We start from the raw sequence: 57,671 nt of genomic DNA on the forward strand, positions 1-57,671 counted from the left end.
GCCGGTCAGATCATCCCAATCAGGTCAATAACGTATTGGGCTTCCCATATATTTTCAGAGGTGCTCTTGACGTAAGAGCTACTGTCATCAATGAGGAAATGAAGTTGGCGGCAGCCCGGGCGATTGCCAAGTTGGCTAAAGAGCCTGTACCGGAAACGGTTAACAAGGCATATGGAGACAATAGTCTTTCCTTTGGAAAGCTTTACCTAATTCCAAAGCCTGTAGATCCTAGATTGATAACCACAATTGCTCCTGCTGTAGCGAAGGCGGCTATTGACTCAGGAGTAGCTAAAAAAATCATCACGGACTGGGAAGCCTATGAGTTGGAGCTTCAAAAACGAATAGGTATTGATCAGCGCCTTATGCAAGTGGTCATTGGCCGTGCCAAAAAAGATCCCAAACGGGTGGTATTTGGTGAAGCCGACAACCTTAAGATTCTAAAGGCGGCTCAACTGATTCGTGACGAAAAAATTGCCGTTCCTATTCTCTTGGGAAATAGGGAAAAAATCCTATCCCTAATTGATGACAACTCTTTGGACTTGGCGACAGCCACGATAATTGATCCCGTCACAGAAACTGAAAAGCTTCAAGAATTTGGGGATTTTCTATATGAAAAGCGAAAACGAAAGGGCATGACCCTTCACGATGCGCATCGCTTGGTACGGGAGAGAAATTATTTCGGAGCGATGATGGTGGAAAAAGGAGATGCGGATGCATTTATCTCCGGTCTCACCAGAGATTATCCTAAGACCATCCTTCCTTCCCTCCATGCAATCGGAGTGAAACCAGGTGTAAATCGGGTTGCCGGGATGTACATCATGAATACTCCAAAAGGCCCTTACTTCTTTTCCGACGCAACGGTCAACGTAAACCCGACAGCGGAGGAATTGGTAGATATCATCGGACTTACTGCAAATGCGGTGAAGTTTTTCAACATGGAACCAAGAATCGCTTTGCTTTCTTATTCCAACTTTGGATCTGCACAAGGGGAAACTGCCCTCAAAATGGCAAAAGCGACAGCATTGGCTAAAGCAAAATATCCCGATCTGATCATCGAGGGAGAAATGCAGGCTAATGTGGCGCTTAATCAGGACATTCAGCGGGAGATTTATCCTTTTTCTGTATTGGCCAATCAGCCGGTGAATACCTTGATTTTCCCCGACCTTTCTTCATCCAATATTGCCTATAAGCTCCTTGCTGAATTAGGTAATGCTGAGGCTATCGGTCCTATTCTCTTGGGCATGAATAAACCTGTTCACATTCTTCAACTGGGCAGTTCTATCCGTGAAATCGTCAACATGGTGGCCATTGCGGTAGTGGATGCCCAATCATCAGGAAATATCCTATGATCGCCTATCTGAACGGACGCTTAGTTTTCAAAGACCCCACTTATGTCATTTTGGACGTAGGAGGAGTAGGCTATCAGGTCAAAATATCCTTGCAAACCTACAGCCGGATCAAAGATGAGGAGCAACTCAAGCTCCTCACCTTTTTACATATCAAAGAAGACGCGCACACCCTTTATGGATTCAAGGAAGAGCGGGAAAAAAGTCTTTTTCTTCTACTACTTTCCATCAATGGTGTAGGTCCAAACACTGCTTTGATGATTTTGTCCTCCCTAAGTTCGGAGGAAATCGAACAGGCCATTCTTTCCAATGATGTGGGTACTATTCAAGCAGTCAAAGGTATTGGGGCAAAAACTGCTCAAAGAATCATTTTGGAGCTAAAAGATAAGGTAGGAAAATCATCAGGACTCGAATCCACGGCACCGCTTGGCTTCCTTCATTCTGGCAATAAAGTCCGGGAGGAGGCGTTACAAGCATTGATTACTTTGGGCTTTCCCAAGGCAGTCGCCGAGAAAAATATCGCACAGGTGCTGAAAAAAACAAACGGAGAAATTTCCTTAGAAGATTTAATTAAAGCATCTTTAAAGACACCTTAATTTGAATCTGGATTGAACTTTAAGGACTTACTGACTTTTTGCAGGAGGAAGCCTAGAAGCTTGATACCTGTTGGATTGATCCTGCTGATTTGCCTGTTAAATCTATCCCCAGCACGTGCACAAGACACAGGAGAACGAGACAGTATCCAAGCCCGAATAGATTCCCTCAATTTCAGAAGACTAGCTCCCTCCTTTTTGCTTTGGCAAAATCTGAGGACCAATCCCCTTTTCCCCTATTCAAACCCCTTTCTGAGGCAGAGATCGCCTTTTTTGCCTGTCTCACCGGTGGACCAAAATGTGGAAGTAAGGATGGATTCTACCTTGAGATATAACATCCAAGACCAGGTGGACAGCACCCGTATCGGCAATGAACAGGAATACAGTTTTGATGAATTTTCTAAAATTCAGGAATATCGGGTAAGACAGGATTACTGGAGATCCCGTGCCCGTGGAATGGACGGGGAAAGTGCCGTAGAAGGCCGAAACCTGATTCCACCACTGACCGTCAGCCCTTCTTTTGACCGGATTTTCGGGGGAGATAAAATCAGCATTGTACCCACCGGCTATGTCAACTTGGACTTTGGAGCGATATTCAGAAGAGTAGACAACCCCACCTTACCCATTAGACAGCAGCAGAATGGAGGATTCAACTTCCAGCAGCAGATCCAGATGGCTGTCAATGGAAGCCTGGGGGAGAAAATGAAAATCGCAGCCAACTTTGACTCCAATAACTCCTTTGATTTTCAAAATCAGCTCAAAGTCGAATACGACGGTTTTGATGAAGACATCATCCAGTCTATCGAGATAGGAAATGTCAGTATGCCTGTACAAAACAGGCTGATACAGGGAGCCCAAAACCTTTTCGGAGTGAAAACCCAAATGCGTTTTGGAAAATTAAATGTCACTGCTGTGGCCTCCACGCAGAGAGGCAGACGGGACAACCTCGTGATCGATGCCAATGGACAGGGAAGGGCCTTTGACATTCAGGCCTCAAAGTATGACGAAAACCGTCACTTTTTCCTATCTCACTTCTTCAGAGACAATTACGAAAGATGGCTGAGAGGACTTCCTCAAGTACTCTCCGGGGTGAATGTGACCCGTATTGAAGTCTACATCATGAACCGGGCTACCAATACAGAAACCCTGAGAAATTTTGCAGCCTTTCTGGATTTGGGTGAAGGTCGGGTAATCTACAATCCTACTAATCCCTCTATCGGAAATGGTGACCCTAACGCGCCTGCCGGAAATGGGGCCAACCTTCTTTACTCAAATATTTCCAACAACCCGAGCTACCGACCTTTTGATACCGGAGCAAGAGCCATGGAGTCCGACCTGAGCCTGAGAAAAGGTGTTGATTTTGAACAGATTAACGGCGCCAGAAAATTGGCACCCACTGAATACTTTTTCAACCCGCAACTTGGATATCTCTCTCTTTTCCGAAGACTCCAAAATGACGAAGTACTCGCTGTCTCTTACGAATACACGTACAATGGGCAGGTTTACAAAGTCGGTGAATTGACCGAAGACTATCAGGTAAGAGCTGAGGACGAGCTGATTTTCCTCAAACTCCTGAGGCCGGCAAGAATCAATACCCGCATCCCGACTTGGGACTTGATGATGAAAAACGTCTACAGTCTCAATGCCAGTCAGATTCTCCGAGATGGATTTCAACTGCAGGTAATTTACCGGGATGACCGAACGGGGTTGGACAACCCCGCCCTTTTGGAGGGTGCAAATGTCAAAGATGTTCCTTTGATTCGATTGACCGGTCTCGATAATCTCAACCCGCAAAATGATCCCGCCCCTGACGGGAATTTTGACTTCGTGGAGGGATTGACGATGATTTCCAATCGGGGTCTCCTGATTTTTCCTGTTTTGGAACCCTTTGGATCCAATTTGGAGCGGAGATTCAATCCTGAAGAAATCGTCCTCAAGGACAAATATGTCTACGACACCCTCTATCGAACGACTCAGGCCGATGCAGAACTCGTCACCAGACTCAATAAATATTTCATCAAAGGCCGACTGACAGCAGGTTCGGCAAGCGAAATCCAGCTCCCCGGGCTAAACATCGCTCCGGGCTCGGTGATCGTGCAAGCCGGAAATATTCCGCTCACCGAAGGAGTAGATTTTACAGTAGATTACAATGTGGGCCGCTTGGTCATCATCAACGATGCTATCCTCCAATCCGGAAAGCAAATCAACGTGAGTTTTGAAAAAGCAGATTTGGTTTCTTTTCAAACCCGAAGCCTGCTCGGGACAAGGGTGGACTACTTAGCGAGCAAAAAGTTGAACATTGGAGGTACTTTTCTCTACCTCAACGAAAGACCAAATGTGACCCGGATTGCCACGGGAAATGAAACCTTGAGAAACAGCCTATGGGGATTGGATGTGAACTTCAATGATGAGTCAAGATTCCTGACCAAGTTGGCAGATGCATTACCTTTCACTGATACTAAAGAAAAGTCTTTGGTCCAGTTCAATGCGGAATTTGCCCACCTTATTCCAGGCTCATCCAACAGAGTAGATGGGGATGTGGCATCTTACATTGATGATTTTGAAGCAGCTGTTACCCCATTCTTCTTAGGAGCTCAGGCTAATCAAACCTGGAAACTGGGGGCTACACCTGTGACTCCGGACAACAAATTTGACCTCAGCAATCAGGCAGGAGACAACCTTGGGAATACTTACCGAAGAGCTAGATTGGCTTGGTACAACATTGACAATATCTTCTACCGCGAGAGTGGTCCTGGAGTACCTACCAACTTGAGTGCAGAAGACAGAAGAAACCACTATGTAAGACGCGTGGTCCCTCAGGAAATCTTCCCCAATCAGGACAGAGAGGTAATCATCGTGCCCCAGCCTCTATTTGAATTGGCCTATTTCCCACAGGAGCGAGGAATTTACAACTACAACCCAAACCTGACTCCGCAGGGCTTTTTACCCAATCCAAAACAAAACTACGGGGCTGTCACTAGGGCAATTACCACAGAAGTGGATTTTGACAGGACCAACATAGAATACATCGAATTCTGGCTGATGGACCCGTTTATTTCCGGTGAAAACGGACGTGTTTTGGATGGAGTGCTCAACCAAAACAACACTACTGGAGGTAAGCTTTTTCTCAATTTGGGAGACATTTCCGAAGACGTGATGAAAGATGGGCGACATGCCTTTGAAAATGGACTGCCGGCCGATGGGGACCCTGCTGAAACAGGAGAAAACGAGTGGGGAAGAATCACCAGAGAGCAGTTTTTGATTCCTGCATTTGACAATTCGGAGGCATCCAGAATCAATCAGGATGTGGGCTTGGATGGCTTGAAAAATGAGGATGAAGCGGACTTTTTCAGAAATCGCTTCCTAGACAGACTGAATGTCACTCCAGAAGCGCTAAGTAGAATCACTCAGGATGTCTCTGCGGATGCTTTTCAGTATTATCTCGATCAGCAATTTGATGACAACAACATCAAGATTCTGGAGCGATACAAAAAGTTTAACGGGCTAGAAGGAAATACTCCAGTGTCTGCTGACCCGAGTCTGCCTTATACCCCTTCCGGAACCAACTCTCCTGATAATGAAGATCTAAATACGGACAACACCATCAATGAACTGGAGAACTACTATGAGTATGAAATTGACCTTAGACCAGGCCAGCTTAATGTAGGTCAAAACTACGTCGTGGACCAGATTACCGCGAATGTGAATGGAGACGAGGTCAATTGGTACCTTTTTAGGATTCCAGTTAGGCAGCCTGACCGAGTTCAGGGAGACATTACCGGATTTAAATCTATCCGCTGGATAAGAACTTATTTGACCGATTTTGAGCAGCCTGTTGTGCTGAGAATGGCTGAGTTTAGAATGGTGGGGAGCCAGTGGAGGGTATTCCAGGAGTCCTTGTTTGAGCGGGGATTCTTCGAAATTCCTGAACCGGACCTTTCTAACGTCGTGGTCGATGTGGTCAATATCGAGCAAAACTCTCAAGGAAGTGATAAGTCTAGTCCATACGTTCTCCCTCCGGGAATTATCCGGGACCGGGATAATACATCTACAGTAGAAAGAAGACTCAACGAGCAATCTCTCCGGGTATGCGTAGAAGATCTGGCTCCAAAAGATGCCCGTGCTGTATTCAAAAACCTAACGATTGACTTGGTGCAGTACGAAAGGATCAAAATGTTCTTCCATGCCAACAGCGAAGATGCACAGGATGGAGAAGTGACCGCCTTCTTGAGATTGGGAACAGATTACACGGACAACTACTACGAAATCGAGGTTCCATTAACCATTTCTCCTTTGGGAAGCAACGACCCGACTTTGGTATGGCCAAAAGAAAACGAGATCGACATTGCCATTCAGGAGATCGTGGGTGTCAAAGTAGAGCGGGACAACAGTCAATCTCCACTTACCCTGCCTTTTTCCCAAAATATCAGACAGTATAAAGTAACAGTGGTGGGAAGACCTGAACTGAGCTTGGTGCAAGGAATGATGATCGGGGTCAGAAATCCAGGTACAGGGATAGGTTCGTCCAAATCAATTTGTATCTGGGCCAATGAACTCCGGGTGACAGGATTCACCAAGAATAACGGTTGGGCCGCCAATGCCTTTCTCAATACCAAAATTGCCGATGTAGCCGTAGTCTCTGCATCTATACGTCACAATTCCATTGGATTTGGAGGACTGGAAACCCGGCTTTCCCAAAGAACACGATCTGCTACCACCCAATACGACATTTCCACCAATGTGGAAGTAGACAAACTTTTGCCCAAGGAGTTGGGAATTAGTATTCCGATGTATTTCTCCATCGAAAACTCCTCTACCAGGCCTGAATATGATCCTCTTAATCCAGACGTGCCTTTCGAAGTGGCTTTGGGGAAATTTGAAACCGATGAACAGCGCAGGGCCTACCGGGACATAGCTCTAGACCAGCTGAACAGAAAAAATCTCAGCTTCAATAACATCAGGAAAATAAAGAGCAATCCAGATGCTCCAAACCGTATTTATGATCTGTCCAATTTTGCATTTTCCTATGCAGTAGGTACAGTCACTCAGACCAATGCGCAGATCCAAGGGTACACTTTTAAAACTAACCGAGGGAACCTGACCTACAGTTTCCAGCCTAAAGAATGGGTGATTGCTCCATTCAGAAATTCTGAGGGCATGAAGTCCCCTTATCTGAAATTGATCAAGGATTTCAGTCTGAACCTTTCTCCTACCCTACTATTGGCAAGATTTGACGTTGACCGCCGCTTTATGAGGTCCCAATATAGAAATGATCAATTGAGCACTGCAGGAGTAGATCCACTGTTCCAGAAGTCCTTCTTTATGAACCGATCCTTCAATATCAACTGGGATCTTTCCAATAGTCTGAGAGTGGATTTTGCCTCAAGAGCCATGGCCATAGTGGATGAGCCAGAGGGCGATTTGGATACTGAAGCTAAGATTGATTCGGTCCGGGCTAACTTCTGGAGACTTGGCCGAACTACCAATTACAACCATACTGCAACAGTCAACTATTCCATTCCTCTCAATAAGCTTCCAATCACCGATTGGATCCAGACAGAATACCGGTACTTGACTTCGTATACTTGGCAGACCGGAGCCATTGGACAGCGAGATAGCTTGGGTAATGTGATTCAAAACACCCGGGACCAAAGTATTACCGGCAAATTGGACTTCCTAAAGCTGTATAACAAGAACAAAAGTCTGGCTGCGCTGAACGCACCCAAAAGACCCAGCATACCGGGAAGAAATTCGGTAGCAGCTGAGGACACGATTGGCACGCCATTCAGCAACAAGCTCTTGAAGTTTCTGATGATGCTCAAAGAGGTCACATTCAACTATGGAGTAGTTGAGGGCACCTTCCTGCCTGGCTACATGCCCAATACGGGCTTATTGGGAATGGACAGAGCTTGGAATAATCCGGGATGGGCATTTGTCTTTGGTAGCCAAAATCCAAATATCAGATTTGATCTCTCTGAAAACGGGAATATGGCCCCAAGTGCAGAACTCACTCAACCTTTCCGTCAAAACCGCTCTACCAATCTGCGTTTGACTGGACTGGCAGAGCCATTCCCTGATTTCAGAATTACCCTTGCCGCCTCCAAACGCGAGACTGGAGATTATCAGGAGATTTTCAGGAATTCGATAGACAATCCGGGTGGTTTCCAATCCTTGAGTCCTAATCGCTTGGGAGCCTACAGTATCACTACCATTATGATAGGGACGACGTTCTCAAGGGATAATGCGCAAAATGAGTCTCCTCTTTTCACCGACTTCGAAAATTACCGATCGATATTCAAATCCAGACTGGATGGCTCAAATGCTGAACAGGGAGAATATGGCATCAATGGTCAGGATGTATTGATTCCTGCATTTTTGGCAGCCTATAGAGGGAAAGACCCAAATACAGCCAATTTGAATCCTTTCCCAAAAACTCCACTACCTAACTGGAGACTGGATTATCGAGGGCTTTCCCGCCTCAAAGGGCTGAGTGATATTTTCTCCAGCATCAATATCACCCACGGCTATTCTTCCACCTATGACGTAAGCAATTTTTCCAACTCTCTTCAATACCAAAGAGGCTTGGAACTCTTCAATTCTTTACAGCAAATCCAAAATCCAAGTGTTCTCAATGATGACGGTTTGTTCATCCCGATCTATGTGCTCAACCAAGTGGTGCTTTCCGAGCGGTTTGAGCCCTTCATCGGAGTAGACCTATTGACCAAGGATCGCTTTAACATCAATATCAATTACAACAAAGAGAGAAATCTGGGATTGAATTTCTCCAATTCCCAAATCACCGAACAAAAAACAAGTGATTTCGGATTGACTTTAGCCTACACTAAGGCCGGAGTGAAAATTCCATTTAAAATCCAGGGTTCCCAGAAAGTATTGAAAAATGACCTCCAATTTAGATTGGACTCGAGAGTAGGTGACACGAGGACGGTACAAAGAAAGATCGGAGAAAACAGCACCGTAACCAACGGCAACTTGAATATTCAGTTCAGACCGACCATTGGTTATGTCATCAACCAAAACCTGAATTTGACGATTTATTTTGAACGTACGATCAATGATCCTAGGGTCACTACCGTTTACCGAAGGACCTCCACGGCCTTTGGCGGACAATTGAGATTTAATTTGTCACAATAGATTTCAATCTGTCCTGAATCCTTTTAATTTTGACGCTCTGTAAATAAAAAAAATATGAATTTTCCTGAGGAATTAAAGTACACCAAAGACCACGAGTGGGTAAAAATTGAAGGGGATATTGCAACCATCGGAATCACAGACTTTGCACAAAAAGAATTGGGCGACATCGTCTACGTAGAAGTAGAAACGATCGGCGACACCATTGAAGCAGGGGAAGTATTTGGTACTGTGGAGGCTGTAAAAACCGTTTCAGACTTGTTTATGCCGGTGACCGGTGAGGTTCTTGAATTCAACGAAGAGTTGGAATCCTCTCCTGAATTGGTCAATGAATCCCCTTACGAATCTGGATGGATGGTGAAGGTGAAAATTTCCGGTGACCTCCCATCAGACCTGATGGACGCAGCTGCCTACGCAGAACTGATTGGTGAATAAAAAGAAGCATTTGAGATTATTCCTAGCCCTTGCCTGGTTTATCTTCCTCTTGTGGGCTATGCTTAGTCCAGGAGACCGATTCCCCGAGGTTGATGTATTTGACTTTCAGGACAAGTTGATTCATTGGTTGGTTTTTGTCATTCAAACCTACCTTTGGAGCGGGGTAAAGCTAGGGAAAGGACCCATTATCAACCAATCTCAGAAAGAAGTCATTCTGTTTCTGGTATTTGGTTTGTCTACGGGAATAATCTTAGAATATGCACAGCAATTCATCCCCTTTCGATCTTTTGATTATTGGGATATGATTACCAATGTGATAGGCTCGTTTTCGGGTTTTCTTATCTACAGAAAATGGCAATCCATTAAATTCATTTTGGAATAATCTTCAATTATTCTTACACTTGTTATCACTTTGGAATAAAATTAACCTGTATAAACCAATTAACTCATGGAAGCAAAAAAGACTCCTAAAGCTGACTTGACCAAGAAGGTGGGTATGTTCACCAACCTTGGGCTGGCAGTTTCTGTAGGTCTCACACTTGCTGCCTTCGAATACAAGTCTTTTGACGACAGTGCTCTGAAAGATCTAGGTGCGGTCAATGACAACTTCGAGGAACTGCTCGATGTGCCTATCACAGAACAGCCACCGCCACCACCACCACCACCACCAATGGAACAGCCTATCATTGAGGAGATTCCAGATGAGGTAGAAATTGAAGAAAAAATTGAGGTAAACTTTGACGTAGACGTTAAAGAAACTACCGTAATCAAAGAAGTAGTCATCGCTGAAGCTCCAGTAGAAGAAAAAGCTGACGAAATCTTCGACGTGGTAGAAACACAGCCAAATCCTCCAGGAGGCATGTCAGGCTGGAATCAATACCTCTCCAAAAACCTGAAATACCCAACTCAAGCACGAAGAATGGGTATCGAAGGTACAGTAATCGTAGTATTCGTAATCAACACTGACGGTTCTATCCAGGACGTAGAAGTACTGAGAGGTATCGGCGGAGGTTGTGACGAAGAAGCTGTAAGGGTAGTAAGTGAAGCCCCTAAGTGGGAACCCGGTAAGCAGCGAGGTCGACCAGTACGTACTCGAATGAGACTACCGATCCGATTCAAACTAAGCTAAAACAAGCAAAGGCTGTCAGCAAAACTGACAGCCTTTTTTCTTAATTATTGTTAGAGGATTAGTTTATCAATAGAATAAAAATTAATTTTTTAATACACTAAACTCTAACAGCCATGGAAAACAAAAAGAACCCGAGACTTGATCTCCAAAGATGGAATCAAGTCTTTCTTAATTTGGGACTGCTTATTGCGGTCGGCGCTGTTTTGGCGGCCTTCGAATGGAAGGCTTATGAAGAAAAACCCCCAATGAATTTGGAAGATGGGATTACTGATTGGGATATTCTGGATATCCCGATCACCATTCAGGAACCTCCAAGGGCACCTGACCCTGTAGTCATTCCACAGTTCAAACCCACACCAGACGATATTGTCTTGGACGACCTCCCCAATTTTGATCTGAATGTGGACCCCACTACAGAACTTCCATCTGTGATTTTGGATAGCGTTCCTCCAACTATTGAAAATGCGGAAGAAATCTATGATTTCACCGAAGTGCAGGCCTCTTTCGTGGGAGGTATGCAGGCATGGTATGAGTACCTTAAAAAGAACTTGGTCTATCCAAAGATGGAACAGCGAGCAGGAAGAGAGGGAACCGTGATTCTAAGCTTTGTAGTGAATATTGATGGAAGCATCGAAGATGTGGTAGTCCGAAGATCAGCAGGTGAGGGCTTAGATGCAGCTGCCAAGAAAGTGATCGAAGCCTCTCCCAAATGGGAACCCGGAAGATTCAGAGGAAAAGCGGTCCGCTCTAGAATGACCATCCCAATCCGATTTAAGCTCAACTAATGAGGAAATAACAAAACTGAAAAAGTCTGATCTCGACCGATCAGACTTTTCTTTTTATATTCCTATTCCTTTAAGCACCACCCTTTGAAGTCATGAAGAATCTACAGGCTCTTTTTCTAGTACTGATCCTATTCGGCTGTTCCAAAAGTCCCGAATTTGACTTGATTATCCTTAATGGAACTATCTACGACGGAACTGACAATGCCCCTATCCAAGGAGATATAGGAATTATTGAGGACCGGATAGTAGAAATCGGAAACCTCAAAAGCAAAAAAGCCACGGCTACGATAGATGCTACTGGATTGGCAGTCAGTCCAGGGTTTATCGATATGCATACTCACCTTGAACCCATCATGCAGCTTCCTCAAGCCGAAAGCCTAGTAAGGCAGGGGGTTACTTTTGCACTTGGAGGACCTGATGGCGGTGGACCTTGGCCTTTCGGGGCTTATCTTGATTCCTTGGCCACATTTCCCCTGGGACTGAATGTTGGCTACCTCGTGGGGCACAACACCATCAGGGAAGAGGTGATGGGCATGGAGAATAGAAAGCCAACAGAAGAGGAATTGGAAACAATGGAGTCCATGGTAGAAATGGCCATGAAAGAGGGGGCTTTCGGCATTTCCACAGGGTTAAAGTATTTGCCCGGGACCTTTTCAGAAGTGGCAGAAGTAATCGCACTTTCAAAGAAAGCAGGCGAAGCGGGAGGAATCTACACTTCCCACCTCAGAGAAGAAGGCTTGGGGCTTTTAGAGGCAGTAAGTGAAGCCATTTCAATTTCAAGAGAGGCAAATATCCCTGTTATTCTGACCCATCATAAAGCGATTGGGGTGAAAATGTGGGGAGCAAGCCAGAAAACTTTGGCCATGGTGGACTCGGCCCGGGGTATTGGTCTTGATATACGAATGGATCAATATCCATATGCGGCAAGTCACACCGGACTCAGTGTATTGATCCCAAGCTGGGCACTGGAAGGAAATCAATTTAAAGAGAGAACAGAAGATCCTGAATTGAGAAAAAAGATCAAAGAAGGCATAGAATTTAACATTCTCAATGACCGAGGAGGAAGTGATTTGCGTAGGATCCAGTTTTCTAGAGTTTCTTGGAAAAAAGACCTCGAGGGAAAAACCCTACACGATTGGGCGATAGAATCCGGATTGGAACCTACCGTATCCAACGGGGCTGAATTGGTGATTCAGGCTCAACTCAATGGTGGAACAGGCACCATCTATCACGCAATGGATGAGCAAGACGTAGAAAACATCATGAAGCATCCCATGACGATGATCGGATCGGATGGAAGACTAAGCCAGCCAGGAGAAGGACATCCACATCCCAGAGCCTACGGGACTTTCCCGAGAGTTTTAGGGCTTTACAGCAGGGATAAAGGACTTTTCCCACTCCAAACTGCCATTTACAAAATGACGGGACTTTCAGCTCAATCTCTTGGATTAAAAAACAGAGGAATTTTAAAGCCTGGAAACATAGCTGATATTACCATATTTAATCCAGAAACAGTCATCGATCAATCCACCTATATCGAGCCTCATCAGTATCCAAAAGGAATAGAATACGTGATTGTAAATGGAATTCCAGTAGTGGAAAGCGCTGCAATGACAGGCAAAACCCCAGGAAGGATAATCAGAAAAACAGAGAATTAAAAATCCCCGGTCTATTAAAGGACATTCAGGCTTTGTTCTTTGATCTTTTCCAGTTCATCCTTCATCAGGATGACGTGCTTTTGAATTTCCGCATCATTGGCTTTGGACCCGATGGTATTGATTTCCCTTCCGATTTCCTGACTGATAAAGCCCAGCTTTTTACCTTGCTGTGCATCCTCATTCATCGTTTTTTGGAAATAATTCAAGTGGGTTTCCAGGCGAACTAGCTCTTCTGTGATGTCGATTTTTTCGAAATAATAGATCAGTTCCTGCTCAAATCGATTGGGATCGAATGAATTTTCTTCCATCCACTGAGAAAAATGACCTTGGATACGCTCCTGAATTTTCGCTTTTCGGATGGGGTCCTTGACTTTTATTTCTCCCAATTCTCTTCTAATGAGTTCAATATTTTCATTGAGCTTATCAAATAAGGCTTTTCCCTCGTCTGTCCTGAATCCATCACACTTTAGCAAGGCTTGCTTCAGCACTTGTTTTACCAAATCCCAATCTTCATTTTCCTCCCTTTCCTGAGGAATAGAGTTAATCACATTGGGAGATTGCAGGGCCAGTTTGAACAAGTCCACGGGGCTTTCGCCAACCTCATTGGCTAAAGTTTTGAATTCCTGATAGTAGGATTTGAAGAGTTCTTTATTTATCGTGACTGGAAGACTTTCAGCACCTTTAGGAACAAATTCTATGGAAACGTTCACTTTCCCTCTATCTAGGTGGTTTTGGACGAGTGTTCTTATTTCCGGCTCCTTGTCTGAAAATTGCCTTGGACTTCTCAGGGAAAGATCCAAAAACTTGGAATTAAGAGAACGAACTTCCACTTGAATGACCACTTGCTCATTCTCCAATCCAGCTACTCCAAAGCCGGTCATAGACTTAATCATGATACTTTTGCTTAGAAATTGTAGCCCAATGTAAAATAAAACTTCAAGTCTTCCTGCTGATAATTGCGAATCGGTTGGGCTACATCAAATTTCACATAGTAATTCAACAGTACAGTGCGAAGACCAGCCCCGTAGCTCTGAAGCCAGGGGTTATTGAAATTATTGAGTACAATCTCAAAAGGTGAGCCTTCCGTATTGATTACTTCTGTGTTTTGATCGTTTACTTTTTGCCATGGATTGAAATCATTCCAAGCTGAACCTATGTCATAAAAAGCCACCAACTGGAAGTTTCGGATAAAATTGGAAGTGATATTCCCTCTTGTCAGATAAGAAAAGACCGGTAATCTAAGCTCAGTAGTAAATGCCAAGACATTCCTGCCTCGGATTTCGTCGTAATCATATCCACGCAGATCAACAAATTCCGTGAAAAGGAGATTTGAATTTTCTACCCCTGCCGGATTCCTCACCGGAGAAGGCTCGGGTCTGTTGGAAGGCGGATTGTAATACTCGTTAAACAGCCAATTATCCATACCTCCAACAAGATAATTCTGAGGATTATTACCCATAAAGGAACCATAGAATAATCTGGAGGCCAATACGATGTTTTTGTGAATCCGCTGGAAGTTGCGGACATCTACGTAAAGATTACTGAAGGATCGCTCTCCGTGATTCATTCCTTGGTAGTGGACAAATCCCACTTTTCCTTTCAGACCAGTAAAGGAATAAAGTCCAAGAGGCTGAGTGCGATCATAGACGAATTCGGCCTTTCCACCGATATAGTTGACATCAAATCGATTTTGATCTGGATCCTGTCCAAAAATCAATGAATCAGGATTCAAATTAAAGTATTGGGTTTTGGCTAAAAAAGGAGCCAAATACACTCTGGAATTGATGTTGAGCGGATAGCTTACGCCTAGCTCCGTCTTGGTCAGCGCATATTTCTGAACGGAAATATCACTTTCATTGGACCGGATCACCCGTCGGTCAAATCTTCCTCTCAGGTCAAACCTATTCTTCAGATACTCATACTCAAACCAAATATCCCCACCCGAACTGAAGTCCAAAGACTGCATGATTCCTCCCATGAATACATGATTGTCTAGGATATCAGTCATTTTTCCGTTCAGATTGATCCCAAAGCCACGGAGAGGATCTACCACAAAATGAGTATTGATATTATTGGTAAAAAACTGGGGCTCCATCTGCCTCGGACCAGATACCCGCTTGGTCAGATTTTGCTTTCTAAAGGCCTCCAGAAGATTACTTCTTCCTGTCTCAGGCCTACTTGTAGCTTCCTGAACATTCGTCCTAGCAGGTAAAGAGTCAAACTGATAATTCTCTGTATTTATTCCTCTTTTATTGTCAAATCTGAGTCGATCCAGACTAATTGAGGACGTCACACTCTTGGTAGTATCCACTTTGGGGCTTTCCACCGGTGCGGGAATACTAGGCTGCGCGGGAGATGTTTCCGTTTTGGCCTGATTGGTTCTAGCCTCGAGAAGTCTTCTCGCAGCCAGGCGCTCATTCAACTCTTTTGCCTGAGCCAATTGGATTCTTGGTGTACTTGGGGTAAACTGATCAGCCCCGCTGTAACTTTCCACAAACAGCTCTGCAGATTTGCCATCACGGACTGCATAAGCAATTTTGTTCATGCGGCTGTTCACGTCAAACACTTCAATACTTTTTCCCAAGGCAGAGATCTGATTGGAGACTTGATTTCCGATGTTAAGTTTCATCAGATTATTAATCCCACTTAAATCGCTCAGGTAAACCATCGTGTTGTTGTTTACCTTTCTCGGCATAAGATTTTTACTGTTGGTATTGGTCAGTTTGGTGAAAACCGTGGTATCCTTCAATACCTGAACCATATACAGATTATAGAGATCAGGCAGCACTTTAATATCCGGAGTGGCGGTAAGGACCGAATCAGGAAGCTCCGTAAAATTGGTGGAGTAAATTATGGTAGAATCGTTCAGAAACGCCGGGGTAAGATCATCAAACAGGTCGTTGGTCAATCTTTTCCCCTGACCTCTAACATTGAGTGTGTAAATATCAGATTTGCCGTTGGAGATCGCGGAGAGAACCATGTTTCTTCCGGATTCATTAAAATCCAGACTAGTGATCTGAGTGATGTTTCTCAGGAAGATTTTATCTTGAGAAGAACCGTCAATCGACCGGAGACGCAATGTGGTAATTCCCCTCTTGAATGATGCAATCGCAATATTAGCAGAGTCTCTCCATGCGATAATTGGCGATCCTACATTGGGGGGCAACTCATCGTAAGAAGCTCCTCCAGTGAAAATGGTCTGCTCCAATCCTGAGGACAAATCCCGAACGATTACTTTGAATTTGCCCGAGTTATTGATCACATAGGCAAGATTCAATCCGTCAGGACTGAATTTGATATCTGAGATAGCTCCTAATGTCCTTGAGGAGGTCGATGCAATGGCAGAGTTGGGGTTGACTTCTTTGAACCCCGCATAAACCGGTTCATTGATTTTCAAGTAAAAACTTTTCCAATCGTCAAAAAACTGCTTCACGTTCAGCCCTATGGTATTGGAAATACTGTTTTCCTCATTTCTATTGATTCGGGAAAGGTTGAGAATACTGGAAATGTACCTTCTTCCGTATTTCTCGGCGATATAGTTCCAGATAGATTGGCCAACCAAGGCTGCATCTGTTCCGGACAGGTTCAAAATCTTCGGATTGGGATTTTCTTTCAGATAGTATCTTAAGAAATCATCCATTTCTCTACTCCAACCCTTAGCCAGAAAAAGGGCTACTCCGTCAATATACCATTCTGGAAAATCATTGACCAAATTGGCCTGAAAAGCATCTGAGACAGAAGCTCCGTAGAGCATTTCTTTGATAATTACCTTTGTCGTGGCATAAATCAAATCTTCTTTAAACTGATCGATCCGTCCTTTGTAGGCAAGTTCTGCAATCAATCGGGTGAATTTGGTCTGCCCGTCAATGGTATATTCCTGAAGATTGAGATCCAGATTACTTTGGAGTCTCTCTTCAGGAGAATTGTAGATGTAAATTTTGGGCTTGGTATAGGCTACATATCCAATACTTTGGGTGATTCTGTCAAATTCTGACTCCAGATACTCGATTGCCATTTTGGCATTGGGACCACCCCGATCGTAATAGTAAACTTCAAAATTGTTAGAGGAGTAGAAATACCAATTGATTTCTTTGTGCTGTACCCTGTTTTTGCCAAAACGCTCCTGGTCAAATTGTGCCAAGGCTAGCTCTCCTGATCCCAGGAAAAAACATAAAATAAGAAGTCGAAAGACCAGTAATCGCATTCTTAGTGAATTGAACCGTTTTAAATATACTTAAAATACCTTTTGATATCCACTTCGGATAATATTGGTTGATTTTGGAGTAGAAAATCCCTCATCATTCGACTAAAATAGGGAATTAAAGACACTCCTTTAGCCCCAAAACCATTGAATATGTAAACGCCATCTACCTCAGGATGTTTTCCCAAAAAAGGCTTTCTGTCTTTTGTGGCAGGACGGATGCCTGATCGATGACTTTTTACCTCAAGGACAGCGGGTTTTACCAACTTATGAAGCTTCTCCAAGAGCTCAGTTTTAGCAGTCTCAGTGGGACCTTGGTCCAAATCATGCCAGGTGTAAGTAGACCCAACTCTAAATAGGCCATCACCCAAAGGAACTCGAAATACTCCTCGATTGACAATCCATCCGGGGTCAAATTCTTGTCGAACCTCCAGAATCTCCCCTTTAACCGGGGCAAAAGGAAGAAAGCCAAAAAACCTGGAGTTTTTTTCTGCAACTCCCCCACAGTAGATAATGGCCTTGGCCTGAATGTCTCGATAAGCCCATCCAAACTTAGTTTTGACCAAATCCTCTTCCTTGAACCAATCCACAATCAACTTTTCCCCTAAAAAATCAGCAAAACCATCGAGGTATTTTGGAATATCCAACCAACCCGACTGCTTCAAAAGAACTCCGCCGTAAGCATCTCTCAACTCGGGATATTGACTGGATGTTGGGATTCGCTCCAAAAACAAGTCAATCATCGGGTCACTCGAATGGCCCATCCACTCATTTTGCTCCTCGATGGTTAGGAAGGGTCTATAAATCGGAAATTGATGGAGGAATCTCTTTTGAAGTACTTGCTCCAAGTCTTGATAAAAAGGAACAATCTCCGGGAAAAGATGCTCGGCCATCCACGATTTGACCATTTTTTTCCCCGTCACAGGATTATACAACCCTGCTGCAATTCGGCTGCTTTGATTGTTTTTTGGCTGGTCAATCACCATGACTTTTTGCCCGGCCTGCAATAGCCTATAAGCCATCGCAGTACCCGCCATACCTTGCCCGATAATTAAAAAATCAATTTCCATGGCCAAAAGTAAGTCCATATTTCCTTATTTTGCCGACTTTCAGCGGACTTTTACCATGCTTTCCATTCACTCCTTCACTTTCAATCCTTTCCAAGAAAACACCTACCTCATCCATGATGAGGATGGGGTGGCGGCGCTGATTGATCCGGGCTGCCATGAACCAGAAGAAAAAGAAGAGTTGGTAGCCTTCGTCGAAAAGCATCAGTTGAAAATTGAGCAGCTTTGGAATACTCATTGCCACATCGATCATGTTCTTGGGAATGCTTGGGCAAAACGGAAATGGGGAGTTCCACTTTGGATTCATGAGAAAGAAATGCCGGTTCTCAAATCGGTGGAAGTCTATGCTCCGAATTATGGATTTCATGGGTACGAAGGCGCCTCTCCTGATGAATTCCTTGAAGAGGGACAGATTCTTACACTTGGAAAAGAGCAGCTAAAGGTCCTTTTTGTACCCGGACATTCTCCTGGTCATGTGGTGTTTTACCACGAACCCAGTAAAAGATGCATCGGCGGAGACACTCTTTTCAGGGGAAGCATAGGAAGGACTGACCTCCCGGGAGGCAATCATTCTCTACTGCTTTCCAAAATCAAAAGTGAACTCTTCACCCTTCCCTCGGAAACGGTCGTATTCCCAGGACATGGGCCAGAGACCACTATCCAGTTTGAAAAAATCAACAACCCCTTTGTGGGAGAAAAAGCAATCTATTGATCATTCTAAGACATATCCCCAATTTCATTACCCTGCTTAACTTACTCACCGGGGTATTGGGAATCATCGCTGTGCTTGATGGTAAGGTGCTTCAAGCTGCCACTTTTGTCTTGATTGCGGCAGCATTGGACTTTTTGGATGGGTTGCTTGCCCGTCTCTTGAAGGTCCAGAGTGGAATCGGAAAAGAATTGGATTCCCTTGCCGATGTGGTTTCATTTGGGGTGCTGCCGGGCATTGTTCTTTTCCAAATGACCTTAGGACAAACCCAGCTGGATTGGCTGCCCTATCTCACCCTGATAGTCCCCATGCTTTCGGCCTACCGATTGGCCAAATTCAATCTGGACACCAGGCAAAGTGACCGGTTTATCGGCTTACCCACACCAGCCAATGCACTTTTTATCAGCACCTTGCCTCATTTGGCTTTGCTTTGGCCAAAAATCGGGATTTGGCTGACCAGTCCATTTTTCTTGGTGGGTATAGCTTGGATTTTCTCCATTCTTTTGATCTCAGAAATCCCCCTCATCGCCTTGAAATTTAAGCACTTCAGATTTTCAGGAAATCAGTTCCGATTTCTATTGGTAGGCTTGAGTGTTTTGATTTTCGCTTTGTTTCAGTTGGCAGGAATCCCGCTGATCATCTTATCTTACATTCTATTATCTGTTGTAGAAAATTTAGGGACAAGTGAATGAGTGGGAAAGGTCTTGTGTGGCTTGTATTACTTTTAGCTCTAAGCTACCAGAGCGCCAATGCTCAATTTTTTCAGGTAGAAATTGAACAATCAGGAGTTTATAAATTAAGCAGAGAAAAAGCCCGATCCTTGGGCTTGGAGGATTTATCCGAAGTCAGTTTTTTCGGTTACCCCGGAATGCTTCCCCAAAAGCTGGACTCAGCCCAACTCCAAATCCAGGAAATCCCATCTTGGCAGACCCAGGACGAGCTTTGGGTTTTCCTACAAGGCCCCCATGTGATTGAATTGGATTCCTTCGGAAATGTCACCTACGAGCATCACCTCTATTCCAATAGCTTATCCTATTGGGTAGGAAAAAAGCCCAATCCGCTTCGGATTACGAAGGAAATTTTCCCTGAATCTTCCCACACCTCCCCTGGTTTCCTTTACCAAATCACTCCTTACAAGGAAGAAAAAACAAACCTTTTGGATTCGGGGAGAGATTGGTATTCCCTTCCCATACGCCAGGGTCAGAGTCTGAATGTCAACTTTGGACTTAGCTCTGATTCATCCGCTCCTTGGCTGATTCAAGGGAGAGCAATGGCTCAATCCTCGGCATCTTCTACTGTTCGAATTCTTTCAGGAAATACACTTTTGGAGGAAATTGATTTTTCTCCTATACCGAATACCCTGTACGGAATCAAAGGACGTGATCAAAACTTTTCAATTAGCATTACACCTTCGGACAATAGGATTTCTCAGCTTCGGTTTACCTATCAAGCTTCCGCACCCAACTCTTCAGGCTATTTGGATTACGTGGCTATTGCAGTACCTAAAGCCCCCAACGAATGGAAAAACGGAATTTTTCACAGCATTACCTCCGCAAATCTTTCTATTTCCCAGCCTGCTGAAATATGGGAAATCAGTGATTTTTTCCATCCCAAAACCACAGCACAAAATCAACTTGCCGGAAAAAAATGGGTGATTTTCACTCCAGATGAACTTCCTGAATTAGAAACCTCAGGGGAAATCACCCTTAGCCGAAGAATCCAAAATTCAGGTGCGGAATTCTTGATTATCTCTTCTCAGGACTTGCTGAATTCGGCCAGAAAACTTCAGGCGCATAAGCAATCCATGGGGATTTCGACGGAGGTCGTCCCTTTGAATGAAATCTATCAGGAGTTTGGCTACGGGAATCCCGACCTTACCGCAATCCGGAACTTTATCGCCTGGGAATACCATCAAGGAAAAATCCTGAAAAACGTCCTCGTGATAGGCAAAGGCACCTTTGATTACAAAGGCATTTTGGGTGGAAGACCCAATTTGGTCCCAATCTATACCAGCAGAAACAGCCTTAATCCTTTGGCCACCTACAGCTCGGACGACTATCTGGGTTTGATTGATTGGGGCCAGGGAGAATGGACAGAAACACGGGATGGGGATGAATTGATGCAAATTGGCGTGGGAAGAATTCCCACCATTTCTTTTGCCGAAGCAAATGAAATCGTCGAGAAAATCATCCAATACGAGACGTCGCCCTCTCCGGGCAAGTGGAAACATAGACTCAGCTTTTTGGCAGATGACGCCGACAACAACATCCACATGAGAGATGCCGAAGCTCATGTCGAGTACTTGGAGGAAAATCATCCGGGATTTTTATCTCAAAAGCTCTATCTCGACCGCTTCGAACAGGTGAATAATTCCGGCAGGCAATCCTCTCCTGCGGCAAAAGAAGCCCTACAAAAGACCTTGGACGAGGGTACTTTGCTGCTGAATTTCATAGGGCACGGAAACGAAACCACCCTGACTGCTGAGGAGATTTTTCATGTGAGTGACCTTCAAAACTGGCCCAAACAGCCTTTCTTACCCATTTGGATGACGGCTACCTGCGAGTTTGGCAGACACGACAGTCCCTTTATCCGCTCGGCAGCAGAGGAACTTCTTTTTGCTCCGGAAAAGGGGGGAATTGCCCTTTTGACCACAGGAAGGCCTGTTTTCAGCAGTGTGAATTTTGCCCTGAACAAGGAATTTATCGAAGAACTTCTTCACTCAGAGGAAGGCCGATACCAGGATTTGGGGACCATTTTCAAAAACACAAAAAACCAAAGTTTAAACGGTCCATTGAACCGAAACTTTTCACTTTTGGGTGATCCGAGCTTAAGACTTCCTTTGCCCGAATTGCAAGTCGAGGTGGAAAAAATCAGCCTACCCAATTCCGAAAATGAAGCAGATACCCTGAAAGCCTTGCAGGAATATGAGCTTTTGGCAAAAGTGACGGACCCATTGACGGGTGCAACCCAAGCTTCGTTCCAAGGAGAATATCAACTGGAAATCCGGGATAAGCCGGTAAACAAATCTACTCTTGGAGATGAAAGCAGTCCTTTCAGCTTTTCCGAAGAAAGCACCTTGATCGTTCAAGGCAAGGGAAAAGTGGAGCAAGGACTTCTTCGAGCCAATTTTTTGGTGCCCAAAAACATCGATCTGGAAAAGGGGAATGGAAAGATAAGACTTTGGGCAGCTTCCGATTCGGGTTTCGAAGCTTTCGGAAGTGAAAGGAAACAGATCGGGGGAACCACGTCAAGTCCGGTAAATGACAGGGAAGGTCCAGAAATTTCCATTTTGCCCGGAGGAAAAGCCAGTCCTCCCTACCTTTTCAACTCACCCAGTATCGAGGTAGAACTTCATTTGGAGGATATCAGTGGAATAAATATTTCTGATTTAATTCCCCAGGAATCATTGGTTCTTCAGGTAAATGAGGAAGATCCCATTTTTGTGGGAAGCTTATTCGAAGCTGAAGATGGGGGATATTCAAAGGGCAGCCTATCCTTGCGGATTTCCGGGCTAAAAGAAGGAAAAAACCAAATTCGTGTGCGAGCTTGGGACAATGTCGGTAATGGAAGTGAAAAGCAAATTGAGATTCTGATCGAAGGCAGTCAAGACCTTAAGATTCTTTCTCATCTGGTTTACCCCAATCCGGCGAATGAGGCAGCTAATTTCCAATTAAGTCACAATAGACCTGGCGAAAACCTATTACTCAAATTAGAAGTTTACAATTTGTTGGGTCAGATACTACTTTCGCATTCTTATCGTTTAGTGAAGGCAGAAGAAACTATCGGGGATTTGTCCTGGTTTTTTTTCCAAAGTCAAACAAAATATCCAGCAAAAGGAACTTATATTTACAAATTAACGCTTCAGTCAGAGTCCACTTTTGACTTTGACTCCAAAAGCGGGAAATTAGTTATCAGATGAAAATAAAGGCCATTTTCAATAGGCACAGTCCCTTATTCCTTTTCTTTTTCCTAATTGGTTTCTCCACTTTTGGGCAAAATAGCGTGATCATATCCGGTCAGGACCCCAATCGTCGAGTGATTACCACTGCCGTACCTTTTCTGAACTTTGCTCCGGATTCTCGTCATTCCGGTATGGGTGATGTTGGTGTTGCGACGTCTCCGGATGCCAACTCCGCACACTGGAATTCGGGTAAACTTGCTTTCATTAAGGATGATTTGGGTTTTTCTTTATCCTATTCCCCTTGGCTTGGCAAGTTGGTCAATGACATGTCCCTCAGTTATCTGACCGGTTTCAAGAGAATCGATGAAAACTCTGCCTTTGGTTTTGACCTTCGCTATTTCAACATGGGTGATATCCAACTCACGGATGGCAGAGGAAATGATGTGGGTGAGTTTAACCCTCGGGATATAGCCATTGGAGGCACCTATTCCAGAAAACTTTCTCAGAATTTCGGATTGGGAATTTCAGCCCGATTCATTTATTCCAATCTTTCAGGAAATATCTCTTCCTCAGGTGGAAATGAAGCCCGTGCCGGAATCGGCGTAGGTGCTGATATCGGCTTATACTATCAAAGGCCAACCCTAATCGGTTCCAAAGAAGGTACTTGGGCGTGGGGAGTTTCCATCACCAATATTGGTCCAAAAATCACTTACAACAGTGCCGAAGACCTAGATTACATTCCAACCAATCTCCGCTTGGGTACTTCCTACGGCATCTTTTTCAACCCTGACAATAAGATCACTTTTTCTCTCGACCTAAATAAACTGATGGTCCCTACTCCACCTGTGTATGCAACCAATGAGGACGGAACTTTGGCCACTGATGAAAATGGAGATTTGATTATTGAATCCGGAAAAGATCCCAATCGTCCACTGATTTCAGGAATGTTCGGTTCATTTGCAGATGCACCGGGTGGATTTGAAGAAGAAATGAGAGAGTTTACCATCTCTTTCGGAGCTGAATATGTCTATGCGGAAAAATTCGCCCTTCGAACTGGCTACTTCTACGAAAATCCAACCAAGGGTGGAAGACGCTATTTCACCATGGGTCTTGGACTGGACATCAACCGAATCGGAATCGACTTTTCTTACCTCGTTCCACAAGTCCAAAATCACCCACTCGCAGAGACTCTCCGCTTTACCCTTCTGTATACTATCGCCAATAATTAATGCTGGATCGGACTCAGGCCCCAAAATTCCATTTGCCGGAGGACTTTACGCTTAACGATCCTGAGAAATGGATCACCCCTGCCGGAGTTCCTGTTTTTTACTTTCACACCCCATTACTTCAGGCGGTCAAAATCGAAGTCGTTTCCAAAAGTGCCAGGAAATATCTTCCGCTTGCTAAAAACCTGGTTCCTTCCTTGGTACTTCAACTATTGACTGAAGGCACTCGTAGTCTATCCGAAAATCAGCTTTCCGAATTCTTCGACTTTCACGCTAGCGAAGTTCAGCCTTCCTCAGGATTTTCCAGAGAAGGAATCAGCCTTTTGACCACAAAAAAGCATTTAAACACCGTCCTTCCTGTGTTTTTGTCCCTGTTTACGGAGGCTGATTTCCCAGAGGACAAGTTGGAAAAGAAGAAGTCTTTGAGAAAACTTGGACTCAAACTGGAGAAGGAGAAAACTGCATCCAGAGCATCTCAACTTTTCAGAACGAGCCTTTTTGGCCCCAATCATCCTTATGGATTGGAAATCACAGAGGACCATATCGATGAAGTCAGCCGACAGGACCTTTTGGATTATCGGGATCAACTACTTTGGAATGAGGCAGAGATATTCATCAGCGGAGATTTCTCTCAACCTGAATTACAAGAACTTACCGAAAGACTTGCCCTAATTCCCTTCGTCCGACTTCCCGAAACGGCTTGGAGTGCAGATGTTCAGCAGACGCTTTCAGTGGCGGAAGAACGCCCGCAGGCATTCCAAACCAGCATCCGAATGGGAGCTTGGTCCATTCCAAAAACTCACCCTGATTATTTTGCCTTATCGGTATTCAATACGGTTTTAGGCGGATACTTTGGTTCCAGGCTGATTAAAAACATCCGAGAAGATAAAGGCCATACCTATGGGATTTCTTCCTCCTTGGGTGAGATTGATGATTACCCTTATTGGACCATCGCTGCCGATGTCCAAAAACAATACAGACAAGAGGTATTGGATGAAATCAGAAAAGAAATCCAGTTGCTCTCCAGTGAAAAAATGGGGAGCGATGAGCTCGAACTGGTAAGAAACTACCTAATCGGCCAAATGGTGGGCAGGTTCAGCACTTCTTTTGACTGGGTGGACCGGTTTAAAGGCGTACACTTTTCCGGTTTGGATTTTTCTTTTTATCGAAGAAAAATGGAATTCCTAAGGGAGTTTGATGCCAACGAAATTCTGGAAAAAGGCAGCAAATATTTCACAGAGGGACCGATTATCGAAATCACAGTAGGCTAGGTCAGTTTCTCGTAAAGCCAGGAAATATCCCATCGCTTTTTTGCCCAGAGGCGATACCACTTGAATCTCAAACTTTTTAAGCCGATTCGCCCTCCCAAATCAGCCAACTCCCTTGCCGGGTCAAAATTAGCTGACCAAAGAGCATGTTTGAGCTCATACATGACCCGCTCTCCCAATGCCCTATTTTCTTCAGCCGTCTGATTCATCGCCTCGATTTTCAGGCAAACTTTGACCGTTGTGGGGAGCATCTTGGAATCGTATCGCTTGTATTGCCCCTCAGACATAGAAGCAGCATGTTTTCTTTTCAAGACCCCGATATGATCTGAAAATACAAGAGGATAATTTCTCGCCAGACGTACTTGCACATCAAAATCCTCATAAAAAAGCTCCTCGTCATACCCTCCATTTTTCTTCAGAATTTCTGAATGGAAGACTTGGGTGGGAGAGCAGATAAAATTTCTTTTGACCAGGGTCTCGTAGATATTGGTCAGGAGGATTTCTTCTTTGAGCTCACCTGCATGATTTCTAGGATAAAAGGTGGAAATCTCATTGATCTGATCTAAGATGTAGGCGTCCGAAAAGCAAAAAGCGGCAAAAGGAGCGCTTTTTAGTTCTTTGACACTTTTTGAAATATGGTCAGGAAAAAGCACATCATCCCCCGACAGATCCACGACATATTTACCCTTTGCCTGGATCAGATAGTCATTAAAGAGCTGACAATAAGGCTTGGTTTTTTCTAAAAAATGGGTTGTAACATACAAATAGGACGTGTTTTGGCTAAGCCAATGCTTGATCCTATCTACTGTTCCATCTGTACTTCCATTGTCTACAATGATCAATTCTTTGTAATAATACTCCTGCTCTTTTACACTCTCTAGAGTCTCTTCTATCCATTTTTCCTGGTTATAAGTGATGCAAATGATAGTTACTAACTCTTCGGCTTCCATGGTCAGATTGTGCGACTCCAGGTGATTTTGATACTAATATCGTTGGAAAACCTGGATTTAAAGTGAATCAAATTATGGTTGGGACCTTCAGGTAAATCTGAAGAACCCAAATCCACCCAATTTACTTTGAGTTCACTGGCCAGGAAAAAAAACTTTGCTAAAATAAGGTCTCCCAGATTTTTCACTTCCGATTTGGGATTAATGGCAGAAAGAAAATAATAAAGGGAATCTTCAGTGAGCTTGACGCCCAAAGCATGCGCAATAGCTTGTTTATTTTTTAAAATAGACACCAAAAAGTAACGCTCTGGAAACTCCGAAACCTGCTGTATCAATCTCGCTTCATCAAAGGTGACCGAGTAGCCTTTTTGTAGATTCCAGCTCCTTATTTCCTCCAAAAATCCGAAATTCTGGATAGGCCCAAGAAGTATCTTCAGCCCATTCTCTTTGATTTTGGAGGTCCATTTTATTTGCTGATCCTGAGCAAACTTTTTGATTTTCTTTTTTCCGCAGTGGAAATGATGACTGACGACTTCCTTTGCTTGAAATCCAGACTTTGACAATAGGTAATTAATCAAGTCAGTCTGTTCACCATAAGGCTTTGGAGGCTGGACTAGCTGTACATTTCGGATATTTCTGACCTGAAGATTTTCTATCACTGAATTCAAAAAGGCCTCCAATGAGGAAGAACTCAGCTTTTCCTCAGTCCAAACCCCTCCAAATGGAGCTTTGGGCAAGGAAACAGCCCTTCCATCCTGTGTCAGGGCAAAAGTGACTCCGGCTTTGACTTTGTCTTTTTTGACCCACTGAAAATCCAAAAGCTCCGAAAAACCCGGCACAGCAAACTGCCTCAGAAAATAAGAGTAGGTTCCTTCATTTGCAGGAACTACTCGAAGAAGGTAAGGGCTACTCCCTTCAGTTTTATTTGCTTCCAAAGTCTTTTTTGTCTCTGATATAGTCTGCTTCATCAAATTCCCGGTCTGCCAAACCCAATAAAACTGCACCTGAAGAAAACTCCACTTCTACCCAATTCATGGGAGGAATAAACAATCCCTCTCCCGGGTAAGAAAGGGAAAAGTGGCTTACTTCTCCATTTACATTCTCTACACTCACGCGAAGTTGGCCATGAATCGCCACCAGAAGCTGAGACTCCTGATAATGAGCATGTTTCCCCCTGATTTCTCCAGAGGCTACTCCACTAATCCAAAAGCTTCTTTTGATTCCTTCAGGGAAAAATGGGGAATCGTCCCAATAGTGAATATTCCCAGAGGGATTCACAATGCCTGGGATGGGCAATATTCTCGGGTTTTGTTTTGCGATAGAATCCTGCTTAGAGACCGGTTGAATCATAGCTAAAATTAAGACAAAAGCCTTGAAGGAAGCGTTAGCCAAAGGTTAAATTTATAATTTGCCGGCGATTGGTAATTCTTAAATCAAATCAAATTGAGTAAAGAAAGACTCGTTTGCTTAGGAATAACCATAGACTCACAATAAATAGGAAACATGAACCAAGATACATGGGATGATTCCTTCCTCACCTTTGCCCGAGAATCAGAAGGACTTTACAAAGACCGGGGAAGTAAGTTTCATTTTTTTGGATTTCCTGTCCAGTCTGAGGAGGAAATCAAAATCAAACTTTCAGAATTGAAGAAGATCTACTTCGATGCCAGTCACCATTGTTATGCTTGGATTTTGGGTAAAGATGGCACCCATTTCAGAGCCAATGACGATGGAGAACCCAACCACTCCGCCGGAGATCCAATTTTGGGACAGATTCGCTCCCATCAGTTGACCAATGTATTGATAGTGGTAGTTCGGTATTTTGGAGGAACCAAGCTGGGTGTCAGTGGACTGATCCAAGCCTACAAAACTTCAGCCCAACAAGCAATTGAATCCAACGAGATCGTCAGCCAGTTTCTTCAAGAGCAAGTGAGACTCAAATTCCCCTATGCAGCCATGAATGAAGTGATGAAAATGGTAAAAGCGCTTGATTTGTCCATTATCCATCAGGAGATGAATCTGAGCTGCGAACTAGTTTTGAACTTCCGTGCCGGACTGAAGGAGGAGGTAGAAAACAGGGTGCTTGATATGGATTCAGTAGAGCTTCTCAGCGATTGATCAGCTCATCCAAAAATCCCTCATCTCGAAGCACCTTATAAATCTCCAAGCAGGCCCAAGCATCGGTAGCAGCGTAGCGAAGCTGCTTTTCGGTTAACTTTTCTGCCTCCCAGTTGGAAACTTGCTCAGTTTTGGAAATTCTAATCTTCAGCACCATTCCACTGAGATTTCTCACTCCTACGTTGTGGAAACCCACTTTTTTAAGTTCATCATTTAGATCAAAAAAAGAAGCAGGATGAAAGGAAGTGGTCAGCTTACGAAGGGCTTTGATGTCATCATGCACGGCTGCACCTACTTTGATCAGATTATCCTTTTCAAGAAGACTTCTCAATTCATTAGGAAACCCAATCGAATTCAGTCTGAAAAGGAAGGCCTGTGTAGCAGTGGATAATTGCAGAAGAGACACGTGATTAAACTGCCCCTTTCTAAAGGATGGCTTGGTCTCTGTATCAAACCCGATAATGTCCTGATCTTCCAGAAAGTCCACGACTTCTCCTACATCATCCGGATGATCGATCAAAAATATTTCACCTTCAAACTGCCCCAATGGCAGCTCATTGATTTCTTCTTTGCTAATACTGTAAGGGATCATACCAATTCTTCTTCCGGCTCATAATAGCGGATACCCAGATTAAGATATCCATAAAGAATGGTCATAAATGGGCTTATTATATTGAAAAAGCAATAGGGAGCATAGACCAAAGTGGCACCCCCCAAAACTGAGGCCTGAGTTGCCCCGCAAGTGTTCCATGGCACCAAAACCGAAGTGACAGTCGCTGAATCTTCCAAGGTCCGACTCAGGTTTTCGGGCTTTAATCCACGCTTTTTATAAACATCTGCATACATCCTTCCCGGAACCAAAATCGCCAAATACTGGTCTGAAGTAGTCACGTTGAAGAAAACACAGGTAGCAGCAGTAGAGGCAATCAGTGAGCCTACGCGGTGTACTTTTCGAATGATGGACTCTGCCAAAACCTTTAGCATTCCGCTCTCTTCCATTATACCTCCAAATACCATGGCACAAATAATCAGCCAGATGGTATTCAGCATGCCGGACATACCTCCTGTCACCAAAAGCTCATTGACGATGTCGTTGTCAGTCACTACGCTGATTTCACCATAGAGAGCCATCATCAGTGCTTTGAAGCTCAGGTAGGCATACGAACCGGATTCATTGGCAATGAGCTGAATGATTTCAGGTTGGAAAATCAACGCAAAAACTCCACCCAGCAAAGCCCCAGTCAATAGCGCAGGCAATGCCGGAACTTTTCGAATGATCATTACCAGAACAACCACAGGAACCACAAAAAGCCAAGGCGTGATGTTAAACTTGGATTGAATCACCGAGGATATAGTCTTTACATCCTCCACATTTCCCCCGGTCTCGTAGTTTAAGCCTATAATAATAAACAGGATGAAAGTGATACTGATCGAAGGAATCGTAGTCTTGGCCATGTATCGGATATGGGTAAAAAGATCTGTACCTGCCATTGCGGGTGCCAAATTGGTCGTATCCGAAAGCGGTGACATCTTATCTCCAAAGTAAGCGCCTGAGATAATAGCACCTGCGATGATTCCTTCTTCAAAGCCTAAGGCTTTGCCAATTCCAAGAAGTGCAACCCCTACCGTGGCCACCGTAGTCCAGCTGCTGCCGGTAGCGATAGAAACCACCGCACTGATAAAGCAAGCTGCAAAAAGGAAAATCACCGGACTCAAAACCTGCAAACCATAATAAATCATAGCCGGTACAATCCCGCTCAAAAGCCAAGTACCAGCCAAGGCACCAATCAAAAACAAAATCAGAATACTGCTCATGGCAGAACTGATGCTTTTTACGACTCCGTCTTGAAGCGTCTCCCAAGAATAGCCCAATCTGAATACAGCCACACAAGCTGCGACAGCTGCCGAAAGAACCAAAACGATCTGATTGGAACCGGATAATCCATCTGTCCCAAAAACTTGGATATTAATTACCAAAAGAACAATTAAAAAGGAAAGGGGGATAAGCGCGTCGAGTACTTTTGGGGACTTGGGTAAGCTTTTCATCAACTGAGGTTCAGGAAAATTGAGGTTCAATCTAAATAAAAAAAATCAATTACCGGCCCGAAAGAAGCTCCGAAAGCTCTTTTCCTACTTGCCAGCCAATGGCTACGCCCATTCCACCTAATCGGACAGCTGCTCCCAATCGATCTCCTACTTTTTGAATCAGAGGAATTTTTTTGGAGCCAAATGCCATAATACCAGTCCATTCCATCTCCCAAGAAATGGTTGTCCCCGGAAGAATAACCGTTTTGGCGAGGGCATCCAGGTGACTTTTAATCTTTGGGTTTACTTTAAATTCTGTGGATGTTTCTCCTTCAAAATCCAAATTTCTGGCCCCTCCCAGCAGAAGCCGACCGTCGATTTGACGGAAATAAACGTAACCCCTATCCATATGGTAGGCCCCTTTCCATGGGATTTTTCCATCTATAGGTTGGCTCAATAGAATCAATCCCCTACCCGGGTTAATTTCAGATTCAGGCCAGAGTTTTTTGGTAAATGCATTGGTACAAATCCCAACCTTTTGAGCTTGAAATTCAAAAATTCTCGATCTTTCCAGATTTTCTGCCAAAACCAGTCCGGTTTCCTTTTGTACTTCAATCACCGCCACTCCGGTGAGGATTTTCACCCCCATTTCCGAGGCCATTTTCCAGAGTGCACCAAGATATTTGCCTGGATCCAACTCACCCTCGAATCTATTTTCTACCACCGCCTTTACTGAGGAAGAAAACCCAAGTTTTTTCGTTCTTTTTACCTGAGAAAAAACATCTTTTTTGAAAATGGTCTTGAGGAGGCGATTTACTTTTTCCAGGTCATTTAATGCCGATTCGGATTTTTCATCCAAAATTTCAAATCCATGATTTGCTTTATACTCCAAAGTTTTGTCTCCAAATACCTTCCGAATCTCTTCCAAACCACGATATCTTCTTTTCACCAATCCCAAAACCTCTTCCTCAGAAAGAGTCTGCAAATCATCCAAGAGCTCCGTTAAGCTGCCAAAACAGGCAAATCCGGCATTTTTTGTACTTGCTCCTGTGGGAAAAATCTCCTTTTCCAAGACCAAAACCTTGGCTTTGGGGTTTTTCTTCTTGAAATGAATTGCAGTAGAAAGTCCGGTAAAGCCCGAACCGACAACAATCAAATCATGATTCAAAAAGTTTTTTTGCTCCCAATAACTGATCATTTTCAATCGGTTTGATTTAATTTTTTCTTCCAGTTGATTAATTTGACCCAACTTAATCGAAGTAACCCAAAAAGCCATGAGAAAGATAGACCTACTCCTCGAAGAATATGGGGAAAGCCATCAAAACCCCACCAACAAATTGATCCATTGGGTCTGTGTACCGGCTATCTTTTTCAGTGTGGTAGGGTTGATATTCAGTATTCCTGCAGGATTTCTTCCATCGGCCCTCCCATTCTTGGGCAATTTCGCCAATTGGGCCACGATCGCCCTTCTATTGGTAATGATTTATTACATCTCGCTTTCTGTGCCTTTATCGTTGGGCATGTTGTTTTTTTCAGCCCTTTGCCTGGCATTGGCCAATTTTCTCGATATCACTTTTCCCGGATATCTCTGGTTGATCAGTTTGGCCATATTCGCCATAGCCTGGGTTGTTCAGTTTGTGGGCCATAAGATCGAAGGCAAAAAGCCCTCATTTTTCAAGGATGTCCAGTTTCTGATGATCGGGCCTGCTTGGCTGATGCACTTTATCTACAAAAAGATAGGAATTGGGTATTGACCCAAGAGCAAAAAAGAAATGACCTTTCTTTCCTGAAGAAAGTTTCCAGTGATTACTCCTTCCTGAAAATCTCACCCAATCTTTGAAGGGCCTCTTGATTTTTTTGGGTGTTGATACTCAGGAGAATGGATTTCTTTTCCCGGGCAGTCAATCTCCAGTTGAGAGATGCTCTTTGCATGGTTTCCTGACTTCCCGTGAGTTCTGTCGCCTGGACTTTTCCCGGCGCATATTCAAACTCCACCCGTTCTAAATCAAACGGCATGGATTCCAGCATGTAATTGAACAAGACTTCATTTTGAATAGTCTGTACATTGTCCCAATTGGCATAGATGTTTTTGAGCGGATTAAAGACTTTTTGAAAAATCCGGGGAAGCTCTGTTTCGGGGATTTCGGTGGTTTTTTCAGAATCCCTGATCGTGATCAAGACTACCCCAGAGGTATTTTGACTGATCCATTCTCTGAAAACATACATGAAGCGTAAGGCATCCTGAATCCCAAAATTATCAGAGAGCCCCGTGTCCATAGTTTCCATTTGGGGACTTGAGGGCAGCTGAATATTAGGCGTGATAAATGGAAACGTTGCGCTCATCCTTAGGGCCGTCAAAAACCGGAGATTTTGAGGCTGATGATTCTCAAAAAATCGGAGAAAGTCAATGGATTGCTTTTTCTCACCCGGAATCGTTCTGCCTAGGACTGAACTCCCCAAAAAAGACATGGAATGCGGGGAAATCACCAATTTCCTACCATCATTTGTAATCAATGAAGTGACTGGCAAAAGGGGAATAAGCCCTTCTGCTTCAGGTTGTTTATAAGCCTTGAGCGGCTTATCCAAAACTCCCAGGGTATTGTCATTAAGTTGCGTTTCAAAGGCATATCCTCGGTCTTTAAGATAGCTAAAGCCTTGATAATTAAATTTTTGATTTCGTATCAAAAGATCATTGACCAGAAGAGTGAAGATAATAGGGTTCAAATTGTCCGCTGAGATTTGATCCAGATATTTTGGGTCGGACAGTTGCACCTCCGAATCCGATAATGACCTGAGATACAACTCTCGGAAAAACGCCTCCCCAATCACTCCTCCGGAGGCTCCAGTGTACAATTTGGTATGTCGGGTGGCTTCTCCTTCAGTCAATTTATGGATGGACTGCAAGACATGAAAAGTCCAGAGACTGGCACGCTGTCCACCTCCACTTGCAGCAGCTATGACCAATTTGGGCAAGGAGTCTTCCCCAAACCTTCTTTTCCAATTGTCCAAGATTTGGATGATGTTTTCCTTGTCTTTGACCAAAGTGTCGGGATGTAGCAGATCATCCAACCTCTCCACCGTGTAAGGTGCCGGAGCCTGAGAATAATCCAGGCCAAATGCTTCATGAGGACGATTGAATATGGAAAGATTCGAAAAATAATTCCCAAAAAACAGCAAAACTACCACAGTGAAAGTCGCATATCCTCTTAGCCAAAAACTAACCGCTCCCACTAGCATAATTAAAATCGACAAAAGAAGAAGCGAGCTCATGGCAGCAGGAAACATGAGAAACTCCTGCTCCTTGAACAGGCCTAAAAACAAGACAAACAAAATCAGAAACAGTTGAATACTGAGGAGGTTGAGGTGATTTTGGTCAAACACTCTGAGCAACTGCCCTTTTTCAAAACGGGAAATATCCGGCCTAACCTCCTGTGGACGAAGACGGACATCCAAATACACCTCCACTTTCTCCCTTTTGTCTTTCAGCTCCTTGATTCTGCTCAAGGTGCTGGCCCGGGTTAGTTTTACCTTTCGGAGACGTTTGTTGACCGAGCCGGCAAACAGGATAAAAAAGTCCTTGTTGGTCAAAGCAGAGTAACCAAAAATCAAGATATAGGTCACTATACTCCCCGCAGCAAATCCAAGGTAATATTGCAAAACATACCAGTCAGAAGGGAGATCATTGTCCAGTTGAAAAGTCACGAATTTGACTGTGTAGAGTAAGTAAAAAAGAAGTGGAACAATCGAATTATTGACACAGTAGGTGATAAATGGCTTGCTCACTATGGCCAAAAACCGGAAACGGCTACCATCCATAATGTAGGTAGTCATATGATAAGCCATCGTAAGGATAGCCAATCCCACTCCCATCAGGAAAAAACTAATCCAGGATACCTGATGGAGATATTCCGGATCCAAGAAAAGAAAAGGAATCCCGAGTACCACTCCAAACTGCTCCAAAATGATTCCGGATAGAACCACCCATACCAGAAGGAGAGCCAGATTTTTTCTCAATTGAAGTAAAAAAAGCTGGACCGGAAAACTGTAAATCAACTTATCTCTCATAGTGCTATTTGGTCACATAAGATATCTCTTTTTTAATTCTTAAAACCTCTGGAGTAAAAGCAATAGGTAAAGAATATCAATTTGGTTTCCAGAAGATTAGGAAGCAGTGGAAAAATTACGCAAAGATTACCCAGAAAATATCTCGCTGCTTTCGGCTAGAACAAGTACTTTCGACCAAGAATTAAAAAGCTGCAACAATGAGAACTTGGTTTTTGTGCAAAGTAAAATATGCGAAGGAGAATGAGGAAGGATTGCTGAAAAGCATTTCCGAGCAATACCTGGTAGATGCTGTCTCTTTTACAGAGGCAGAGGCAATTCTTTACGACAGATTAGGGTCTCAGATCCGTGGGGACTTTCAAGTTACCGGCATCAGCAAGAGTAACATTGTGGACGTTTTTTACTACGAGGATGCAGATATCTGGCACAAGTGTAAAATCACTTATCTCATCGCTGATGCAGATTCGGGGAAAGAGAAAAAAGTGACCCAGTTCATGATAGTTACGGCCGAGGATGTCAAGCAAGCCTATGACCGAATCCAAGAAAGTTTGAGCAATATGCTTGTGAGTTTTCGGGTACCTGACATCACCGAAAGTCCGATTGTAGAAGTTTTTCCTTTCGAGAAAGATGAAGTGGCCGAACAGCTTCCTCCGGGCAATTTCAGACCGGTCAATGAAATCGAGCAAGAATAAAAAAATGCCGCTCCCGTTAAGGTAGCGGCACTTTTTTTTAAGCAAGATCTGCGTTCAACTGGTTATCTATTACAAATTGGATTAACTCCTCTTGGGAGATATTTGCTCTCTCAGCGGCATCCCGAATATCTTCCCGGCTAACCTGCGCAGCAAAAGTCTTGTCCTTCAACCTCTTTTTCACTCCTTTTACTTCCATCCCCAAGTAACCTTCCGGCCTCATCAGGGAATAAGCATGGACAAATCCGCTCAACTCATCAAAGGCATACAGCATTTTATCCATTTCAGTCTCAGGATCTACGCCGAAATATCGGGGACCATGGGAAGCAATAGCCCGAATGATCTCAGGATCAATTTCTCTGGCCTCCAATTCCTCAATGATTTTACGGCAATGCTGCTCAGGCCATTGATCCCAATCCGCATCATGAAGTAAACCAGCCAAATACCATCTGTGCTGTGTGGCTTCATCGTACTCCTTAAAAAGGGCATAAGACTTCATCAGATGTGCGACTTGCTTCATATGCACTTTGAGTTTCTCATTTTTGACCCAGTCATCAAGTAAAGCCAAAGCCTTCTCCTTAGACAGTACTTTACCTTTATTTTCAGGACTTCCAAAGGTGGATCTGTTCAATTGAAGAGTAAGATTTTCCATTTTAGACCTATTTTTATGCAGTTCGAATAATTTTTTTTGCTTTTTGATTAAATTTAATTACTAATCATTTAACTTTACCTCATGAATAGTTGGGAATCCATACAGGTCCTTAGTCAGTTAGCCATCACCTCGGAATACTTTCTGCAGGTGACATTGGATAAGTCTGGACGTGTGCTCTCTTCTGATTCAGGAATAGGACCGGTTCCAAGCTTATTTGACTACAAAGAAAAGCCCATTTTTTTTGCTGATTGTTTTCTATCATCTGAATGGTCAAAATATGAAAACCAAAGGGTCAAAGCTTGGAAAAGCAGCCATCAATCCTTTTTCATTGAGCTTCACAAGATCAACCATCCCGATGAAACCACCACTTTGACCAAGTGGGAATTCTTTTTCATTTCAGAGGATTTTGGAACTTGTCTTGGAATTGGGCATCCTGTCGACCCCTTAAAACCCTATAGTTTGGGGCTGGGGGAATTTATCGATGGCAACTTCGGAAATAATGAATTAGTCGACAGCCTATTGGAAAATAAGCTTTTGGGATTTTGGAAAATTGATCCTCAAAATGAAAAAGAGCAAATAAGCCCTGGACTCGCCCAAATGCTTGGCTATCAAGGCGAGGAGGCTCAAAGCTACACCAAATTATCCTGGCAACAGCACATTCACCCTGATGACCTTACCCGAGTAGGCAACCAATTGAGAGCCCACCTGAAAACCAAAGGAAATCTTCCCTTCCGTTCAGAATTCCGTATGGTGTCAAAAAACCATCAAATCACGTGGGTAATTGCTTTTGGAAAAACCACCCATTGGACTAGCGATGGATATCCACAACTACTCCAAGGGCTTTTGATCGATACCACCGAAAAGAAGAAACAGGAGATTTGGCTTAGAGAGCATCATTATTTTCTCAGAGATTTGGCATTTCAGCAGTCCCATTCCTTAAGGGCAAGAGTGGCCAATATTATGGGTGTACTGGAAATAATCGAGACTGAAAGTCACTCAGAAGAAACCCAAAAGCTGCTCAATATCATCAAAACAGAAACAAAAATGCTGGACAATTCTTTGAAAAAAAGCATCAAAGAATCGGTCCAGCAAAATCAAAGTTGGGAAAGAGGAATTCGGAAAGAAGATTAAAGGTTACTTATTTTCCACTTCGCTTTCAGATAGCCCCAAAGCAATTTGGGGCTTATTGCTTTTTTCCCCTCGAAGCTTCCAGCATATCCCACATCGCTTCTGGTATCTGATCCAGATTATTGAACTCACCTGCCCCTTTGAGCCATTCTCCGCCATCGATTGTCATCACTTCTCCGTTTACAAAAGAAGAAAAATCGGACACCAGATACGCGGCTAAGTTGGCCAATTCCTGATGCTCTCCTACCCTTCCTACGGGGACTTTCTTGGCAGGATCAAATTTTTTGACCAAATCTCCGGGCAAAAGTCTACTCCAGGCTCCTTCAGTGGGAAATGGTCCCGGAGCGATTGCATTGGAACGGATACCGTACTTTGCCCATTCTACTGCCAGAGAACGGGTCATAGCTAAAACTCCGGCTTTGGCTGCAGCAGAAGGCACCACATAAGCTGAACCTGTCCAGGCATAGGTCGTGACGATATTTAGAAATACTCCGGATTGCTTTTGAGCTATCCAGTCTTTGCCTGCTGTCAGAGTGACTTGTGAGGTGCCTTTTAATACAATGTCCAAAACTGTATTGAAAGCATTGACGGAGAGTCTTTCAGTAGGACTGATAAAATTCCCTGCAGCATTATTGAGCACTACATGAATCTGACCCAATTCTTTTTTTGCTTGGGCCCACATCTCCTCTACTTGCTGAATATCTCTTACATCGCAGGCAATGGGAATCACACGGCCTCCTTTTTTATCCATCATTTCCTGGGCAGTGCCCTGAAGAATATCCAGCTTTCGGGAGGTGATCACGAGATTTGCTCCCAACTCCAAAAAGTATTCTCCCATCGATTTCCCCAAGCCGGTACCTCCTCCGGTAATTAGGATGTTTTTATCTTTGAGGGCATCCGCTTTTAGCATTCCTTGATTAAAGTTCATCAGTTTGATACGATTAGTTTCAGCCAAGATAGGAATCGGGCGCGGTAATTGAAAGAAGACCAGCATTCGGAACTGATTATGAAAAAACTGCTATTTAATATCTTATTTCTATGTCTTCTTTTCTCTTGCAATGAAGAAATAGGCAGGGATATCTCCACAGACCTTTCCCAAGAGGCTGATCAGTTTTTTAATTTTTCCACCGCAATCAATGAGGGAGGTTACCTGGGGAACTTTTCCTATTCGGACTACTTTAGAACCCAAAGTCAATCTCTCCCGGGATGCCCAAAAATTGAAATAGATCAGACTTTGCGTTTAGTCACTCTGGATTATGATGCAGCTGATTCCTGTTCACAGGAGAAAAACTTTAAGCGAAATGGTAAAATCAAAATAGACTTTTCTCAATCCAATACTCAACTTGCTACTTGGTGGATGGAGTATGAGAATTACAAATTTGACAATACAGAAATCATCGGAAAAAGAGAGTTCAAAACCCTTTCTACCAGTCAAAATCAAGAAAAATTTGAGAATCTAAAGATAAAGACTGACAATGGTCTTTCTTTCGTTGCGAAAGGGACCCATACTTATTTTACCTCCCGATTTTCATTCAGACCTTTTGCCCTAAGCTTTGTTGGCTTTATAGAAGGCACTAATCCCGCAGGGAGAAAATTTACCCAAACCCTGACCCAGGCAAAAGAAGTTTACATCAACTGCTACAGTGAGGGATGGGTTCTTCCTTTTGAGGGAGAAGAAACTTGGACAGTGGAGCGCTCAGAAGGCAGAGAACTTACCTATCGATTTAACTTTTCCAGCGAGGGGGAATGCAACCCCCAAGTCAATGCTTTACTTCCCGATGGAAGAACCTTGATTTTAAATCCCTGACCAAGAAAAGACCTGCTTTTCCAGTGGATTGAGCTCAGAAAACAAAAAACCCTGACAAGGTCAGGGTCTTTGTTGATCCGATATAGTTTCTATTTAATATCTGTAGTATTCTGGCTTGAATGGACCTTGAACTTCCACACCGATGTATTTAGCCTGATCTTGGGAAAGCGTATCCAGTTCTACACCCAATTTTGCCAGGTGAAGCGCTGCCACTTTCTCATCTAGGTGCTTAGGAAGCACATAGACTCCAGGCTGATAATTTTCGTGATTTTTCCAAAGTTCCAACTGGGCCAAAGTCTGATTGGTGAAGGAATTGGACATCACAAAGGATGGGTGTCCGGTTGCGCAGCCTAGATTGACCAATCTACCTTCTGCCAAAACGATGATTTCCTTACCATCCAGGTCATACAAGTCCACTTGCGGCTTGATGACATTCTTGGTTTTGCCGTAGTTTTTGTTCAACCAAGCCATGTCGATCTCATTGTCGAAGTGGCCGATATTACAAACGATCGCTTTGTCTTTCATCGCCTTGAAGTGCTCTCCGGTGATGATGTCCTTATTTCCGGTAGCTGTCACTACGATATCCGCTTCTTTTACAGCATCTGCCATCTTCTTCACTGCAAACCCATCCATAGCAGCCTGAAGGGCACAGATTGGGTCGATTTCAGTCACAATCACTCGGGCGCCAGCTCCTCTCAAAGAAGCCGCAGATCCTTTCCCTACGTCTCCATATCCTGCTACGACAGCCACTTTACCTGCCATCATTACGTCGGTAGCTCTACGGATAGCATCTACCAAGGATTCCTTACAACCATACTTGTTGTCAAACTTTGACTTGGTGACAGAGTCATTCACATTGATTGCTGGCATAGGAAGAGTTCCGTTCTTCATTCTTTCATACAATCTGTGAACTCCGGTAGTGGTCTCCTCCGACAAGCCTCTGATTCCGGCAACCAATTCTGGGTACTGATCCAAAACCATGTTGGTCAAGTCTCCTCCGTCGTCCAAAATCATATTCAAAGGCTGCTTGTCTTCTCCAAAGAACAAAGTCTGCTCAATACACCAGTCAAATTCTTCAGCAGTTTGTCCTTTCCAGGCATACACTTGAATCCCTGCGGCAGCGATGGCTGCGGCAGCATGATCTTGGGTGGAAAAAATATTACAAGAAGACCAAGTCACCTCAGCGCCAAGAGCAACCAAAGTTTCGATCAAAACCGCCGTTTGGATGGTCATGTGAAGACATCCCGCGATGCGTGCTCCCTTCAATGGCTGAGAAGGTCCAAATTCCTCTCTCAAAGCCATCAGGCCTGGCATCTCTGCCTCGGCCAATTTGATTTCTTTTCTTCCCCACTCCGCCAAGGAGATGTCCTTCACTTTGTACTGGATGAATTTCTCAGATTTGATTTCTGACATCGTATTGATTATTAACAGTTAAAAACTTTTTCAGGGGGCAAAGTTACCTCATAAATTCGGCAATCAAAAACCGGATTAATAGTTAGTGAATTGAATTTCTTTCAAATCAAATTCCTCCCGCTCCCCGATTTCGTTTTCAATGACCAACTTTCCTTCTGGACTAATTCCGGTGATTTTGGCTCTTATCTCTTTTGATCTGACTAAAAAGGAGGCCCATTCTCCCAATCGAAACAAATGGCTTAAATACTTTTCCCTTATCTCCTTGTGTTTCCCTTTTTTCAAAGCAATATATCCCTGCTCAAGCTGTGCTATGAGCAACTTAAATAATTCCTCAAGATCATAATTGCTTCCTGTCAAGGAAGAAAGAGAACAGGCTTTGGGCGGAAGATGATGGACTTGATTGATATTTATCCCAATCCCAACCAGGGCAAACTCCCATCCTTTTTGTCCCAAAATATTCTCAATCAAGATTCCTCCCAACTTCCCCCTACCGGGTAGGACCAAGTCATTGGGCCACTTCACCCGAAGGTCCGGAAGATAGTCCTGCAATACTTTCTGAAGCGAGGTAGACACCATCATGTTCAATAGAAACTGCTGGGATATATCCAGAAAGTCAGGCTTCAAGACCAAAGTAAAGGTGAGGTTTTTACCGGGTTCTACCTCCCACACATTGCCTCTTTGCCCCTTGCCCTTGCTTTGATGGTCACAGATTACTATAGCGCCTTCTTTGGCTTTGCCCGACCTGACTATCTGCATGGCAGTGTCATTGGTCGAGTGACACTCTGGCAGGAAAAGGACATCTTTCCCCAGAAAAATGGTGTTGGCAAGAATTTTATACATTAATTTTCGGTTCGGCTAAAAGAAAGTATTTAAATGCCGATTTAAAATTAAATGAATTATATGACAGCAGAAGGGCTGAGCAAAGTTATCATCAAAGGAATGGAGGAAAAAAAAGCCTCTGACATCTTGGTGATGGACCTGAGAAACATCAAAAATACAGTAACCGATTTTTTTGTGATTTGCTCAGGCAACTCAGACACTCAAGTGGATGCCATCTCCCAATCCATAGAAGAACAAGTCCACAAGGCAGGTGAATCACCGGCATGGAAAATCGAAGGTCGGTCCAATGGTCAATGGGTACTGATGGACTATGTCAATGTAGTGGCCCATATCTTCCTCAAGGATAAACGTGAATTTTATGGCCTTGAGGAGCTTTGGGGAGATGCCAAAACCACCCGCATAAATTAAAATCCGGATGAACTTTCAAATGGTTAATCCGTTTTAGCATAAGTTTATAGAATTACCAAAAAAGCGATGAGCGAAACCAATAAGAATAAAAATTTTGTACCTAAACCTCCCCAAAAACCCAATTTTCAGCTTTATCTGATTATTGCTGCCGTTTTGGTATTGTTGGGACTGACTTGGATTCAGCAGAGAGGTGTGGTCATTGACATCACCCAAAAGAGATTTGAGGACATGTACCTGGCTGGTGATGTGTCCAAAGTGGTCATTGTCCGGAATATGAACCGGGTAGATGTGACACTAAATCCCTCTGCCCTGCAGAATGCCAAGTACAAAACCGAACTGGAAAGCAATTCTACCTTCTTCAACCCATCAGGACCTCATTATTCCCTGAATGTGACCACGCCTGACAAGTTTCAGGAAGACTTCGAAAAACTCCAAGAGCGTGTCCCTGAGGATCAAAGAATTCCTTTTGAGGTCAAAGTCGAGGAAAATTGGACCAACTGGTTCAGCAGCTTTGGCTTCTTGATCCTTCTATTCGTTTTCTTCTGGTTTATGATGAGAAGGATGGCTGGCCCATCTGGTCCAGGAGGACAAATATTCAACGTAGGAAAGTCCCGTGCTCAGCTATTCGATGCCGAGAATAAAGTCAAAATTACCTTTGATAATGTGGCAGGTCTGGATGAGGCCAAGGAGGAAATTCAGGAAATCGTAGAATTCCTTAAAAATCCATCCAAATTCACCAAGCTGGGAGGTAAAATCCCGAAAGGAGCATTGCTAGTAGGCCCTCCGGGTACTGGTAAAACCTTGCTCGCAAAAGCCGTGGCAGGGGAAGCAGGAGTACCATTCTTTACCCTTTCCGGTTCTGACTTCGTGGAAATGTTCGTGGGTGTGGGTGCTGCCCGTGTCCGAGACCTCTTCAAGCAAGCCAAAGAAAAAGCCCCTTGTATCATCTTCATCGATGAGATTGACGCCATCGGTCGATCCAGAGGAAAAGGCCAAATGCCTGGTTCCAACGACGAAAGGGAAAATACGCTTAACTCTCTTTTGGTAGAAATGGACGGATTCGGAACTGACTCAGGAGTAATTGTCCTTGCCGCTACCAACAGACCGGATGTATTGGACAGTGCCTTACTGAGACCGGGACGATTTGACAGACAAATCTCCATCGACAAGCCGGACATCGTGGGCAGAGAAGCTATTTTCAAAGTTCACCTGAAGCCAATAAAAATCGCTGACGATGTGGATGCCAAGAAATTAGCTGCTCAAACTCCAGGGTTTGCCGGTGCTGAAATCGCCAATGTGTGTAATGAGGCTGCATTGATTGCAGCCCGAAGAAATAAATCTGCGGTGGACATGCAAGACTTCCAGGATGCCGTGGACCGGGTCATTGGAGGTTTGGAGAAGAAAAACAAAATCATTTCTCCGGAAGAAAAGAAAATCGTTGCCTATCACGAAGCAGGTCATGCCGTGGCAGGCTGGTTCTTGGAGCATGCCGATCCTTTGGTGAAGGTCTCTATCGTTCCCCGAGGGGTAGCAGCTTTGGGCTATGCCCAGTATCTTCCTAAGGAGCAGTTTCTGTATCAAACCGAGCAGCTGATCGACGAAATGTGTATGACTTTGGGTGGTCGTGCTGCTGAAGAGATTGTTTTTGGAAAGATCTCCACAGGAGCCTTGAGTGACTTGGAGCGAATAACCAAAATGGCCTACAGCATTGTTTCCGTGTACGGCATGAATGAAAAGCTGGGAAATGTATCTTTCTACGACAGCAAAAGCGATGGATACAAGATGACTAAGCCGTATTCTGAAGCTACTGCTGAAATGATTGATCAGGAAGTGAGCAAATTGATTCAGTTTGCCTATGACCGCACCTTAGATTTGCTCAAAGAGCACAGAAATGAATTGGAAACTTTGGCCAATGAACTGCTGGAGAAGGAAATCCTGTTCCAGTCAGACTTGGAAAAACTGATCGGTAAGCGACCTTTTGCCAAAGAGACAACTTATCAAGCGTATACCAACAAAAAGGATGCTCCCAAAGGCCCTGAGTTGGTCAACAAAGAGGAAGAAGGAAAAGAGGAAAGTTCGGATCCACTTACATCCCAACCCATTCCCGAACCTAATCCAGACAATCAGATCAATTAATAATCAAGCCCCGGATTTTTTCGGGGCTTTTTTAATTTTGCCCTCCCCTAGTATCTTTAGCGCATGCAATCCCAACCCCTAAACTTTCATCTAAGAGGCAAGAAAATCTATTTTGCGTCGGATTTTCATTTGGGAGCACCTGATCGAGAAACAAGCAAAAAAAGGGAAGCAAAAATTATCCGATGGTTGGAAAGTGTCCGAATGGATGCAGCAGCTGTGTTTTTGGTAGGAGATATCTTTGATTTTTGGTTTGAATACGGGGAGGTCATTCCCAAAGGCTTTATTCCCTTTATCTCCAAGATTTCCCAACTACGGGAGGAAGGTATTCCGATTCTCTTTTTTACCGGCAACCATGACCTTTGGATGAAGGACTATTTCACTCAGGAATTGGGCATTCCTGTTTATTCCCATCCCATAGAACTTATGGTGGATGGAAAGAAAATCCTCGTCGGGCATGGAGATGGCTTAGGACCCGGAGACCATACCTATAAGATGCTCAAAAAAGTCTTTACCAACCCTATCGCCCAGTGGCTGTTCCGATGGCTTCACCCTGACCTTGGGATTCGTATGGCCAAGGCCTGGTCAGGACACAGTAGAATCACCAACATCGAAAAGAACGAGAACCACTTTTTGGGTGATGATGAATGGCTATGGCAATACTGCAAAGAACTGGAAGCAAAAGTCCATCACGACCTCTACATCTTTGGTCACCGACATTTGCCCTTGGAATTAGAAGTTTCGGACAATTCCACTTATTTTAATCTGGGAGAGTGGGTGAGTCAATACACTTACCTTGAGCTCTCGGAATCCGAAACCCGTTTGAAGCACTTCGAAGAATGAATTCTTTCCTTTTGATTCTGATTTCTGTTTTTTCAAACCTTCTTTCAGACCCCAGTCCGAAAGCCCCCCTTTTTACCAACCCATCTGTCGAAATCCCTTTAGAATACCTTGATTTAGTCTCTTTGGATACACGGGACCAGATATTTGCCAGCAATACCTCAGGAGACGTTTATCTTTTTGACAAAAACGGAAAGCAACTCAATCTCTTTTCCCCGGTAAATCAGGGAAGGCTGCATCAGCTGGAAGCTTCCTGGACGGTGAATATCTTTACCTTTTCGGCTGACCTTCAGGAATACCGGATTTTGGACAGATTCCTCAACGAGCTCAGCAATAAACAGCTCTTTTCTTCCGGAATCAATCTACCAAAAGCCGCCACCTTAGGCAATAACAACATCATCTGGGCTTGGGATGAGTCCGATTTGTCCCTGAAAAGCCTCAATTACCAACAAAATCAAATCATCCAATCCCAGCCGCTCAACCTGATTCTGGAATCGGAAAACCTGACTGTCACAGAAATCCGGGAATTCAAAAACCGGCTCTTTATGAATGTACCCGAATCCGGGATTTTCATTTTTGACAATCAGGGAAATTTCCTTCAAAAAGTGAATCTAAAGCTCGATCAGAGACTGTGTTTTCACCGAGAAAATCTGTTTTGGGTGGAAGGGAATAAACTCAAAATGTATTCCCTGGGATTGAAGGCGATTTTTGATGTGGGCACTCTTCCTACTGAGGATGTACAATACCTTCAGATCGGTCAGGAGATCATTGCTTTTGTCAAAGAAGACCGAATCGAAATCTACCCGCTTCCTGAAGGACTCAAAATCATATAAAAAAAGAGGCTATCTCATAAATCGTTTAGTTGTCAGCCTGAGCGGAGTCGAAGGCCGTTTCCAACTCTCTGGACGACATTTCGACTTCGCTCAATGTGACAAACTTTAATTTTGAGACAACCTCTTCCCCAGCAGCTGTTGATCGATTAATTGATCGCTACTAGCTCAATATCAAAAATCAAGTCTTTTCCAGCCAATTCATGGTTCGCATCCAAGGTGATTTTTTCCTCAGTCACATCCACTACAGTCACGGGCATAGGCTGACCGCCTCCACCCTGCAGGACTAGCTGAAGTCCGATTTCAGGAGTGATATTCGGTGGAACCTGACTTACCGGCACATCGATCATCATATCGTCTCTGCGCTCTCCGTAAGCCTCAGCCGCTGGAATAGTTACCGTTTTCTTATCTCCAATCAGCATTCCATAGACTGCTGCATCAAATCCTTTGATCATATTGCCATCTCCCAAGGTAAATCCCAGGGGTTCTCTGGACACCGAGCTGTCAAATACACTTCCGTCATCCAATCTTCCAGTATAATGCACTTTTACAGCATCGCCTTTCTTTGCTTGCATGTGTTTTAATTTTAGTGAGTTACAAAGGTAAGGCTAAAAAACCGGACACCCAACCGGACAAAAGTGTACGAAAACAGTGTAAAACCGTACAATTCCGAACACTATATCTCCCAAATAAGCCTAAATTGTCCATAAATGCACTTGGCACCATTTTCCCAAGACTAATCCCAAATAAGTAACCATGGAAAATCAGACTCTCGGCAAAATCCTGATCATAGACGACAACGAAGACCTGCTCTTTGCAGCAAAAATGCTTCTGAAGAAGCATGCCAAGGAAGTGGTGATGGAAAAAGACCCTCGACGGATTCCTTTTCTCATCAGCAACAACAACTTTGACGTCATCCTGCTCGACATGAACTTCCGCGAGGACACCACATCTGGCAAGGAAGGCTTCTATTGGCTCAATCAGATCAAAGAGATTGATCCTAAGGCTGTGGTCATTCTGATTACCGCATTTGGTGATGTGGAAATGGCCGTTCAGGCCCTGAAGGAAGGCGCTACCGACTTTATCCTCAAGCCTTGGCAAAATGAAAAACTCATTGCTACTCTCCATGCCGCCGTCAAGCTTAAGGAAAGTTACAATGAGGTAGACAAGCTTCAGTCCAAGCAAAAGCAGCTGCAGACGGATCTAAAGAAGCCTTACACCGACATCATCGGGAGCTCGGCTTCCATGAAAAATATCTTTTCCATCATAGACAAAGTAGCTCAGACGGATGCCAATGTGCTGATCCTTGGGGAAAACGGAACCGGAAAGGAACTAATCGCCCGGGCAATCCATGAGCGCTCGCTGAGAAAAGATGAGATTTTTGTGGGTGTGGACATGGGTGCGATCACAGAGACGCTTTTTGAATCCGAACTATTCGGACACAAGCGGGGTGCATTTACCGATGCCAAAGACGACCGGGCTGGACGTTTTGAAATAGCCGACAAGGGCACACTTTTCCTAGACGAAATCGGCAATCTCTCCATGCCCCTCCAATCCAAATTGCTGACGGTTCTGCAAAAAAGAGAGGTCACCCGAATCGGTACCAACAAGGCTATCCCAGTAGATATCCGACTAATCTGTGCAACCAACATGCCGGTGCATGAGATGGTGCAGGATCATACTTTCCGTCAGGATTTGCTCTATCGGATCAATACCGTGGAGATTTTCCTCCCTCCCCTTCGGGAAAGACAGGACGACATCCCTACTTTGGCCAACCATTTCCTGAAGCAATACGGACAGAAGTACCGAAAGAATTTCAGCGGATTTACCCCATCGGCTATGGAGCTTTTGCAACGCTACACTTGGCCGGGAAATATCCGGGAACTGCAGCATGCCATCGAGCGGGCCATCATCATGGCCGAAGGTGAGCAACTGGACAGCCGGGATTTCTTTTTCCTTTCTGCCAAACCTGCCTCTGAAAAAGCACCACTCGTGAACACGCTCAACCTTGACGACATGGAGCGAACCACCATCCAAAAGGCAATTGATAAAAACGGAGGAAATATCTCCAAGGCCGCTAAAGAGCTCGGGTTGACCCGCGCTTCTCTTTACAGAAGACTAGAAAAATATGGATTATAGAGTAGGGTTACTGGGGAGAATTGCCCTCATGGCAGCTTCCCTTTTTCTATTGGCCTACGGCATCATCGATGACTGGGGAGTTTTTATGATTTCCCTGTTTCTGATTCTTGTGGTCTTCCAGCTGATATTTTTACTCAGGTATTCCGAAAGCTCTTTCAAGAAGGTCCGGGTATTTCTGGACAATATCAAGCAGGATAAGTATTCCCAGCTTTACCCGGTGAAGTTTGACGGGACGGAAACTGACGACCTTCATATTGAGTTCAACGCCATCCTGGCCAAGCTCAAGGAAGATCAGGCCGAAAAGGAAGCCAACTACCAGTATTTCCGTTCGGTGTTCAAGCACCTGAGTATCGGTCTGATCACTTTTGGGGAAAATGGGGACATACAGATCCTGAATGTGGCCGCCAAGCGAATCCTACAAGTAGACGAGCTGAAAAACATTTCCGAAATCGAGGGGGTCAATAAAGAACTGCACCTAGCTATCCAAAACCTCAGAACGGGCGGCAGCGAACTGATCAAAATCGCCCATCCAGACGGAATCATGCAGCTTTCTGTCTATGTCATCGAACTCTTGATGCGGGGAGAACGCTTCAAGCTGGTTTCTCTTCAAAACATCCAATCCGAACTCGAGGAAAAGGAAATGGAAGCTTGGCAAAACCTCGTCAAGATCCTTACCCATGAGATCATGAACTCCATCGCTCCGATCTCTTCCCTGGCAGGGACACTCAAGGGCGAACTGGAATACAAAATCGACCACGATGAGCCTCTGCTGCCTGCCGATATGGAAGACTGCATGATGGGCATCAGCACCATCGAAAAGCGAAGTGAGGGATTGATCAGCTTTGTGTCGGATTTCCGAAGCTTAGCCCATATTCCTCCTCCCAAGTTTGGAAGTATAGGCATTGCCAAGCTCTTCGATCAGCTGGAAATCCTCCTCCAAAACCAACTCGAAGCCCAGGGAATCACCCTGAAGAAGGAGCTGAATCCCAAGGAACTCATTCTCTTCGGTGATCAAAATCAGATCGAGCAAGTCCTGATCAATCTACTCCAAAATGCCATTCAGGCCTTGGAAGATGCCGAGGAAAAAGTCATTACACTCAAAGCCTATATCGATGAGGCCGGAAAGATCATTCTGGAAGTCTGCGATACCGGAAAAGGCATCGAGGAAGAGGCGCTGAGCAAAATCTTTATCCCCTTCTTCACTACCAAAAAGAAAGGCTCCGGCATAGGCCTGTCCCTGTCCAAGCAGATCATGCGCCGGCACAAGGGAAATATCCAAGTCCGCTCCACCCTGGGAAAAGGCACGACCTTTAAGTTGATTTTTAACGGATAGGTCAGTAGGCAGTAGGCAGAGGGCAGTAGGGAAAAGTCGGAAAGCTGTATACCGAATAAAGTAGCAAAGAGAATCTGAGAACCTCTGTGCTATTTGTGAGCAAAAAAAGTTGAATCTCGTGGAGAATAGCATCTTAAAAAATCTATGTTGAATTTGATTTACAAAAAGTGAATAAGAGAAAAACTTTCCTTTTTTTCAGCGCAACTGACTTTCGTCATAAACTTCCTGAATTAGCTGGGCTATTTTTAACCATATTTTTAATCAATTGGCACTATCTCAGCGATTTAAGCGATTCCTCTTCGAAAAGAGTTTGGTACCTCCCCGAAAGTGGAGACCTATAGCCACTTTTGTAGTGGCCATCATCGTAGGCTTGGGGTTTTTCCTGCTTGATTTTTCCAATGCCTCCTCCTACCTCTCCGACGATCCCCAGGCCTGTGTCAATTGCCATATCATGCAGCCCCAATACATCACCTGGACTCACAGCTCCCATCGGGAAGTAGCCAGCTGCAATGACTGCCATGTACCCCATGACAACGTAGCTAACAAATATTTCTTCAAAGCCAAAGACGGACTCTATCACGCCTCTGTATTTACCATGCGAGGAGAGCCTCAAGTCATCCGAGCCCGACAGCCTTCCATCGAAGTCATTCAGGCCAATTGCGTCCGATGCCATCAGGACCAGGTGACCGATGCCAAAATGGAAGCCTTTGTCGCAGACCATACAGCCAATCGTACGGACCGAACCTGCTGGGAATGCCACAGGGATGTCCCCCATGGGAGAGTCAGAAGCCTTTCCTCTGTTGGCGCCCAGATCGAACCTATCAAAGAATATAGTTCCTCGGATCTTTCAGTCATCCCCAGCTGGCTGAAGGAATCGATGAAATCCCAGAAATCCAAACCCGACTAATATGAAGAACTGGATCCTTTTTCTTGTAACCGCCGCGGCTGCTTTCCTATTGGGCTTGCTGGCCGTCAATATTTTTGAAAGAAAATCCGAGGCAAAATATGCCTACCAGCCCAAAGTACAGCTGGAAGGCATTGAGCCCCGGGATTCGGTATGGGGACTTAATTATCCCAGACAATACCAGTCTTACCAAAAGACGCAAGACACCACTTTCCATAGCATGTATGGCACTTCCGGCCACAAGGACATGCTGGAATCTGACCCTGAATTGGTGATCCTTTGGGCTGGATATGGATTTAGCAAGGATTACAATGCCCCAAAAGGACATTTCTGGGCGGTAGAAGACATTAATAAAACACTCAGAACTGGTGCCCCAATGGCTCCGGGTGAAGGCCCCATGCCCTCTACTTGCTGGACTTGCAAAAGTACAGACGTCCCAAGGCTGATGAGTGAGATCGGAGTCTCGGAATTCTATAGCCACAAGTGGTCCGACTTTGGCTCCCAAGTGATCAATCCGATCGGCTGTGCCGACTGTCACAATCCGGAGACCATGAAGCTGACAATTACTCGCCCTGCCTTGATCGAGGCTTTTGAGGCTATGGGCAAGGACATCAATCAGGCTTCCCATCAGGAAATGCGATCCTTAGTTTGCGCTCAGTGCCACGTTGAATACTATTTTGACAAGAAAAAGCCAGGTTTGGAAAATGCCCAATACCTGACTTTCCCATGGAAAGACGGGATGGATGTGGAAAATGTGGAGAAATACTACGATGAGGCCCAGTTTTCAGATTGGACACACCCTTTGAGCAAGACTCCAATGCTCAAAGCCCAACATCCCGATTACGAAATTTTTGAAATGGGTGTGCATGCCAAGCGCGGAGTGAGCTGTGCAGATTGCCACATGCCTTATCAGACCGAAGGGGGCCAAAAGTTCACCAATCACCACATCGGTTCCCCGCTATCCAATGTGGAGAATTCCTGTTTTGTCTGCCATCGGGAAAAGGTGGAAGATCTGGTAACCGACGTGTACGAGCGCCAGCGTAAAATTAAGGAGGGCACGACCAAACTCCAGCGACTGATCGCCATGGCCCACATCGAAACCGCCAAAGCTATAGAATTGGGGGCCACAGAAGCTCAACTTGCCTCCATTCAGCAGGGTATCCGGCATGCCCAGTGGAGATGGGATTATTCGGTAGCTTCTCATGGAGCGGCTTTTCATGCTCCTTTGGAAACTAGCCGAATTGTTACTTCAGCCACAGACTTGATTCAAGAGACCCGGATCGAGATCACCAGACTTTTGGCAACTTTGGGATATAATCAGCCCGTTCCCATGCCTGACTTTACCAGCAAGGAAAGTCTCCAAGCCTACATTGGATTAGATATACCCAAAGAAAAGGCCGCCAAACAAACCTTTTTGGATCAAGTAGTCCCTCAGTGGCTTAAAGAAGGAAAAGCTCGAGAAAGCCAAAAACCTGTAAAAACCATCAGTAGCAACTAACCCTTCATCCGATGAAATCTTTTTATACCCTTGTTGGACTGGCAGCTCTCAGCCTGCTGGTCCCCTTGCAATCCTTTGCCCAATTTACCGTAGACGGACAGATTCTAGTCCGAAGCGAATTCAGAAACGGATACAACCGTCCCATCGCAGAAGGTCTGGATCCTGCAGGTTTTATAGCCCACAGGGCCCGATTGCAGGCAGGATACAAAATGGATCAATTCAGTTTCTACATGAGTATCCAAGATGTCAGAACTTGGGGAAGCACCTCCCAAGCCAATATTTCAGATGATTTTCTTTCCCTTCACGAAGCATGGGGTGAAGTAAACTTGGGGGAATACTGGAAAGTAAAACTGGGTAGACAAGAATTGAATTACGACAATTTCCGCTTTTTGGGAAATCTGGATTGGGCTTTACAAGCCAGGTCTCATGACTTTGCTCTGGTGAAATTCGAACAAGAAAAAATGAAACTTCACTTCGGTGGAGGGTTCAATCAGGATGCACAAAAGCTCACCGGCAACCTGTATACCGTCCCCAATCAATATCGTACTGCCCAACTGATCCGCTATGAAAATGTCTTGGGCAAAGTGGACTTTTCTCTTTTGTTTTGGAATGAAGGCAGACAGTGGTCCACAAAGGATGCCAACGGAAATGTAACCGACCAAGGGGTACGCTTCAGACAGACCTTAGGAATCCCTACCTTGAAAACCACCCTCAAAAACACCACCCTCAGCGGATACTTTTATTCCCAGTTTGGAGAAGATGTAGCAGGTAAAAAAGTGTCAGCCTTCAATGCCAGCGGGCAAATCAGCCAGGTATTGATGACCAGAGAGGATGGAAAAAGATGGAGAGCCACTGCCGGATATGAAGTCATCAGCGGAACAGATGCCTCCGGAGGTGACAAGAACAAATCTTTCACCCTACAATATGGCACCAACCACCTCTACAATGGATACATCGATTGGTTCTTTGTTGGCAATACTTGGGAAAATTCAGTGGGTCTGAAGGACCTCTTTATCCGAAGCAGATACGAATTTAGTCCGAAATTTTGGGTTCAGACCGATTGGCATTCCTTTTCCGCCTATGCAGAAACCATCCTCCCATCCGAGTCCGGTATTTCCAGTAAAAGCAAAAATCTAGGATCCGAATTGGACTTTACCTTTGGATGGATTCTTCACGAAGCTGTATCGATCCAAGGGGGATACAGCCAGTATTTTCTTTCCGACACCATGAGATCTCTTCAAATAGGCCAGTTGCAGAACCAGCAAAATTGGGCTTATTTGATGGTGGTCTTTAGACCCACCTCTAAGGCCAAGTTTATCGGAGTACTTCAATAATTTCCATTTCTGAATGAAATTTCTTTTTTCAACCAAAACTAGCTTAATCCTACTTTTGATCTTGGCCATTTCTATGGGAGTGGCCACTTTTATCGAAAATGACTACGGTACTCTTGTGGCCAGAAATCTGGTATATGAGGCTTGGTGGTTTGAGCTTTGTATGGGCTGGTTGGCAGTGAATTTTTTAAGTCATGTTAATAAGTACCGCCTACTGTCCAAGGAAAAGTTTGCGGTTGGGTTATTCCATTTAGCCTTTGTGCTAATCATCCTTGGGGCTGGTGTTACTAGGTATTTCAGCAGGGAAGGAGTCATTCACATTCGAGAGGGACAGGCCCAAAACACCTTTTACTCTGCCGAAAATTACCTTCAGATCCGAGACCTTTCGGGTAACTTTTACCAAACACCACAAGAGTTTATTCCGAAGATGTTCGAAGTAGAGGAATTTCCGGTGGTACTAGAGGGTGATACATTCTTTTTCAAATCCGAAGAATACATCAAGGGGGCAAATATCGGCTACGGACCGGGGGAAGATACCCTCTTGGAAGTATCGCTTTTACAAAATGGAAACCGTCAGGATTTTACACTAAAAAAAGGTCAAACTCTTCAGCTTGGTGAATTGCTCTTGAGCACCGCACAAAACCCCGAAGCCCAAATCCAGCTCTTCCCTTCAGACACTACTTGGCTTATTCAAGCTTCCTTTGACCTCCAATTGATGGAAATGGCTACGCAAAATATGGGAGCTCAGGATTCGGCACAGACTGCTCCTTTAAAATTACGTACGCTTTACCAGTGGGATGAAGGAGCTCTCGTCGTGCGCTCTATTCAGGAAAATGTACAAAAAATCCTCAGTCCTGAACCGGATGAAAAACTAGCCAAAAACCTGCTTGATGGAGTAAAAATATCCATCCTAAATGACTCCAAGCAAGTAATCCAAAGCGGCTATTTTCTGAAAGTCAACCGCAATCCTGAATGGGTCGACTTTGAGTTCCAAGGCAAGACTTATCAATTTACCTATGGCCCCAAGGCCCAAACCTTACCCTTTTCCCTCCACCTGAATGACTTCCAGTTGGAGCGCTATCCCGGCTCTACCAGCCCATCCAGCTATGCCAGTGAAGTGATGATTTTGGACGGGGAGGAAGACCCTTGGCCCTTCCGGATATTCATGAACAATGTCCTGGACTATCGTGGATACCGATTTTATCAATCCTCCTACGACTCCGATGAACGAGGCACTGTCCTCTCCATCAATCAAGACCGACCGGGCACCTACCTGACCTATTTGGGTTATTTTCTGCTATCACTTGGGATGGTCTGGACGCTTTTTGCCAAAGGAAGCCGATTCCAAAGTCTATTGAATAAGCTAGGCAAATTAAATGGCACTTACGTGGTACTTTTCCTTTTGCTGTGCTTGCAAGCCTCTGCCTATGCTCAGGAAGAACCAAAAATTCACCTAATTCCCGAAGAACAAGCCTCTGCCTATGGAAGGTTGATTGTGCAGGATTTAGACGGGAGAATGAAGCCACTGAATACCCTAGCTCATGAGATTCTGAGAAAAATCCATGGAAAATCGCGTCTAAAAATAGACCAGTCGGACAGTGAAATCGAACTGAGTCCCGAACAATTCCTGCTTGCCGCCCAACTTGATCCAGAAACCTGGACCAAGATCCCGATCCTGAAAATTGATGCCCAAAAATCCTTTGAAATCTTCGAGATTCTAGGCAAAAGCCCAAGTTCCTTTATCAGTTTTGCTGATCTGGTGGGGGCAGAAGGAGCCTATCTTTTATCTGCTCAGGTGGAAGAAGCCAATCAACTGAAACCTTCCCAGCGGACAGAGGGACACAACGAACTCTTGAAAGTAGACGAGCGATTTAATATTTTCTATGGAGTGCTCATCGGGGACTTTTTGAAGATTTACCCCAACCGACTGGATGACAATCAGACTTGGTTTACCGGTCAGCAATTCAATGAAGGGTTTGAGGAGGAAGATGGGGTCTTTGTTAAAAACATCGGCCCCATGTATCTGCAGGCTCTTTTGGAAGGCTTGGAATCCGGAGACTGGACGCAGGCAAATGAGACCTTGAGCTACATTGACCTGTACCAAAGAAAGGCTGGAGAGGAAGTCTATCCGGATCAAATTTTGATTGATGCGGAGCTAGTATATACCCGGATTAATCTGGGAAATCGCCTGTTTGGTGTTTTTTGGATTTTGGGTTTGGTCATGCTTATCCTTGGCATCATTCAGCTTTTTAAAGAAGGGAAACTTCTTGAAAAACTGATCAAAACAGGAACTTGGCTGGCCTGGATAGGATGGTTGACTTTTACATTTCACCTTGCCCTTCGCTGGTTTATCGCAAAGCATCCCCCCTGGAGTGATGGGTTTGAAATGTTGGTATTTGTGGCTTGGGGAGTCTTGCTTTTTGGCCTGGTCTTCTCGTCCAAGTCCAAATTCACCATTCCTTTGGCGCTGTTGTTCTCCGGCACCCTGCTTTTTGTAAGCTTCTTGGATTGGCTCAATCCAGAAATCACCAATCTCATGCCTGTGCTGAATTCGTATTGGCTGAAAATCCATGTCGCCATCATTGTGAGCGGCTATGCTCCCTTGGCCTTATCGGCGATCATCGGGCTTTTGTGCTTATTCTTCCTGATTTTCAAACCCAAAAATCCCCAATCCACCTGGTGGAAGGCTCAAAAAGAACTCATTGCCGTAAATGAGCTATCTATGACAATTGGTCTGTTTTTACTAACTATCGGCACTTTTCTGGGTGGTGTCTGGGCTAACGAAAGCTGGGGAAGGTATTGGGCTTGGGATCCCAAGGAGACATGGGCATTGATTTCTGTTGTAGTTTATGCTATCGTCCTCCACCTGAGATTGGTGCCGGCCACACGCTCCGCATTGGTTTTTGACTTGACGAGTTTGTGGGCCTTTTCTTCAATCTTGATGACTTCCTTCGGTGTCAATTACTACCTTTCTGGTCTACACTCCTACGCCAAGGGAGATCCGGTTCCTGTTCCGACTTGGGTATTTTGGACTTTGGGTATTCTCCTGATTGTTTCTGTTTTGGGTTTCTGGAAATTCCAAAAGCTGACTTGGGAGGAAAAAGAAAAACTGAAAATATAAAAAAACAAGATCCATTCTCTCGGGGTAAAGCCACGATTCTCCGGGAGATAGCTTTTATATTCTCTTTTGCGTTTGAGGAAAAAGGGCTTTTCTCAAAAAATCCTTACTTTCTGGAATAAAAGCCCCTTTTCCATGTCAGTAAAAACTCTTTTTCTCCGACTTAAAAACTGGATTTCCCGACTTTTCAATAAAATCAAACCCGGAGACTTCGCCATCAAAGGCGCAGGGATCGGCCTATTGGTTGGTTCGGTTTTAGTCTTTGTGTTGGAAGTATTAGGCATGTCCATCAACTTTGCCGATCCATGGATCCTAGTTTATGGGGCATTGATCGTCCTAGCCTCTGTTTTGTTGGCCTATTTGGGAAATTGGCTGATTGGGAAGTTTCACGAAATCCCCAAAGCCTATAAAATCTCCCTCCTGATCGCCATCCCTCTCCTGCTCTTGGCCCGATTGGGAGATCAGCGGATTGCCCTGTTTCTTTTCGTGGTTTTTTGCCTTTTAGGCGCTGGATTCGCAGTTTTTCGTCGCTCGCATTTCAAAAAGCTCACATTACCAAAAAAATCCATCGCCATTTTGGGCCTGGTAATTGGCTTGGCAGGAGCCGGTTCTTTCTTGTATTTCCTTGCTATCCCTGGCTTGGATATGAAGCCGATAATCAATGCCGCTCAACTTTCAGAAGACAACATAACTCCATTGGAAATGGAATCTCCCGGCAGTCCGGGAAGCTACGAGGTGGAGTTTTTTACCTATGGTTCAGGAAAGGACAAGCTAAGGGAGGAGTTTAATCAAGGGGTAAAATATCAAACCCAGCCTGTGGATGGAACCGCTTTCTTGGATAATTGGGAGGGATTTTCCGGAAAATACCGAACCTGGAGGTGGGGATTTGATTTCAGGGAACTGCCACTGAATGGTCGTGTCTGGAAACCCAAAGGCAAGGGGCCTTTTCCATTGGTTTTGATCGTACATGGCAATCATCCCATGCTGGATTTTTCGGACCCCGGCTATGAATATCTGGGAGAATTACTGGCTTCCCGGGGATTTATTGTGGTATCTGTCGATGAAAACTTCATCAACGGATCCTGGTCAGATATGCCGGATGGTTTGGAAAAGGAAAATGATGCGCGAGGCTGGCTGCTGTTGGAGCATCTGAGGCAATGGAAAGACTGGAATCAGGACACTTCCCATGAGCTTTTTGGGATGATTGATATGGAAAAGCTGTCTTTGATCGGGCATTCCCGGGGAGGGGAAGCGGTAGGACATGCAGCCATGCTTAACCAAATGGACTACTACCCGGATGATGCGACCATTCCTTTGGGTTATCACTTTGGTATCCAATCGGTCATTGCCATCGCTCCGGTAGACGGGCAATACAAACCCGGAAGCAGCCTGACCCAATTTTCCAACGTTAGCTATCTGACCATCCATGGAGCCCAGGATCAAGATGTGGAATCCTTCGACGGAGCCAAGCAATTCGAGCGGATCACCTTTACCGATTCGGTCTATCGATTCAAATCCGGCCTGTACATCGGCAATGCCAACCACGGGCAGTTCAATTCCAGCTGGGGGGATAATGATATGCTGGCAACCTTCTCGGGTGTCCTCAACCGCGGTCAACTCATGGATCCCAAAGACCAGGAAACCATTGCCAAGGTCTACATCAGTGCTTTTCTGGAAGCTACCTTAAATCAGAAATACGAATATCTCCCTCTTTTTTTGGATGCGAGAAAAGGCCGAAACTGGCTGCCTGAGACAATTTATCTTAATCAGTTTGAGGATTCAAGAAGTCGGTTTTGGGCAGGGTACGATGAGGATTTTGATGTGCTGTCGATTGGAGAGGGAGGAAAGGCCAAAGGAGAAAATCTGAGTGTCTGGAGAGAAGGAGAAGTCATACCTAAATACGGATTGAAAGGGACCCGGGCGGTATTCCTGGGCTGGAACTATGAAGAATTCGGCGAAGACAGTCTGGACTGGGAAGCGGAGGAAAAG

Annotated in this window: 44 protein-coding genes (2 of these 44 only partly in view); 29 read left to right on the forward strand and 15 right to left on the reverse strand. The window is 44.5% G+C overall.

Going from position 1 to position 57,671, the window contains the following annotated elements; translation table 11 throughout:
- From AAA938_RS09375 to AAA938_RS09410, 8 genes are all read left to right on the forward strand, one after another.
- A protein-coding gene (locus AAA938_RS09375) for an NADP-dependent malic enzyme (RefSeq protein WP_338228423.1) crosses the window boundary here: on the forward strand, window positions 1-1,349 show its 3' portion. 925 nt of this gene lie to the left of the window's left edge; only the last 1,349 of its 2,274 coding nucleotides appear in the window; its start codon lies off the left edge, out of view; it ends in the stop codon at window positions 1,347-1,349.
- Window positions 1,346-1,942, forward strand: a complete 597-nt coding sequence (gene ruvA, locus AAA938_RS09380) for a Holliday junction branch migration protein RuvA (protein WP_338228425.1) — start codon at window positions 1,346-1,348, stop codon at window positions 1,940-1,942. The genes AAA938_RS09375 and ruvA overlap by 4 nt, the downstream gene beginning before the upstream one ends.
- A 12-nt stretch (window positions 1,943-1,954) precedes the next feature.
- Window positions 1,955-9,091, forward strand: coding sequence for a T9SS outer membrane translocon Sov/SprA (sov, locus tag AAA938_RS09385; RefSeq protein WP_460319035.1), 7,137 nt, complete (start codon window positions 1,955-1,957; stop codon window positions 9,089-9,091).
- A 54-nt stretch (window positions 9,092-9,145) separates the two neighbouring features.
- Window positions 9,146-9,523 (forward strand): glycine cleavage system protein GcvH, encoded by a 378-nt coding sequence (gene gcvH / locus AAA938_RS09390; RefSeq protein WP_338228426.1) that lies wholly within the window; start codon window positions 9,146-9,148, stop codon window positions 9,521-9,523.
- 10 nt (window positions 9,524-9,533) lie between these two features.
- Window positions 9,534-9,905, forward strand: coding sequence for a VanZ family protein (locus tag AAA938_RS09395; protein WP_338228427.1), 372 nt, complete (start codon window positions 9,534-9,536; stop codon window positions 9,903-9,905).
- Between the two features lie 66 nt (window positions 9,906-9,971).
- Entirely contained in the window at window positions 9,972-10,652 is a 681-nt protein-coding gene (locus AAA938_RS09400) for an energy transducer TonB (RefSeq protein ID WP_338219704.1), read from the forward strand.
- Between the two features lie 113 nt (window positions 10,653-10,765).
- Window positions 10,766-11,437, forward strand: coding sequence for an energy transducer TonB (locus AAA938_RS09405; RefSeq protein ID WP_338228428.1), 672 nt, complete (start codon window positions 10,766-10,768; stop codon window positions 11,435-11,437).
- Window positions 11,438-11,529: 92 nt separating this feature from the next.
- Window positions 11,530-13,095, forward strand: coding sequence for an N-acyl-D-amino-acid deacylase family protein (locus AAA938_RS09410; protein ID WP_338228429.1), 1,566 nt, complete (start codon window positions 11,530-11,532; stop codon window positions 13,093-13,095).
- 14 nt (window positions 13,096-13,109) lie between these two features.
- On the opposite strand, the gene AAA938_RS09415 is transcribed toward AAA938_RS09410, so the two are convergent.
- From AAA938_RS09415 to AAA938_RS09425, 3 genes are read right to left on the reverse strand one after another with little or no spacing between them, the layout of a single operon-like run.
- The gene (locus AAA938_RS09415; protein WP_338228430.1) at window positions 13,110-13,988 is read right to left on the reverse strand and encodes a YicC/YloC family endoribonuclease; all 879 of its coding nucleotides are present in this window, start codon (window positions 13,986-13,988) and stop codon (window positions 13,110-13,112) included.
- 11 nt (window positions 13,989-13,999) lie between these two features.
- Window positions 14,000-17,299 carry a biopolymer transporter Tol gene (locus AAA938_RS09420; RefSeq protein WP_338228431.1) on the reverse strand — a complete coding sequence of 1,100 codons (3,300 nt, stop codon included), beginning with the start codon at window positions 17,297-17,299 and terminating at the stop codon, window positions 14,000-14,002.
- A 20-nt stretch (window positions 17,300-17,319) separates the two neighbouring features.
- Window positions 17,320-18,384: an NAD(P)/FAD-dependent oxidoreductase gene (locus AAA938_RS09425; protein WP_338228432.1), complete on the reverse strand. Its 1,065-nt coding sequence runs from the start codon at window positions 18,382-18,384 to the stop codon at window positions 17,320-17,322.
- On the opposite strand from AAA938_RS09425, the gene AAA938_RS09430 reads away from it, so the two are divergent.
- From AAA938_RS09430 to AAA938_RS09450, 5 genes are read left to right on the forward strand one after another with little or no spacing between them, the layout of a single operon-like run.
- Window positions 18,365-19,075: an MBL fold metallo-hydrolase gene (locus AAA938_RS09430; RefSeq protein WP_338228433.1), complete on the forward strand. Its 711-nt coding sequence runs from the start codon at window positions 18,365-18,367 to the stop codon at window positions 19,073-19,075. The two genes, AAA938_RS09425 and AAA938_RS09430, sit on opposite strands and share 20 nt — an antisense overlap.
- Window positions 19,072-19,764 carry a CDP-diacylglycerol--serine O-phosphatidyltransferase gene (gene pssA / locus AAA938_RS09435; RefSeq protein WP_338228434.1) on the forward strand — a complete coding sequence of 231 codons (693 nt, stop codon included), beginning with the start codon at window positions 19,072-19,074 and terminating at the stop codon, window positions 19,762-19,764. Before AAA938_RS09430 ends, pssA begins: the two co-directional genes overlap by 4 nt.
- Window positions 19,761-22,991, forward strand: a complete 3,231-nt coding sequence (porU, locus tag AAA938_RS09440; protein WP_338228435.1) for a type IX secretion system sortase PorU — start codon at window positions 19,761-19,763, stop codon at window positions 22,989-22,991. The genes pssA and porU overlap by 4 nt, the downstream gene beginning before the upstream one ends.
- A complete protein-coding gene (porV, locus tag AAA938_RS09445) occupies window positions 22,988-24,202 on the forward strand; it encodes a type IX secretion system outer membrane channel protein PorV (RefSeq protein WP_338228437.1) in 1,215 nt (404 codons plus the stop codon). The genes porU and porV overlap by 4 nt, the downstream gene beginning before the upstream one ends.
- Complete coding sequence (locus AAA938_RS09450; RefSeq protein ID WP_338228439.1) at window positions 24,202-25,470, forward strand: M16 family metallopeptidase; 1,269 nt, start codon at window positions 24,202-24,204, stop codon at window positions 25,468-25,470. Before porV ends, AAA938_RS09450 begins: the two co-directional genes overlap by 1 nt.
- On the opposite strand, the gene AAA938_RS09455 is transcribed toward AAA938_RS09450, so the two are convergent.
- Genes AAA938_RS09455 through AAA938_RS09465 form a run of 3 tightly spaced genes read right to left on the reverse strand, consistent with a single transcriptional unit; the run spans window position 25,467 to window position 27,710 of the window.
- On the reverse strand, window positions 25,467-26,417 hold the full coding sequence (locus AAA938_RS09455; RefSeq protein WP_338228440.1) for a glycosyltransferase: 951 nt from the start codon (window positions 26,415-26,417) through the stop codon (window positions 25,467-25,469). The two genes, AAA938_RS09450 and AAA938_RS09455, sit on opposite strands and share 4 nt — an antisense overlap.
- A 2-nt stretch (window positions 26,418-26,419) precedes the next feature.
- Window positions 26,420-27,382, reverse strand: coding sequence for a hypothetical protein (locus AAA938_RS09460; RefSeq protein WP_338228441.1), 963 nt, complete (start codon window positions 27,380-27,382; stop codon window positions 26,420-26,422).
- Window positions 27,336-27,710, reverse strand: a complete 375-nt coding sequence (locus AAA938_RS09465) for a sugar 3,4-ketoisomerase (RefSeq protein WP_338228443.1) — start codon at window positions 27,708-27,710, stop codon at window positions 27,336-27,338. The genes AAA938_RS09460 and AAA938_RS09465 overlap by 47 nt, the downstream gene beginning before the upstream one ends.
- A gap of 207 nt (window positions 27,711-27,917) precedes the next feature.
- On the opposite strand from AAA938_RS09465, the gene AAA938_RS09470 reads away from it, so the two are divergent.
- Window positions 27,918-28,532: an IMPACT family protein gene (locus AAA938_RS09470; RefSeq protein WP_338228444.1), complete on the forward strand. Its 615-nt coding sequence runs from the start codon at window positions 27,918-27,920 to the stop codon at window positions 28,530-28,532.
- On the opposite strand, the gene AAA938_RS09475 is transcribed toward AAA938_RS09470, so the two are convergent.
- Genes AAA938_RS09475 through AAA938_RS09485 form a run of 3 tightly spaced genes read right to left on the reverse strand, consistent with a single transcriptional unit; the run spans window position 28,522 to window position 31,755 of the window.
- Window positions 28,522-29,124: a 3'-5' exonuclease gene (locus AAA938_RS09475; protein ID WP_338228445.1), complete on the reverse strand. Its 603-nt coding sequence runs from the start codon at window positions 29,122-29,124 to the stop codon at window positions 28,522-28,524. The two genes, AAA938_RS09470 and AAA938_RS09475, sit on opposite strands and share 11 nt — an antisense overlap.
- On the reverse strand, window positions 29,121-30,578 hold the full coding sequence (gene nhaC / locus AAA938_RS09480) for a Na+/H+ antiporter NhaC (RefSeq protein ID WP_338228446.1): 1,458 nt from the start codon (window positions 30,576-30,578) through the stop codon (window positions 29,121-29,123). Before nhaC ends, AAA938_RS09475 begins: the two co-directional genes overlap by 4 nt.
- Window positions 30,579-30,627: 49 nt before the next feature.
- Window positions 30,628-31,755: an NAD(P)/FAD-dependent oxidoreductase gene (locus tag AAA938_RS09485; RefSeq protein ID WP_338228447.1), complete on the reverse strand. Its 1,128-nt coding sequence runs from the start codon at window positions 31,753-31,755 to the stop codon at window positions 30,628-30,630.
- 76 nt (window positions 31,756-31,831) lie between these two features.
- On the opposite strand from AAA938_RS09485, the gene AAA938_RS09490 reads away from it, so the two are divergent.
- The gene (locus AAA938_RS09490) at window positions 31,832-32,311 is read left to right on the forward strand and encodes an Mpo1 family 2-hydroxy fatty acid dioxygenase (RefSeq protein WP_338228449.1); all 480 of its coding nucleotides are present in this window, start codon (window positions 31,832-31,834) and stop codon (window positions 32,309-32,311) included.
- Between the two features lie 52 nt (window positions 32,312-32,363).
- On the opposite strand, the gene AAA938_RS09495 is transcribed toward AAA938_RS09490, so the two are convergent.
- Complete coding sequence (locus AAA938_RS09495; RefSeq protein ID WP_338228450.1) at window positions 32,364-34,622, reverse strand: patatin-like phospholipase family protein; 2,259 nt, start codon at window positions 34,620-34,622, stop codon at window positions 32,364-32,366.
- A gap of 197 nt (window positions 34,623-34,819) precedes the next feature.
- Between AAA938_RS09495 and AAA938_RS09500 the strand changes: the two genes are divergently transcribed.
- The gene (locus tag AAA938_RS09500; RefSeq protein ID WP_338228451.1) at window positions 34,820-35,311 is read left to right on the forward strand and encodes a DUF4494 domain-containing protein; all 492 of its coding nucleotides are present in this window, start codon (window positions 34,820-34,822) and stop codon (window positions 35,309-35,311) included.
- A gap of 37 nt (window positions 35,312-35,348) precedes the next feature.
- Here AAA938_RS09500 and AAA938_RS09505 read toward each other — a convergent pair whose 3' ends face one another.
- A complete protein-coding gene (locus AAA938_RS09505; RefSeq protein WP_338228453.1) occupies window positions 35,349-35,960 on the reverse strand; it encodes an HD domain-containing protein in 612 nt (203 codons plus the stop codon).
- 81 nt (window positions 35,961-36,041) lie between these two features.
- Between AAA938_RS09505 and AAA938_RS09510 the strand changes: the two genes are divergently transcribed.
- On the forward strand, window positions 36,042-37,091 hold the full coding sequence (locus AAA938_RS09510) for a PAS domain-containing protein (RefSeq protein ID WP_338228454.1): 1,050 nt from the start codon (window positions 36,042-36,044) through the stop codon (window positions 37,089-37,091).
- A gap of 52 nt (window positions 37,092-37,143) precedes the next feature.
- Here the strand turns inward: AAA938_RS09510 and AAA938_RS09515 are convergent, their stop codons facing one another.
- The gene (locus AAA938_RS09515) at window positions 37,144-38,016 is read right to left on the reverse strand and encodes an SDR family oxidoreductase (protein WP_338228456.1); all 873 of its coding nucleotides are present in this window, start codon (window positions 38,014-38,016) and stop codon (window positions 37,144-37,146) included.
- A gap of 78 nt (window positions 38,017-38,094) precedes the next feature.
- On the opposite strand from AAA938_RS09515, the gene AAA938_RS09520 reads away from it, so the two are divergent.
- Window positions 38,095-38,895, forward strand: a complete 801-nt coding sequence (locus AAA938_RS09520; protein WP_338228457.1) for a hypothetical protein — start codon at window positions 38,095-38,097, stop codon at window positions 38,893-38,895.
- Window positions 38,896-38,988: 93 nt separating this feature from the next.
- Here the strand turns inward: AAA938_RS09520 and ahcY are convergent, their stop codons facing one another.
- On the reverse strand, window positions 38,989-40,308 hold the full coding sequence (gene ahcY, locus AAA938_RS09525) for an adenosylhomocysteinase (protein ID WP_338228459.1): 1,320 nt from the start codon (window positions 40,306-40,308) through the stop codon (window positions 38,989-38,991).
- A 75-nt stretch (window positions 40,309-40,383) separates the two neighbouring features.
- Window positions 40,384-41,148, reverse strand: coding sequence for a biotin--[acetyl-CoA-carboxylase] ligase (locus AAA938_RS09530; RefSeq protein ID WP_338228460.1), 765 nt, complete (start codon window positions 41,146-41,148; stop codon window positions 40,384-40,386).
- Between the two features lie 60 nt (window positions 41,149-41,208).
- Here AAA938_RS09530 and rsfS point away from each other — a divergent pair, with 60 nt between their 5' ends.
- The 4 genes from rsfS to AAA938_RS09550 all read left to right on the forward strand — a co-directional run bounded on the left by rsfS (window position 41,209) and on the right by AAA938_RS09550 (window position 45,362).
- A complete protein-coding gene (rsfS, locus tag AAA938_RS09535) occupies window positions 41,209-41,556 on the forward strand; it encodes a ribosome silencing factor (protein WP_338220034.1) in 348 nt (115 codons plus the stop codon).
- Window positions 41,557-41,622: 66 nt separating this feature from the next.
- Window positions 41,623-43,692, forward strand: a complete 2,070-nt coding sequence (gene ftsH, locus AAA938_RS09540) for an ATP-dependent zinc metalloprotease FtsH (RefSeq protein ID WP_338228461.1) — start codon at window positions 41,623-41,625, stop codon at window positions 43,690-43,692.
- A 63-nt stretch (window positions 43,693-43,755) separates the two neighbouring features.
- Window positions 43,756-44,532: a UDP-2,3-diacylglucosamine diphosphatase gene (locus AAA938_RS09545; protein ID WP_338228462.1), complete on the forward strand. Its 777-nt coding sequence runs from the start codon at window positions 43,756-43,758 to the stop codon at window positions 44,530-44,532.
- Window positions 44,529-45,362, forward strand: coding sequence for a hypothetical protein (locus AAA938_RS09550; protein WP_338228463.1), 834 nt, complete (start codon window positions 44,529-44,531; stop codon window positions 45,360-45,362). The genes AAA938_RS09545 and AAA938_RS09550 overlap by 4 nt, the downstream gene beginning before the upstream one ends.
- Before the next feature lie 146 nt (window positions 45,363-45,508).
- Here the strand turns inward: AAA938_RS09550 and AAA938_RS09555 are convergent, their stop codons facing one another.
- Window positions 45,509-45,934: an FKBP-type peptidyl-prolyl cis-trans isomerase gene (locus tag AAA938_RS09555; RefSeq protein ID WP_338219737.1), complete on the reverse strand. Its 426-nt coding sequence runs from the start codon at window positions 45,932-45,934 to the stop codon at window positions 45,509-45,511.
- A gap of 181 nt (window positions 45,935-46,115) precedes the next feature.
- On the opposite strand from AAA938_RS09555, the gene AAA938_RS09560 reads away from it, so the two are divergent.
- The 7 genes from AAA938_RS09560 to AAA938_RS09590 all read left to right on the forward strand — a co-directional run.
- Window positions 46,116-47,498 carry a sigma-54-dependent transcriptional regulator gene (locus AAA938_RS09560; RefSeq protein WP_338228464.1) on the forward strand — a complete coding sequence of 461 codons (1,383 nt, stop codon included), beginning with the start codon at window positions 46,116-46,118 and terminating at the stop codon, window positions 47,496-47,498.
- Window positions 47,488-48,831 (forward strand): sensor histidine kinase, encoded by a 1,344-nt coding sequence (locus tag AAA938_RS09565; protein WP_338228465.1) that lies wholly within the window; start codon window positions 47,488-47,490, stop codon window positions 48,829-48,831. Before AAA938_RS09560 ends, AAA938_RS09565 begins: the two co-directional genes overlap by 11 nt.
- A 265-nt stretch (window positions 48,832-49,096) precedes the next feature.
- Window positions 49,097-49,738: a cytochrome c nitrite reductase small subunit gene (gene nrfH, locus AAA938_RS09570; RefSeq protein WP_338228466.1), complete on the forward strand. Its 642-nt coding sequence runs from the start codon at window positions 49,097-49,099 to the stop codon at window positions 49,736-49,738.
- 1 nt (window position 49,739) lies between these two features.
- On the forward strand, window positions 49,740-51,233 hold the full coding sequence (gene nrfA / locus AAA938_RS09575) for an ammonia-forming cytochrome c nitrite reductase (RefSeq protein ID WP_338228467.1): 1,494 nt from the start codon (window positions 49,740-49,742) through the stop codon (window positions 51,231-51,233).
- 11 nt (window positions 51,234-51,244) lie between these two features.
- A complete protein-coding gene (locus AAA938_RS09580) occupies window positions 51,245-52,567 on the forward strand; it encodes an alginate export family protein (RefSeq protein WP_338228468.1) in 1,323 nt (440 codons plus the stop codon).
- 13 nt (window positions 52,568-52,580) lie between these two features.
- Window positions 52,581-55,685 (forward strand): cytochrome c biogenesis protein, encoded by a 3,105-nt coding sequence (locus AAA938_RS09585; protein ID WP_338228470.1) that lies wholly within the window; start codon window positions 52,581-52,583, stop codon window positions 55,683-55,685.
- A gap of 132 nt (window positions 55,686-55,817) precedes the next feature.
- Window positions 55,818-57,671, forward strand: the 5' portion of a protein-coding gene (locus AAA938_RS09590) for a poly(ethylene terephthalate) hydrolase family protein (RefSeq protein ID WP_338228471.1). It continues 573 nt past the right edge of the window; 1,854 of the gene's 2,427 nt are visible here — the first part of the coding sequence; it begins with the start codon at window positions 55,818-55,820; the stop codon falls past the right edge of the window.

Origin of the sequence: Algoriphagus taiwanensis (genome assembly GCF_036245645.1) — a bacterium.
Classification (GTDB): Bacteria; Bacteroidota; Bacteroidia; order Cytophagales; family Cyclobacteriaceae; genus Algoriphagus; species Algoriphagus taiwanensis.

Bases quoted from the DNA above. Each gene is read 5' to 3' on its own strand.
- ruvA (WP_338228425.1), top strand. From the start codon at position 1,346: ATGATCGCCTATCTGAACGGACGCTTAGTTTTCAAAGACCCCACTTAT.
- gcvH (WP_338228426.1), top strand. From the start codon at position 9,146: ATGAATTTTCCTGAGGAATTAAAGTACACCAAAGACCACGAGTGGGTA.
- AAA938_RS09400 (WP_338219704.1), top strand. From the start codon at position 9,972: ATGGAAGCAAAAAAGACTCCTAAAGCTGACTTGACCAAGAAGGTGGGT.
- AAA938_RS09405 (WP_338228428.1), top strand. From the start codon at position 10,766: ATGGAAAACAAAAAGAACCCGAGACTTGATCTCCAAAGATGGAATCAA.
- AAA938_RS09410 (WP_338228429.1), top strand. From the start codon at position 11,530: ATGAAGAATCTACAGGCTCTTTTTCTAGTACTGATCCTATTCGGCTGT.
- AAA938_RS09415 (WP_338228430.1), bottom strand. From the start codon at position 13,988: ATGATTAAGTCTATGACCGGCTTTGGAGTAGCTGGATTGGAGAATGAG.
- AAA938_RS09420 (WP_338228431.1), bottom strand. From the start codon at position 17,299: ATGCGATTACTGGTCTTTCGACTTCTTATTTTATGTTTTTTCCTGGGA.
- AAA938_RS09430 (WP_338228433.1), top strand. From the start codon at position 18,365: ATGGCCAAAAGTAAGTCCATATTTCCTTATTTTGCCGACTTTCAGCGG.
- AAA938_RS09425 (WP_338228432.1), bottom strand. From the start codon at position 18,384: ATGGACTTACTTTTGGCCATGGAAATTGATTTTTTAATTATCGGGCAA.
- porU (WP_338228435.1), top strand. From the start codon at position 19,761: ATGAGTGGGAAAGGTCTTGTGTGGCTTGTATTACTTTTAGCTCTAAGC.
- porV (WP_338228437.1), top strand. From the start codon at position 22,988: ATGAAAATAAAGGCCATTTTCAATAGGCACAGTCCCTTATTCCTTTTC.
- AAA938_RS09450 (WP_338228439.1), top strand. From the start codon at position 24,202: ATGCTGGATCGGACTCAGGCCCCAAAATTCCATTTGCCGGAGGACTTT.
- AAA938_RS09455 (WP_338228440.1), bottom strand. From the start codon at position 26,417: ATGGAAGCCGAAGAGTTAGTAACTATCATTTGCATCACTTATAACCAG.
- AAA938_RS09460 (WP_338228441.1), bottom strand. From the start codon at position 27,382: ATGAAGCAGACTATATCAGAGACAAAAAAGACTTTGGAAGCAAATAAA.
- AAA938_RS09470 (WP_338228444.1), top strand. From the start codon at position 27,918: ATGAACCAAGATACATGGGATGATTCCTTCCTCACCTTTGCCCGAGAA.
- AAA938_RS09475 (WP_338228445.1), bottom strand. From the start codon at position 29,124: ATGATCCCTTACAGTATTAGCAAAGAAGAAATCAATGAGCTGCCATTG.
- nhaC (WP_338228446.1), bottom strand. From the start codon at position 30,578: ATGAAAAGCTTACCCAAGTCCCCAAAAGTACTCGACGCGCTTATCCCC.
- AAA938_RS09485 (WP_338228447.1), bottom strand. From the start codon at position 31,755: ATGATCAGTTATTGGGAGCAAAAAAACTTTTTGAATCATGATTTGATT.
- AAA938_RS09490 (WP_338228449.1), top strand. From the start codon at position 31,832: ATGAGAAAGATAGACCTACTCCTCGAAGAATATGGGGAAAGCCATCAA.
- AAA938_RS09495 (WP_338228450.1), bottom strand. From the start codon at position 34,622: ATGAGAGATAAGTTGATTTACAGTTTTCCGGTCCAGCTTTTTTTACTT.
- AAA938_RS09500 (WP_338228451.1), top strand. From the start codon at position 34,820: ATGAGAACTTGGTTTTTGTGCAAAGTAAAATATGCGAAGGAGAATGAG.
- AAA938_RS09505 (WP_338228453.1), bottom strand. From the start codon at position 35,960: ATGGAAAATCTTACTCTTCAATTGAACAGATCCACCTTTGGAAGTCCT.
- AAA938_RS09510 (WP_338228454.1), top strand. From the start codon at position 36,042: ATGAATAGTTGGGAATCCATACAGGTCCTTAGTCAGTTAGCCATCACC.
- AAA938_RS09515 (WP_338228456.1), bottom strand. From the start codon at position 38,016: ATGAACTTTAATCAAGGAATGCTAAAAGCGGATGCCCTCAAAGATAAA.
- AAA938_RS09520 (WP_338228457.1), top strand. From the start codon at position 38,095: ATGAAAAAACTGCTATTTAATATCTTATTTCTATGTCTTCTTTTCTCT.
- ahcY (WP_338228459.1), bottom strand. From the start codon at position 40,308: ATGTCAGAAATCAAATCTGAGAAATTCATCCAGTACAAAGTGAAGGAC.
- AAA938_RS09530 (WP_338228460.1), bottom strand. From the start codon at position 41,148: ATGTATAAAATTCTTGCCAACACCATTTTTCTGGGGAAAGATGTCCTT.
- rsfS (WP_338220034.1), top strand. From the start codon at position 41,209: ATGACAGCAGAAGGGCTGAGCAAAGTTATCATCAAAGGAATGGAGGAA.
- ftsH (WP_338228461.1), top strand. From the start codon at position 41,623: ATGAGCGAAACCAATAAGAATAAAAATTTTGTACCTAAACCTCCCCAA.
- AAA938_RS09545 (WP_338228462.1), top strand. From the start codon at position 43,756: ATGCAATCCCAACCCCTAAACTTTCATCTAAGAGGCAAGAAAATCTAT.
- AAA938_RS09550 (WP_338228463.1), top strand. From the start codon at position 44,529: ATGAATTCTTTCCTTTTGATTCTGATTTCTGTTTTTTCAAACCTTCTT.
- AAA938_RS09555 (WP_338219737.1), bottom strand. From the start codon at position 45,934: ATGCAAGCAAAGAAAGGCGATGCTGTAAAAGTGCATTATACTGGAAGA.
- AAA938_RS09560 (WP_338228464.1), top strand. From the start codon at position 46,116: ATGGAAAATCAGACTCTCGGCAAAATCCTGATCATAGACGACAACGAA.
- AAA938_RS09565 (WP_338228465.1), top strand. From the start codon at position 47,488: ATGGATTATAGAGTAGGGTTACTGGGGAGAATTGCCCTCATGGCAGCT.
- nrfA (WP_338228467.1), top strand. From the start codon at position 49,740: ATGAAGAACTGGATCCTTTTTCTTGTAACCGCCGCGGCTGCTTTCCTA.
- AAA938_RS09580 (WP_338228468.1), top strand. From the start codon at position 51,245: ATGAAATCTTTTTATACCCTTGTTGGACTGGCAGCTCTCAGCCTGCTG.
- AAA938_RS09585 (WP_338228470.1), top strand. From the start codon at position 52,581: ATGAAATTTCTTTTTTCAACCAAAACTAGCTTAATCCTACTTTTGATC.